A 55,013-nucleotide genomic window follows, 5' to 3' on the forward strand; every position below is an offset into this window, starting at 1 on the left:
GCATCCCTGCCGGTTTACCCCCCAAATCCCTGTCGAATTCCGGCCAGCGTGGTTTAACGGGGCGCCTGAGATCAAGATCACAAGCAGATCAAAAGCAAGATCAAGAGCGGCTCGCTTCGCATCGTGGTTACGGTGTTGGTGCCTATGCCGCGATGGCGTGAGTCAGTCAGTCAGTCAGTCAGTCAGTCAGTCAGCAATAGAGTGACTGGCCCACCGCATTCGCGGGCAAGCCCGCTCCCACAGGTTTGACTGGCGTGTGGCCCTATTTATGCGTTTAGCCGTACTTGTTTTTCCAGCTCAAGCTTCAAGCCTGGTTCAAGTTTCAGTTGGCGTGCCAGTTCGTCCAGGTAGGCTTTTTCCATGAAGTTTTCTTCGTCCACCAGCATCACGCTGGCGATGTACATTTCGGCGGCCATTTCCGGGGTGCTGGCGGCGCGGGCAACGTCGGTTGGGTCCAGGGGCTTGTTGAGTTCGGCGTGCAGCCAGTGTTGCAGCTCGTGGTCGTTGTCCAGCTTGGTAAATTCGCCTTCGATCAAGGCGCGCTCGCGCTCATCCACATGCCCATCAGCCTTGGCCGCGGCCACCAGTGCCTTGAGAATGCCCTGGCTGTGTTGCTCCACCTGGTCAGCCGGCAGGCGGTCGATGGTTTGCGGCTCGCCTTGGGGCGCGCTGGCCTGCTGGGCTTGCCAGTTGCCGTAAGCCTTGTAGGCAATCACACCCAGTGCGGCCAAGCCGCCGTAGGTGAGCGCCTTGCCGCCGAATTTGCGGGCTTTCTTATTGCCCAGCAGCAAGCCCATGGCCCCCGCCGCCAGGGCGCCGCCGCCGGCACCGCCGAGCATGCTGCCGAGCCCGCCACCGCTGAGCAAGCCGCCGAGGGCGCCCTTGTCATTGGATTTGCGTTGGCCGCCGGCCTTGTTTTGCAACATGTCCTGGCCAGACTTGAGCAACTGATCGAGCAATCCACGGGTATTCATTCGTAGCCTCCAGACACTTGGGTTCGTAGGACCAATAGGCCTCCAGCGTAAAACTAAGTGCCAAAAAGCCGCGATCTAGAGTGCTTCCAGATGTAACGTCCTCCTGCGATGCTGGAAATGTCTTGTTGCACATGCAACGCCATCATCCCGCCATCAATCAATTTGCCTTGTTCATCGAACCGCTTAAGCTATCCGGCGTCTGTTTATTGTCCGTTGCGTTTGGCCGAAGGCATGTCCGAACCGTTATTTCTGATCCGATACGTGCCAGGAACGGCGCGGGATTTGCTCACGACAGGTTGTCTCTATGCACCGCAGGAATTTGCTCAAAGCATCCATGGCCATTGCGGCTTACACCGGTTTGTCGGCCAGTGGCCTGCTGGCCGCGCAGGCCTGGGCCGGGAATCGGGCTGCCGATGGCAAGGCCGTGGCGTTCGATTTCGAATCGCTCAAGGCCCAGGCCAAGCAATTGGCCACCCGTGGCTACCAGGACACTAAGCAGGTGCTGCCGCCGACCCTGGCCACCATGACCCCGCAGAATTTCAACGCCATCGGCTATGACCGTAACCATTCGCTGTGGAAGGAGTTGAACGGCCAACTGGACGTGCAGTTCTTCCACGTCGGCATGGGCTTCAAGACGCCGGTGCGTATGCACAGCGTCGACCCAAAGACCCGTGAAGCCCGCGAAGTGCATTTTCGCCCTTCACTGTTCAACTATGAAAAAACCACGGTGGACACCCAGCAACTGACCGGGGACCTGGGTTTCTCCGGCTTCAAGCTGTTCAAGGCGCCGGAGTTGGACCGCCATGACGTGCTGTCGTTTCTCGGCGCCAGCTACTTCCGTGCGGTGGATTCCACCGGCCAGTACGGCCTCTCGGCGCGTGGCCTGGCGATTGATACCTACGCGAAAAAACGCGAGGAATTCCCCGATTTCACGCAGTTCTGGTTCGAAACCCCGGACAAGAACGCCACGCGCTTTGTGGTCTACGCCCTGCTCGACTCGCCAAGCGCCACCGGCGCCTACCGCTTCGATATCGACTGCCAGGCCAACCAAGTGGTGATGGCGATCGACGCGCACATCAATGCGCGCACCGCCATCGAGCAACTGGGCATCGCGCCCATGACCAGTATGTTCAGCTGCGGCACCCATGAGCGCCGCATGTGCGACACCATTCACCCGCAAATCCACGACTCGGACCGCCTGGCCATGTGGCGCGGCAACGGCGAGTGGATCTGCCGGCCACTGAACAACCCGGCCAAGCTGCAATTCAACGCGTTCGCCGACATCAACCCCAAAGGCTTCGGCCTGGTGCAGACCGACCATGAGTTCGCCAGCTACCAGGACACCGTCGACTGGTACAGCAAACGCCCAAGCCTGTGGGTTGAACCGACCACGGCCTGGGGCGAAGGCTCCATCGACTTGCTGGAAATCCCCACCACTGGCGAAACCCTGGACAATATCGTGGCCTTCTGGACCCCGAAAAAGCCCGTGGCCGCCGGTGATTCGCTCAACTACGGCTACAAGCTGTACTGGAGCGCACTGCCGCCGGTGAGCACGCCGCTGGCACAGGTCGACGCGACCCGTTCGGGCATGGGCGGCTTTACCGAAGGCTGGGCACCCGGCGAGCATTATCCGAAGGTATGGGCGCGGCGTTTCGCCGTAGACTTCAAGGGCGGCGGCCTGGATCGCCTGCCAGCGGGCACCGGCATCGAGCCGGTGGTGACTTGTTCCCATGGTGAGGTGAAGGATTTCAGCGTGCTGGTGCTGGATAACATCAAGGGCTATCGCATCCTGTTCGACTGGTACCCCACCAGCGACAGCGTGGAACCCGTCGAATTGCGCCTGTTTATACGAACCCAGGACCGCACCCTGAGTGAAACCTGGCTGTATCAGTACTTCCCGCCAGCACCGGAGCAGCGCAAGTACACCTGAAACTAACCGCCTGATCATTCCCACGCCGCAGCGTGGGAATGATCACAGGTGGCTTAGAACCGCGACACGCTTTTCATCGCACCAATCAGATACCGCATCGCCACCTGATCGCTCTCGGTCAGCGCCCGGTATTGCACCAGCAACTCCATCTCATCTGAACTCAACCTTCGACCCCGCAAGGACATCCGACGGCTCAGAAAAGACGCCACCGCACCCGCTACGCCATAGGACTTGGCCATGGACCGCTACTCCTGATATCAGTCAAACACTCCTGGTGCCCATTTCCAAACTCCCGGGAAGCGCAACGGCTTCGCGGACCAACCGCCTGTCTCCCTGGGCCAGGAGTCGGGCTTACCCTTAGCGTAGAAACTATCTCATCATTCGTGGGATTTTTTTAGAGTATTAACTTAAAAAATAACGGCGGTAATAAAAACCTACAGCCATTACTCACGCAGGGGTCGATACAGGTGAATGTCTAGCGGTTCTTGCGCATAAAGCTCAGCGTGGGGTTGCTGCAAAAGACGGCAACCATGGCGCAGGTAAAAGTCCACAGTGTTACGCGACTCCGTCGCCGAGATATAGAGCGCCTGGGCCCCCACTTGCCGGCCGTGCTCGCAAGCCAGCGCCAACAACCGACCGCCCAGGCCAGAACCGCGGGCACTGTGGCTGACATGCAGGAATTTCAGCTGCCGCATCAGCAAGCCCTGGTGATGGAAGGACCGATTGTCCACCACCACTGCGGCAACCAGCACCTGGCCGTCGAATACACCCCACAACCACCCGCCGCGCTGGAGGCAGGCACGCAGCGCCACCGCATCCTGTTCAGCCTCGCCTTCGGGCCAGCCGCGCATATCATGATGCGTGGCATACAACACCAGTTCGCCGCAGTCCATGCGATAGCACGCCGGGATCAGCTCCGTACGATCGATGGTTGCCAGCAAAGGGATATCGTCTTCGGTTAACGCGCGTTCCACCAGCATAAGCTTCTCCTGCTTAACAACCGCCAAGGATCAGCCCTCCTATAAACGCGAGCAAGAAAAAACCCACCGTATCAGGGTGGGTTTGGCACAGAGGTAAGTAGGGTCAATCCCGCAGATCCGACTCATGGATCGGCTGGTCCCGATGGGTTGCCCGCTGGTACTGCGCCGGCCAGATGGCTTTGCGTCCGCCCAGGTCATCGTCGGCATGCAACGGCCAGTACGGGTCGCGCAGCAGTTCACGGGCCAGAAAAATAATGTCAGCCTGGCAGGTACGCAGGATGTGCTCGGCCTGGGCCGGTTCGGTAATCATGCCGACCGTGCCGGTGGCGATGCCCGATTCCTTGCGCACGCGCTCGGCGAAGCGCGTCTGGTAGCCGGGGCCAGTGGGAATCTCGGCATTGGCGGCGGTACCACCGGACGACACGTCGATCAGATCCACCCCGAGGTCTTTCAGGCGGCGCGCCAACTCCACGGTTTCATCCGGGTTCCAACCGTCTTCCACCCAATCGGTGGCCGACACGCGCACAAACAGCGGCAACTCCTCAGGCCACACGGCGCGCACGGCCTTGGTGACTTCCAGCACCAGGCGAATGCGGTTTTCGAAGGAGCCGCCGTAGTGGTCCTGACGCTGGTTGCTGATCGGCGAGAGAAACTGGTGCAGCAGGTACCCGTGGGCGGCATGGATTTCCACCACCTCAAAGCCTGCGGTCAAGGCGCGCCTGGCGGCGGCGACAAAGTCGGCGATTACTTGCTGGATCTGTGCTTCGTCCAGTGGCTTGGGCTGGGTGTGATTGGGGTCGAAGGCAATCGGCGAGGGCCCCACCGGCACCCAGCCGCCCTCCTCCGGCTTGACGCTGCCGTGTTTGCCGATCCATGGCCGGTGGGTGCTGGCCTTGCGCCCGGCATGGGCCAGCTGGATCCCAGCCACCGCGCCCTGGGCCGCGATAAAACGGGTGATGCGCCGCAATGGTTCGATCTGGGTGTCGTTCCACAGGCCCAGGTCCTGGGCGGTGATACGGCCATCGGCGGTCACCGCCGTGGCCTCGGTAAAAATCAGCCCGGCGCCACCCACGGCCCGGCTGCCGAGGTGCACCAGGTGCCAGTCATTGGCCAGGCCATCGTCGCTGGAGTATTGGCACATGGGTGAAACCGCGATGCGGTTGAGCAGGGTCAATTGGCGCAGGGTATAAGGTTCGAGCAGCTGACTCATGGCGCACCTCTTCTGGGTTCTGTGGGCACTGTTCAACAGTGCATAGAGCCTAGTCGACAACCATCGTTTGCACAGGGTTCAGAAAGGAAAGCGGGAGCCGATTGCCGGCTCCCGGTAGGCAGCGCCTTACATCTCGACCTGGGTGCCCAACTCGATCACACGGTTGACCGGCAGTTTGAAGAACCGCAGGTTGCCGTTGGCGTTTTTCAACATGAAGGCAAACAACACTTCACGCCAACGGGCCATGCCTTTGATGCGCGAGGCAATTACCGTTTCACGGCTGAGGAAGTAGGTGGTGCGCATCGGGCTGAAGTCCAGGTCATCCAGATGGCACAGTTTCAGCGCTTCAGGCACGTCCGGTTCATCGGTGAACCCGAAGTGCAGGATCACCCGGAAGAAGCCTTCGCCATAGGCATCCACCTCGAAGCGTCGCGCCGCAGGCACCCGTGGAATGTCTTCGTAGACCACGGTCAACAGCACCACCTGCTCATGCAGCACCTGGTTATGCAGCAGGTTGTGCAACAGCGCATGGGGCACGGCGTCGGGCCGCGCGGTGAGGAACACCGCCGTGCCCTGAACGCGATGGGGCGGCTGTACTCGGATACTGCTGATAAAGATCGGCAACGGCAGGCCACCCTCGTCGAGACGGCCGACCAGCAATTGCTTGCCGCGCTTCCAGGTGGTCATCAGCACGAACAGCACGATCCCCGCCAGTACCGGGAAGGCGCCGCCCTGGAGGATCTTCGGCGCGTTGGCGGCGAAGAACAGGCCATCCACCAACAGGCAGCAGAGCAACAGCGGCACGGCCAGCACCGGTGGCCATTTCCACAGCAGCAGCATCACCGCTGATACCAGGATGGTGGTCATCAGCATGGTGCCGGTCACCGCCACACCGTAGGCCGAGGCCAGAGCGCCGGAGGATTCGAAACCCAGCACCAGCAGTATCACGCCGACCATCAACGACCAGTTCACTGCACCAATGTAGATCTGGCCCTGTTCGGCACTGGAGGTGTGCTGGATATGCATGCGCGGGATGTAACCCAGCTGGATTGCCTGGCGGGTCAACGAGAACGCGCCGGAAATCACCGCCTGGGAAGCAATCACCGTGGCCATGGTGGACAAGCCCACCAACGGGACCAGTGCCCAGCTCGGCGCCAGCAGGTAGAACGGGTTGCGCGCCGCCTCCGGATCGCCCAGCAGCATCGCGCCCTGGCCAAAATAGTTCAGCACCAGCGCCGGCAGCACCAGCAGGAACCAGGCGCGGGCGATGGGTTTGCGGCCAAAGTGGCCCATGTCGGCGTACAACGCTTCAGCGCCGGTCAATGCCAGCACCACCGCGCCGAGGATCGCCACGCCAATACCGGGGTGAACCATGAAGAAGCGCACGCCCCATGCCGGGTTCAGCGCATTGAGCACTTCGGGTTGCTGCAGAATGCCGTACACCCCCAGGCCGCCCAATACCAGGAACCAGGTAACCATCACCGGGCCAAACAGCTTGCCGATGCGGTCGGTGCCGTGTTTCTGGATCAGGAACAGCGCCACCAGCACCACCAGGGCAATGGGCACTACCCATTTTTCCAGGCCGTCGAACGCCAGTTCCAAGCCTTCGATGGCCGACAACACCGAAATTGCCGGGGTGATCATACTGTCGCCGTAGAACAACGCCGCGCCACACAGGCCACACACCACCAGGAAACTGCGCAATTTCGTGTGCTTCCCGGCAGCTCGCCGGGCCAACGCGGTGAGGGCCATGATGCCGCCCTCGCCCTGGTTGTCGGCACGCAGCACGAACAATACGTACTTGATCGACACCACCCAGATCAGCGACCAGAAGATCAGCGCCAGGATCCCCAAGACACCGTCATGGTTGACCTGCACCCCATAACCGCCGTTGAACACCTCTTTAAGGGTGTAGAGCGGGCTGGTCCCGATATCACCATAAACCACCCCGACCGCCGCCACCAGCATGCCAATCGGCTTGGCTTTTGAATGCTCGGCACCTGCTGCCTGACTACTTGCCTGACCCATCAACCACTCCTGCCCTTTGACCTGAGGTCTTTTATAAACAGCGCTTCTAAGCTGACCCTAGCATGCGCTGTTTTACTTCTCGTAACAGACGTTTTATTGACCCAAGGGCTTTACCCGTGCGCAACGGCGCGAAGCATAGCGCAGCACTCGTCGCATTTCCCTGCATAAAGCTGGTCAAGTGCGTTGGCCGTCGATAGAATTGCGCACTTTTTGATCAGAGGCGCACCAAGCGCCCATCCGTTGCCTTGTCGTGCACGACCGGCAGCGTCATTCAATACCGAGGTTAGACATGTCCACCACCATCGCAAAAGCCAACCCCAAGGTTGGCTTTGTTTCCCTGGGTTGCCCTTAAGTACTTCAATCTATACATAATTCTTTGAACGCAACCGTGTCCTCAGCCCTTCCGTAAATTTTGTCACCCATCGTTGCTGTCCACCTACGACCTCTGGCTATTATCCAATCGATGGCTTATCCTTGCATCGCGTAAATTTTTGACGCAATTCAAGGATAAGGGTGAAATTCGGTGATTTATTCTTTTGGCGCTAGAAATTACTTTTCCTTTAAAGATAGTTTTGAAGTGTCTTTTGAGCTCAATTCTAAGGTGCCTAAGGCGATCTCCCAAGGGAAAAAGGCATCTAACATCCTAGGTATCAAAGGCGCTAACGCCTCAGGCAAAACGAATATATTAAAAAGCCTTCAGTTCTTATCTCATTTTGCCACTAGGTCATTCAAATCTGATCCCAACCAAAAAATCACTCTAAGTGGTTTTTTCTTAATTGATGAGCCCTCGGACTTCTACATTGACTTTGAATACAACGGAATTCGTTACACATATGAACTAACCGTAAATCAAACCGAGGTTATCCGAGAGGCTATATATAAAAAAGTCGCTCGAAAAACCCTCATTCTAGAAAGATCCCGCAATACAATAAAAATGAGAACAACAGAACTAGCTCCTTTGGAACTGGTGACTTTGCGCAGCAATGCGTCGATCATTGACACTACTGCGCACTATAAAATGAAAAACATTGGCATAGACATTTCTAACGTCCATAGCTTTTTCTCTTCTTTCAAGGGCAACGTAAGTAGCTCAACAGTGATTTCAGACACAACCTTATATGACTACAATAAAATAAGCGAATTCTATAAAAACAACGAGGACGCCTTAAACTTTGCAAAAAGAATTATTTGCAACTCCGACCTCGGCATCAAAGACATAATTATACACTCACGTCAGACCGAAAGTGACGAAACAGTTTACTTCCCTATTTTTCACCACCACATCATTGATAACGCCGACACTGAAAAAGATTACAAGTGGTTGACTTACTGGGATGAATCTGATGGAACAACAGCGCTATTTAGACGATTATCCCAATATTGGCGGGTACTCAACGTCGGCGGCGTACTTATCATGGACGAATTTGATACTAATTATCACCCAGACTTGTTACCTCAGATATTAGATTTATTTCTATCCAACGACTCAAACCCTAGCAATGCACAGTTTATTTTTACATCTCACAACCTTCAAATTATGGACTACCTTGGAAAGTACAGAACCTATCTAACTTCAAAAGAAAACGGGCAAAGCTTTTGCTATCGTCTGGATGAAATTCCTGGCGACATCATCAGAAATGAAAGATCTATATCTGCATTATATCGTGACGGCAAGCTTGGGGGAGTTCCTAAGATATGAGTAAATTCAAAAAAAACCCCCTAAAATTGAAATTTCTTGAACAGTTTCCTATTTCAAGCTTGGCTAGCAGCGACATAAGATCCAGATGCAAATTCAATCTTTCCTTTTTTGATGATTCTCAGCAGCATGGTTCCGCTTTTGATGCTTTAGATTCGGCAACTCTATCGGACATACTCTCAAAGATTAAAGCATTTACACGCAACGATCTTAATTACTGGAGAAATGAGAGATGCGGCGGTAGTGGTCTCAAAATCTTTACGGACTATACTTCCTTCCCAAAAAAAAGTAACTTTTCGTTTCCAAAATACATACCCCATGACGTGCGCTGGGGACGTTTTAGGCTTGAAAACCTGATGCGCCTAGTCGGTTTTACTATTCCCGGAGCCTTCGAAAACAACGACAAGACAAACAACCAACCTTATGACATGAACACTTTTTATCTAGTATTTATCGATCTGGAGCATAACTTTTACATTTCAGAAAAAAAATAAACTTCAATCCTGATGTCGATCCAGCATCTATTTAACTGCAGCACTCTACGCTAAAAAACGAAGAACTACCGTGCAATAGTTTGCAACCCACAACGTGACTAACACTACTGTTCGAGCCCCGAGCCTCCATATCTCCAGCGATAAAAACTCCCGGTTCTGGGATTGATATTTTGCTCCAGGTTAGACCCCCTCAGGACTTTGAAAACTCCGACTGCACGAGGTTTTCTAACCGTAGTCCCCGTAAGCAGGGCACCTCGCTTGATCAACCAATTCACCGCCATACCGTGACGCAGTGCAACACCGCTGCACTTCTTCGCAATACTTTGCACCCTGTGCAATTGCGAAATACTCCACAGCCCCCGCAGCGGGCATTGGCGCACGTAACGTTTGCATCTCACTCGCCATTGCACAAAATAGGAAAGCAAACCCCGTCGGCGGGAGCGGGATAAGTGCTTTTTTCTTCACCGTGTAAATTCCTGCGCCCTCCCCCTGCATTTCGTCGGCCCCATAGGCGAGCAATCAAACGGCATCATATACTGGCTGTATATACAGTAATTTTATGACGTATCTATGAGCACTGCCAATTTATCCCAAGCATGGACCGTTGAGGTATGGATATTATTCCTGCGTGATCAGTCAGCACTGCTCCAGCACCCAGGGGCCCACCATAAAACCCTCTTGCTGCAGGCGCAGGAGCTGTACAGAGCGCAGCTGATTGAGCGAGACGATCTACGCGATCTGCTTGAGCTAGCCGACAGTGCTTTGGCTTATGCAGTAGGAAACGCTTCTTGAAGAGTCAGGCAACGTTTGAGCGAGAGGTGTCTATGCATATGCTGGTCACACCGATGCGGTGCAAGGGCGTGCCGCTGCCCCCTCAAGAAAGGCGCCGTTACCCGGCCATAGCGGGAGACGTACGCGTAGACGTGGGGATCTCCGGCGAGTTAGGGCGCAGCTCTAATATAGCCATACTGCACAAAGGAATGTCGCTTGAGCCCAGCCCTCTGCCCCAGCTATCGGATGCTACGCTGTCGGGGATGGCTCCTTCTGGGTTTGTCCTGAGTGGCATTGAATATATAGACGGTTGTGCTTACGCTCAGTCGTGGTGGTGCCGGCTGGGTTAGACTTAATTTATTCATGGACATGGAAGATTTTCAGATGCAAATAGATAAATGCTATATGTGCGACAAGGACGCGACATCAGTTGAACATGTCCCTCCCAAATGTTTATTTCCAGAATTTAAAGATTCTGGTTCTCACTACAGAATAAATCTGATCACAGTTCCGTCATGCGACCTGCACAATGGAAAAAAATCCAGTGATGATGAATTCCTCATGGTAAGTATTGCGGGGATCCTGGGTAATAACTCTATAGGTTATGAGCACTATCATGGAAAGATACAGAGATCGTTAAAACGCTCCTCATACAAGCTCCTAAAACAAGTATTCCTTAAGGGAGAAATATTAAGAGTTGCAGATAACAATAAATTCATGGATCTTCTATGGGGTACTCCCGACCATCCCAGGCTCATGGATTGCTTTCGTCACATTGCATATGGTATTCATCGCTATCATTTTGGAATAAACTTTACAGGAAAAATTAAGCCTTATTTAAGTTTCATACATCCAGCGGAGGATAACCCTCAAGAATTTAAAAAATTCATCGAGCATAAAGCAAGCATGGATTTAGACGGAAAAACCAAGCACGGACATAATCAAGAGGTATTTTATTATCAATTTACCGACTCTGACAAATACGGACTATATTTAGGCAGGTTGTGCTTTTATCAAAACGTGAACGTGTACATATCATACTTACCAGAAGGTTTTTCGCCGCCTTTTGACTTAGGGATGGAATTACTAAATAGCGGCATTGAGACAACAATCATATTGGGAGACAAGGAATACAAATTCAATCAACCGAAATAGCTTTATACAGGCCAGCCCCGGACAACCATATGAATTATGATGAAGACTTACTGAAGCTTATCCGCTTACTCTATGACTGCGTACAGTCCGAAGCCGGCAAAGAGATACAACATGGAGAAGACTGGAAAAATGACGCTCAGGTGCTCGGAGCTAAGTTATTTAGGCACGTTGCCTCTGTGCAGCAGTTAAGCGCCGGCATCTCCTTCGATTTCGGCGACTCTACTTTCTCTCACGTAGATCATTCGTCTGTGGCGATACTTGTCAGGGCCTCTATTGAAACCTTATTAGCTTTCAAATATATCTTCACAAACGACGACACAAACCTCTGCTTATTCAGATATAAGCTTTGGAAACTGTCTGGACTAAATGATAGAAGCAAAATTACCGCAAAGTCAGACGAAAGCAAAGCTGTACTCAAAAGAGAAGCGGAAGATATCAAAACTCTTAAACAAGAAATCACTCAAAGTCCATTTTATATTAATGCAAATAGAGAAGCCCGCAGGGAGATAGACAACTGCTCGTGGAAACCAAAAGGTGGCGCATATGTAATAAGCGGCCAGATCGACATACATCAAAGGTACTTTAGCGACATTTATAATCACCTGAGTGGACACGCACATACAAGTTATATAAGCGCGCTACAAACCCGAGATGCACAGAGCCTTGAAGATCAACAAATGTTAGCGGGCTCAGCTAGGCAAATATTATGCATGGCTCTAGCACACTTTTTATTCTCTTATACAAAAACTTTTCCGAGCGCTTTGAAAATACTGCAGTCTGATGCCGAAATTTATAAAGTAGTCACAACCTGGCACCTTAAAAAAGCTCATCTGAACATTTTATACGATCAACACAATTTAAAGTAAGCGCCAGACGTTTTTTATAGTGTAATCTCGTTAGCGATAACGCTAATTTTTTGTACGGTAATCGCTGACGCACTAAAAAAACCTGCGTTATTCGTAGGTGGGCTACTTGCATGTACATGTCCCGCGACTTGCGAATTCATATGCTCTACAATATCGAGCAATTCACAAAACAATCTGCAAATTTTAATTTCTTTAGACCCGACCTATGTTTTAGGTGCAATACTGTTGATTGATCGATGCGATGCTTTCGCGCAAGCCCTCGATCCTTTCCTGCATATCGCTGCCCACCGTGGCGTTGTGGTTCTGCCCCACCACCAGGTTCAAGTCCCGCGCGGTCGCCTGGTGCAGATCATCTACCGCCGCCAGGCTCGCAGATCCGCCCGACAGCAGGTTGAGCGCGCCCAGCGCCTCTATCGTCTTAATTCCACCCACTGATTCAGTTGAATGGTCGTCCGCTATCCTGGTGTGGTTCTGGAACGTCTCCTTATTCCCCACCGCCTCTACTTCACTCTCGATCGCCTTGTCCCGGATCTTGCCGTCAGTCTGGCGCAGCCAGTTGCCGTCAGCGTCCACCCGCTGCTGGCACGCCTCGCTGTACTGCCACACCTGATCCCTCTTCGGCACGCTGGGCATACTCAGCCCGTGAGGCAGGATGATTTGGATATAGGGCTTGTGCGGCACGCCATAGGCAAAGCACACCACCACCTGGGTACCTTCCTCGGGAAAAGCATAGATGCCCATCTCTTCACCACCGGTGGGCAGCGTTAAAGGCACGCCCGCCAGGATCGGCAGCTTGGTGTCTGGCTAGCCGTCCGGCCCCATGACCTCAATGTCGACCGCATAGCGCGGCCGGAAATCGTCGTAGATCCCGGCACCGGCGGGCGCGTCGGCCACAGCGACAACGCGGGCAAAGCGTGGCAAGTGGTAACCGCCAGTAAGTTCGGGGAATTGTCGTTCTAAGCTGCGGCGGATTGCCTCGTCCATCGGATGGCCATCTGGTTATCGATGAGCGCCACACTGGTGATGCGCTCGCCGTGGTTGATTGTTGCAACTAGTCGCAACCCGGGAAGGGCCGCAATCATCGCGCTTTGATTGCCCTAGTAGTCGTCGAACAGTTCCACCGGCAGCTGTAGCGGCGAACGAATGCCAAAGAAGCTGTCGGGCCAAGCTGTCCATGGCTTGGGAACCAGCGGCCAGGCTGTAGAAGAACGGCGCCTTGACGCGGCGTAAGCCAACCCGGGAGACGCAAGCACAAGCAGAAGTGCTGATGAGACTAGATTGGGGCGATACTCAGGCCAAGCGCAGCACTCGTCGCATTTCCCTGCATAAAGCTGGTCAAGTGCGCTGCCCGCCGATAGAATTGCGCACTTTTTGATCAGAGGCGCACCAAGCGCCCATCCGTTGCCTTGTCGTGCACGACCGGCAGCGTCATTCAATACCGAGGTTAGACATGTCCACCACCATCGCAAAAGCCAACCCCAAGGTTGGCTTTGTTTCCCTGGGTTGCCCGAAGGCGCTTGTCGACTCCGAGCGCATCCTCACGCAATTGCGTATGGAAGGCTACGACGTCGTGTCCACTTACCAGGACGCCGATGTGGTGGTGGTCAACACCTGTGGCTTCATCGACTCGGCCAAGGCCGAATCCCTGGAAGTGATCGGCGAAGCCATCAAGGAAAACGGCAAGGTCATCGTGACCGGCTGCATGGGGGTGGAAGAAGGCAATATCCGCAACGTGCACCCGAGCGTGCTGGCCGTGACCGGCCCGCAGCAGTACGAGCAGGTGGTCAACGCCGTGCACGAAGTGGTGCCGCCACGTCAGGACCACAACCCGCTGATCGACCTGGTGCCGCCCCAGGGCATCAAGCTGACCCCGCGTCACTACGCGTACCTGAAGATTTCTGAAGGCTGCAACCACAGCTGCAGCTTCTGCATCATCCCGTCGATGCGCGGCAAACTGGTAAGCCGCCCGGTGGGTGATGTGCTCGACGAGGCCCAGCGCCTGGTCAAGTCCGGCGTCAAGGAGCTGCTGGTGATCTCCCAGGACACCAGCGCCTACGGCGTCGATGTGAAATACCGCACCGGTTTCTGGAACGGCGCGCCGGTGAAAACCCGCATGACCGAGCTGTGCGAAGCCCTCAGCAGCCTGGGCGTGTGGGTGCGCCTGCACTATGTTTACCCGTACCCGCACGTGGACGAATTGATCCCGTTGATGGCCGCCGGCAAGATCCTGCCGTACCTGGACATCCCGTTCCAGCACGCCAGCCCGAAAGTGCTCAAGGCGATGAAACGCCCGGCGTTCGAAGACAAGACCCTGGCACGCATCAAGAACTGGCGCGAAATCTGCCCGGAGCTGATCATCCGCTCCACCTTCATCGTCGGTTTCCCCGGCGAGACCGAGGAAGACTTCCAGTACCTGCTGGACTGGCTGACCGAAGCGCAGCTGGACCGCGTCGGTTGCTTCCAGTACTCGCCGGTGGAAGGTGCACCGGCCAACCTGCTGGACTTGGCCGTGGTACCGGACGACGTCAAGCAAGACCGTTGGGAGCGCTTCATGGCGCACCAGCAGGCCATCAGCTCGGCACGCCTGCAACTGCGCATCGGCAAGGAAATCGAAGTGCTGATCGATGAAGTCGACGAGCAAGGCGCGGTAGGTCGTTGCTTCTTCGACGCCCCAGAAATCGACGGTAACGTATTTATCGACGATGCCAGCGGCCTGAAGCCGGGTGACAAAGTCTGGTGCACCGTGACCGACGCCGACGAGTACGACTTGTGGGCTGAAAAGCGCGACTGATCGCACGGTGATAAAAAAGCCTCGCCTCTGAGAAGATGCGGGGCTTTTTTAGGTCTATCGTATTGTCCATCAACCCCGAATACAGCAAGGGACAGCGGGTATGCGTCAGCATTCGGTGATTCACACACCTAAAACCAGCGACTACACGCGCCTGGTGCAGATCTGGGAGGACTCGGTACGCGCCACCCACGACTTCCTCCCGGACAGCTATATCGACATGTTGAAAAACCTGGTGCTGACCCGGTACCTCGATGCGGTCATGCTGATCTGCACCAAGGACTCATGCCAACGCATCACCGGGTTCGCCGGAGTGTCGGCGGGCAAGGTGGAGATGCTGTTTATCGACCCGCACCACCGTGGCCAGGGACTGGGCCGGCAATTGCTGGGCTACGCGATCGAACACATGAACGCCGATGAACTGGACGTCAACGAACAGAACCCCCAGGCCCTGGGTTTTTACCTCAAGCAAGGCTTCGAGGTGATCGGGCGAACGGACCATGATGGGCTTGGGCAGCCTTATCCATTGCTGCACCTGCGTCTACACCAGCAGCAACAGGCCCGTAATGCCTGAACTGTGGGAGCTGGCTTGCCTGCGAAGGCGTCGGGTCATTCTACCCNCGGTGCTGGTATACCGCCATCGCAGGCAAGCCAGCTCCCACATTTGATCCGTGGTGCCTCAGTTAAATAATGTTAAGGCACATGCGCTGAAATGGAGCCGGGATTAACCGGCGCCAGGCAGGTACAATAGTGGCCCCCTTTTGTTACGGCCCTTGTCATGACTGACCCCATACGCCTCTCCAAACGCCTTATCGAACTGGTCGGTTGCTCCCGTCGGGAGGCTGAGCTGTTTATCGAAGGCGGCTGGGTCTCGGTGGACGGCGAAGTGATCGACGAGCCGCAGTTCAAGGTCACTGACGAGAAGGTCGAGCTGGACCCGGAAGCTAAAGCCACCGCGCCAGAGCCGGTGACCATCCTGATGCACGCCCCCGCAGGCATGGATGCTGAAACCGCCATGGCCTCGATCAGCGCCGAAACCCTTTCTGAAGAGCACCGTTTCGGCAAGCGCCCGCTCAAGGGGCACTTTCTGCGCCTGAGCGCCAGCGCCGACCTGCAAGCCAAGGCCAGTGGCCTGCTAGTGTTCACCCAAGACTGGAAGATTCTGCGCAAGTTGACCGCCGATGCCGCCAAGATCGAGCAGGAATACGTGGTGGAAGTCGAAGGCGACATGGTTGCCCACGGCCTTAACCGCTTGAACCACGGCCTGACCTACAAAGGCAAAGAGCTGCCTGCCGTCAAAGCCAGCTGGCAGAACGAGAACCGCCTGCGCTTTGCGATGAAAAACCCGCAACCCGGCGTGATCGCGCTGTTCTGCGAAGCCGTTGGCCTGAAAGTCATCGCCATCCGCCGCATCCGCATCGGCGGCGTGTCCATTGGCAAGGTGCCAGTGGGCCAATGGCGTTACCTGTCCGGCAAAGAAAAGTTTTAAGCCGTTCCCTTTTCCCGACACCGCCTGATTCCGGCGGTGTCATCAGTTGAATACCAGGATTGCCCATCATGATTCACAACGACGTACTGCGCAGCGTGCGCTACATGCTCGACATCAGCGACAACAAGATGGTCGAGATCATCAAGCTCGGCGGCATGGACGTGACCAAGGAAGACCTGCTGACCTACCTCAAGAAAGATGAGGAAGAAGGCTTCGTGTTCTGCCCGGATGAAGTCATGGCTCACTGCCTCGATGGCTTGGTGATTTTCAAGCGCGGCAAGGACGAAAGCCGCCCGCCGCAGCCGATCGAAACCCCGGTGACCAACAACATCATCCTGAAAAAGCTGCGCGTGGCCTTCGAACTGAAGGAAGACGACATGCATGCAATCCTCAAGGCGGCGGAGTTCCCGGTGTCCAAGCCAGAGCTGAGCGCGCTGTTCCGCAAGTTTGGTCATACCAACTACCGCACCTGTGGCGATCAGTTGCTGCGCAACTTCCTCAAGGGCCTGACCTTGCGGGTCCGTGCCTAAGCCATGAGTTACCAGGTCTCGCCCGTCGGCTTCGTACGCTCCTGTTTCAAGGAGAAGTTCGCCATCCCGCGCCAACCGCAACTGGCACCGGCTGCCCGTGGCGTGCTGGAGCTGGTGGCGCCGTTCGACCAGGGTGAGGCGGTGCAGGGGCTGGAGCAGGTCAGCCATGTGTGGCTGCTGTTTCTGTTTCATCAGGCCCTGGAAGACAAGCCACGCCTGAAAGTGCGCCCGCCACGCCTGGGCGGCAATACGTCCATGGGCGTGTTTGCCACCCGCGCAACCCATCGCCCCAATGGCATCGGCCAGTCGGTGGTGAAGCTGGACAAGGTGGAACCGGGGCGCCTGTGGATTTCCGGCATAGATTTGCTCGATGGCACGCCGGTGTTGGATATCAAGCCGTATGTGCCTTATGCCGATATCGTGGATGCCGCCACCAACGACATCGCCAGCGATGCGCCCGCGCTGATCGGCGTGCAATGGCTCAAGGCTGCACTGCAACAGGCGCAAGGCCATGCACAGCGCCTTGGTGAACCGTTGGTGGAGCTGATTGAACAGTGCCTGGCACAGGACCCGCGGCCGGCGTATCAGGTTCCGACGTCGGAACGCGAATACGGTGTGCGGTTCTGGGATGTGGATGTGCGCTGGCACTACCCGGAGCCGGGGATGATTTGTGTGCTGGAAGTGGTTTCGGCGCAGTAAATCGCAGAAACGCAAAAGCCCGCGCTGCCTTCACAGGCAACGCGGGCTTTTCTTTGCAACGCATTCGACTGTAGGAGCGAGCTTGCTCGCGAAAAACGAGCAGGCACCGCGTTCAGTCAAGATGCCAGCGTTATCGTTGGCGTTCTTCGCGAGCAAGCTCGCTCCTACAAGTGACCCGAAGTCACTTCTCGACGAACGCACGCTCGATCAGGTAGTCACCCGGCTCACGCATCCGTGGCGAAACCTTGAGGCCAAAGCTGTTCAACACTTCGCTGGTCTCGTCCAACATGCTTGGGCTGCCGCACAGCATGGCGCGGTCGTCCTCGGGATTGATTGGCGGCAGGCCGATGTCGCTGAACAGCTTGCCGCTGCGCATCAGGTCGGTCAGGCGGCCTTCGTTTTCGAACGGCTCGCGGGTCACGGTCGGGTAGTAGATCAACTTGTCACGCAGGGCCTCACCGAAGAACTCGTTCTGCGGCAGGTGCTCGGTGATGAATTCGCGGTAGGCGACTTCGTTGACGTAGCGCACGCCGTGGCACAGGATCACTTTTTCGAAACGCTCATAGGTCTCCGGGTCCTGGATCACGCTCATGAATGGAGCGAGGCCAGTACCGGTGCTGAGCAGGTACAGGTGTTTGCCCGGCTTCAAATCGTCAAGCACCAGAGTGCCCGTCGGTTTTTTGCTGATGATGATCTCGTCGCCTTCCTTCAAATGCTGCAATTGGGAAGTCAGCGGGCCATCGGGCACCTTGATGCTGAAGAACTCCAGATGCTCTTCCCAGTTCGGGCTGGCAATGGAGTAAGCGCGCATGAGCGGGCGGCCGTTGGGTTGTTGCAGGCCGATCATCACGAACTGACCGTTCTCGAAGCGCAGGCCCGGATCGCGGGTGCACTTGAAGCTGAACAGAGTGTCGTTCCAGTGATGAACACTGAGGACACGCTCGTGGTTCATGTTGCTCATGTACGGGGGACTCCTGGAAATGGGTCTGCGCCAAAGGTATGGATGCGCAATTGCACAGCATTCTAATGGCGGCGACAATATCTGTTAACTGGATTATTAAGATAAGGGTTATCGGTTATATCGATATGCGATTTACTCTCCGTCAACTGCAAGTTTTCGTCGCCGTCGCCCAGCAGGAAAGCGTCTCGCGCGCTGCTGGCCTTCTGGCCTTATCTCAATCCGCCGCCAGCACCTCGATTACCGAGCTGGAGCGTCAATCCAGCTGCCAATTATTCGACCGCGCCGGCAAACGCCTGAGCCTCAACGCCCTCGGTCACCAGCTGTTACCCCAGGCCGTGGCATTGCTGGACCAAGCCAAGGAGATCGAAGACCTGCTCAACGGCAAGTCCGGCTTCGGTTCCCTGGCGGTCGGCGCCACGCTGACCATCGGCAATTACCTGGCGACGCTGCTGATTGGCAGCTTTATGCAGCAGCATCCCGAGAGCCAGGTGAAACTGCATGTGCAGAACACTGCGCATATCGTGCATCAGGTGGCGCACTACGAAATTGACCTGGGTCTAATCGAAGGCGACTGCAGCCACCCGGATATCGAGGTGCAGACGTGGGTAGAAGATGAGCTGGTGGTGTTCTGTGCGCCCCAGCATCATTTGGCCAAGCGTGGCGTGGCCACCATGGACGAGTTGACCCACGAAGCGTGGATCCTGCGAGAACAAGGCTCGGGCACGCGCCTGACCTTCGACCAGGCTATGCGTCACCACCGTAGCGCACTGAACATCCGCCTGGAGCTGGAACACACCGAGGCAATCAAGCGAGCTGTGGAGTCAGGCTTGGGGATTGGCTGCATTTCGCGGCTGGCGCTGCGCGATGCCTTCCGCCGTGGCAGCCTGGTGCCGGTAGAAACCCCGGACCTGGATTTGGCCCGGCAGTTCTACTTCATCTGGCACAAGCAGAAGTACCAGACCTCGGCGATGCGCGAGTTTCTCGAACTATGCCGCGCTTTCACCGCTGGGGTGCAGCGCAGCGACGAGATCGTACTGCCGAGTATCGCGTGATCCTCAGATCAGGATCACCGCCCATACCAGGGTGATCATGGTCAGTGCCACGAATTGCGCGGCGCTGCCCATGTCCTTGGCGTTTTTTGACAGCGGGTGGCGGTCCAGGGAAATACGGTCAATGGCCGCTTCTACCGCTGAGTTGAGCAATTCGACGATCAGCGCCAACAAACACACTGCAATCAGCAGCGCCCGTTCAACCCGGCTGACCTGCAGGAAAAAGCTCAAGGGGATCAGGATGACGTTCAGCAACACCAACTGGCGGAATGCCGCCTCGCCAGTGAAAGCCGCACGCAGGCCATCCAGGGAATAGCCCCCTGCGTTGAAGATACGTTTGATACCGGTTTGACCCTTGAAAGGCGACATAGATGTAGGCAACTGAACCAAAGAAGTGGGGAAGCTAGATCACGCAAAGTCAAAAAAGCGTGAAGCGGCTGTAACTTAATGTTGCGAGATAGACTCAAGTTGCTGCAAAAGCAACGCCGCCTGAGTGCGCGTACGCACGCCCAACTTACGGAAAATCGCCGTAACGTGGGCCTTGATGGTCGCTTCCGACACACTCAATTCGTAGGCAATCTGCTTGTTCAACAAACCTTCGCAAACCATGGTCAACACCCGGAACTGCTGGGGCGTCAAGCTGGCCAGGCCATCGCGGGCGGCCTTGGCTTCATCGGACACATTGATTTCTTCAAACGCCTGGGGTGGCCAGGACACATCGCCGTCCAACACCGTGCGCACGGCTTTCTGGATATCTTCCATTGCGCTGGACTTGGGAATGAAACCGCTGGCGCCAAACTCCTTGGAGCGCACCACCACGTCGGCTTCTTCCTGGGCCGACACCATCACCACGGGGATCTGCGGGTATTGGCCACGCAGCAGCACCAGCCCGGAAAAACCGTAGGCGCCCGGCATGTTCAGGTCGAGCAACACCAGGTCCCAGTCGGATTTTTCAGTCAGGCGGGCTTCCAGTTCGGCAATGCTGGCTACTTCGACCAAACGTACATCGGGGCCAAGGCCCAGGGTTACGGCCTGATGCAGTGCGCTGCGAAACAGCGGGTGGTCATCGGCAATCAGGATTTCGTATGTGGCCATTGGTTAAATGATCCTGTTTTTTATGGGAGCCCTGATGGGTTCAGGGTTCACCAATACACGAGGCGACGGCCGGGCAGCGATCGCCACAGGGCCCGCTCAACGTCAAAAACACATGAAACGACGTCGATAATTCACGGTTGCGCCCAATCGGCGCACAGCATGCCCAGCGTAGCCTGGAGGGTCAAGCACTACGCCCGTGGGGATTTTAGCGGGTTGCGGGCTTACAGTGCCATCATGCAAACGTCGTCTGGTTATCCCGCCGGGATGTAGGGTGCAAGGCGCGTATGCACGGTGTCTGCCGCATCCAGTGGCAGTTGGAACTTGGCAGCCAGGTAATGGGTGCTGAACACATCGAGGTAGGCATCCAGCACTTCGCTGGCGACCAGGTCATCGGCCAGCTCCAGGCACAGCGCCGCCACCTCGGCGGTGCAGAAATGGTCATCGCGCTTGGAGCGCCGTAGTTTGTAACGCGACAGCTGCTCAGGCGCCAGGCTCAGCACCGGTAAATGTTCCAGATAGGGACTTTTGCGAAACATCTTGCGCGCTTCGCTCCAGGTGCCGTCCAACAGGATGAACAGTGGGCGCTTGCCCTCCTCCACGCGCACTTCACTGACCACCCGTTGCGGCGCAACGAATTCACCGGGAAATACGATGTACAGTTGCCACTGCGGGTCGGCCAGCAACCTGAGCAACTCGGGGTCGACTTCGGTACGCGACCAGGCGAATGCCGTGGTGTCGTGTATGACATCGGCGATCAGCCAACCCGTGTTGCTGGGTTTCATCGGTTCTACGTCATGCATCAACAGGCACATGGCGGACTTGGCTCCTACCTGAGGCCGCCAGGCACACAGGCAGTACTCAGGAATGACCCGGCAGCCGGGACAGCGCTCAGCACGGGAACCCCGATTGAGAAACGGCCTGACGGCACGCGCCAGACGCTGGGTACGCAAGCGGGAGACGGCGTGACTCATCGGGCACGCGGCGAAGTAGAAGAAATCGACACGGAACAAACTCGTGAAAAACAGAAGTCCAGCAGTTTACCAGCGATACGCCTGGCTGTAGTGGCAAGGGCTCACCTATAATTGCGCGCCACTGAACGCACAGCCCAGTGGCTGGTCTATGCACCAGTAACCGAATCAGGAGAGTTTCATGCTGCGTTCCATGCTGCGCCTTGTTGCCCCATCCGTCGCCCTTGCGCTGGTCTTGCCTATGGGCGCCCACGCGGCCTCGCTGCTGGAGGCTCAAATGAACAAGAAGCTGCAAAGCGTCGCGGCCGAAAGCAACAAGGACCTGCCCCGGGAAATCGATGAAAAAACCCTGGAAGTCGCCTACACCGTTGAAGGGATGCAACTGATCGATCACCTCAGCGTGCTGCCTGACCGTGCCGAACAGATGCGCGCCAACCCCAAGGCTGTGTATTTCCAGCTGGGCCGCAGTGTGTGCACCAACCCGGGCTACCGCGAGCTGATGGCCAAGGGCGCAGTGATGCGCTACGAAATTACCGAGAACAAGACCAATCGCCCGGTGGCTTCCGTCAAGTTCGCAGAGGCCGATTGCCCGGCTCCGGCGAAAAAGAAAAAGTAACCTCTGCTTGACCCTCCCGCGCTGCTTCCCAGCGGCGCGCACGCTTCCTCTGCGTTTGCCACCAACGACTAAACTGCGTAATGAACCCCCAATAAGCGGTTGCCAGCCAAGGGTTTTTCGGCCCATGATCAGTTCATCCCAGATGCCCGCCCACCACAGTTTTTAATGCTGTTCTGTCATATTTTCAGGGCAAAAAAAGGCCTGCCCTCTTGCGGCATGCCGCGACACAAGCAGTGTCGTGGCCCAGGCGACGTTCTCGTCGACTACCCAGGCCCTGTAAAGAAGGAGAAATTGAATGCCTTATGAATCGAATGATTTGCTGCTTCGTCATTTTGAAGAAAACGGGACCGACCTCACTCAGCAGGTCGACGCACAAATTCAGTTGATCGCCCCCAACAGCCCGAATATCCCTCTTTATCGAGACATGATCCTCACCGTCCTGCGCATGGCCCAAGACGACCGTGATCGCTGGAACGCCAAGATCACCCTGCGTGCCATCCGTGAACTGGACCATGCCTTTCGGGTGCTCGAACAATTCAAGGGCCGGCGCAAAGTCACGGTATTCGGCTCGGCGCGTACGCCAGTGGAAAGCCCGCTGTATGCGCTGGCCCGAGAGGTGGGTGCGACGTTGGCACGTTCCGACCTGATGGTCATCACCGGTGGCGGTGGCGGGATCATGGCCGCAGCCCACGAAGGCGCGGGCCTGGAGCACAGCCTGGGGTTCAATATCACCCTGCCCTTTGAACAGCATGCCAACCCAACCATTGATGGCACCGACAACCTGCTGTCATTCCACTTCTTCTTTACCCGTAAGCTGTTCTTCGTCAAAGAAGCCGACGCGCTGGTGTTGTGCCCTGGCGGCTTCGGCACCCTCGACGAGGCATTGGAAGTGCTGACCCTGATCCAGACCGGCAAGAGCCCGCTGGTGCCGGTAGTGCTACTGGATGCGCCGGGCGGTGGATTCTGGCAAGGCGCCCTGGATTTCATCCGCAGCCAGCTGGAAGCCAATCGCTATATCCTGCCCACCGACCTCAAACTGGTCCGCCTGGTCTACAGCGCCGAAGAGGCCGTAGACGAAATCAACCAGTTCTACGCCAACTTCCACTCCACGCGCTGGCTTAAGCGTGAGTTTGTAGTGCGCATGAATCATCCCCTGAGTGAGCGCGCCCTCGCCCATATGCAGCAAGCGTTTGCCAGCCTGCGGCTCAGTGGCGAATTCCAGCAACTCGCCTATACGGGCGAAGACCATGACGAACCGAGGTTCAGCCATTTGACGCGTTTGGTGTTCAATTTCAACGGTCGCGATCAGGGGCGATTGCGGGAGTTGGTGGATTACATCAACCTGCCGGAGAACTGGGCACAGGCCCAGGGCAAGGCACAGCAACGGATGACACCAGAAACAGCGTAATTTTTTGCAGGCAAAAAAAAAGGCCCACTATTTTCATAGTGGGCCTTTTTTTTTTGCTCAGTCGTCCATATCCCGACCGCTCAATAAGCGGCTGATCATGTCCATCGAAAACCCGCGATAACTCAAGAAGCGACCTTGCTTCGCACGCTCCTTGGCATCAATAGGAAGATGCCCAGCAAACTTGCGACGCCAGGTTTCCTCCAACTGCGACTGCCAACTGATACCGCACTCACGTAGCGCAAGGTCAATATCGGCACGTTGCAGTCCGCGCTGGCTTAACTCCTCGCGAATCCGCGCAGGGCCGTAACCGGAACGTGCGCGGTAAGACACAAAGCTTTCAAGGTAACGGGCTTCCGACAACAGCCCTTCTTCCGTCAACCGGTCGAGGACTGTTTCGATCATCTCAGTCTCTGCGCCGCGCTGACGCAACTTACGTGTCAGCTCGACTCGACCATGCTCGCGGCGAGCGAGCAGGTCCATTGCAGTGCGCCGAACGGCGACGAGTGTATCCAGTACAACAGTCATCGTTTGCTTCAGACGTCAGTATCGGCTTCTTCCATTTCATCTACCGGCTCGCGGTTGGCAGCCGCCTTCACGTCCGGCGCTGCGGTCAGCAGCTTGTCGCGGATCTGCTTCTCAAGCGTGGCAGCGATATCCGGATTGTCTGCCAGGAACTTGGCCGAGTTGGCCTTGCCCTGACCGATCTTGCTGCCGTTGTAGGCATACCAGGCACCGGACTTCTCGACGAAACCGTGCAGTACGCCCAGGTCGATCATCTCGCCGTTCAGGTAGATACCCTTACCGTAGAGAATCTGGAACTCAGCCTGACGGAATGGCGGGGCCACTTTGTTCTTCACGACCTTGACGCGGGTTTCGCTACCAACAACCTCGTCACCTTCCTTCACCGCGCCAGTACGGCGGATATCCAGACGGACCGAAGCGTAGAACTTCAGCGCGTTACCACCGGTGGTGGTTTCCGGGCTACCGAACATCACGCCGATCTTCATACGGATCTGGTTGATGAAGATCACCAGGCAGTTGGCGTTCTTGATGTTACCGGTGATTTTACGCAGCGCCTGGGACATCAGGCGGGCTTGCAGGCCCACGTGCATGTCGCCCATTTCGCCTTCGATTTCAGCCTTGGGTACCAGGGCAGCCACGGAGTCGACCACGATCACGTCGATGGCGTTGGAGCGCACCAGCATGTCGGTGATTTCCAGGGCTTGCTCGCCGGTGTCCGGCTGGGAAACCAGCAGGTCATCAACGTTGACGCCCAGCTTGCCGGCGTATTCAGGATCCAGGGCGTGCTCGGCGTCGACGAACGCACAGGTGGCGCCCATTTTCTGCGCCTGGGCAATCACCGACAGGGTCAGGGTGGTTTTACCGGAAGATTCAGGACCGTAGATTTCAACGATACGGCCTTTTGGCAGGCCGCCAATGCCGAGCGCGATGTCCAGACCCAGAGAGCCAGTGGAAATAGCCGGGATCGCCTGACGGTCGTGATCGCCCATACGCATTACGGCACCCTTGCCGAATTGACGTTCGATCTGACCCAGGGCCGCAGCCAAGGCTTTCTTCTTGTTGTCGTCCATTAAAGTCCTCACGTAATCAATAAGGCCTGACGGCCAACACCTGTATAAGTAGACAGTATTGTTCCACAAAGATCCAAGATCGCCTACCCCTGATTGTCTATTTCTGCTGCAGCTCGTCGCAACAAGCCCTCCAGCGCGGCTTTTACCGTTTGTCGGCGGACCTCGTCGCGGTTGCCGGTGAAGTGCGCAAGCTCAGCCGTCACCTCTTCGCCCACGGCAAAAGCCAGCCAAACGGTGCCCACCGGCTTGTCCGGCGAACCGCCATCGGGGCCGGCAACACCGCTGACCGCCACGGCAAACCGCGCCAGGCTTTTTTCCTGCGCGCCGCGGGCCATCGCCTCCACCACTTCCTGGCTGACGGCCCCGACTTTGGCGAACAGTTTTTCCGGTACATTCAACTGCCGGGTCTTCTGTCGGTTGGAATAAGTGACATAGCCCGCCTCGAACCAGGCCGAACTGCCCGGGATCCGCGTGATGGCTTCGGCGATGCCGCCGCCGGTACAGGACTCGGCAGTGGTGACGTGGGCACTGAGCACCTGCAAACGGCGACCCAGTTCGGCAGCCAGTTGAGTGATTTCCTTCACGGTCGTCTCCAGGAATGGGCGGGGGTTTGCCTACCCTACAGGAGCCCATCGACCATGCAAGGTACAGAGTGCATCAAGACGCTAATGCGCGACGGCCTGCACGTAGGCCTGGCAAGCACGCAAGGCGATCAGGGCGTTATCGCCGTCGTCGGTGATGCGGATAATTCGCTGAGCATGCGCCGGGTCAAGTCGGGCTCGCGAGGTTGCATGAACCACGCCGCCGGGGCTGGGGGCGGCAGGCACTGTGCAGCCAGTGGTGACGGTGGCGAGAAGGACTGACAGCCGCACATCAGCAGTGGCCAGGCGATCGCGCAGAGCCGCTTGATTACGCAGGGCATCGTTCAATTCCTGAATGTGTTGGTGATCGCTAGTAGAGATTTGCTGTTCAAGGGCCAGGCGTTTGGCCTGTTCAGCCTGTTGTTGCTGAAGAATTGCCTGGCTTTGTTGGCTGAGCGCCTGTGTATGTCGGACCGATTGCAGCTCCAGCTGCGCCCCGTATCGCCACGCCTGCACCTGCCAAACAAGCGCCATGAGCAGGCACACACCGACCAAGCGAAACGCACCTAGGAAACGCATAGCACCGCCTTCGCTCGCACCCACAACCGCAAACGATCGTCCAGACCGTTGAGCCCACCATTGATACGGCGAGTGATGGTGGTGAACTGGTCTTTGTCGGCGAGCTCATTGAGGCCGTTGCTTTGCCAGAACCAGGCGGCGGATTCGCAGGCCCACTGTGGCTGCTCCAGCAATTTTGGGTGTCGCAGCAGACGATCGTCACCAAACAGAGCTTGGCTGCACGCCATGTAATTACGGCGCCCGGTGATCTGGATCAGCCCCCTGCCCCGATACATTTGCCCATCACCATCGGCCTCAGGGGTGTTGCCCAGCCGCGCGGCCAGGCTGCCGGTGTCGTACTTGCTCAGGTATTGATCGCTACCCAATTCGCGCACGTACTGTAACTGGGCAGACTCGTGACCGATTTGGGCGAGGAAGGCGGCGACGCGACGGGCCGTATTGATCTGATGCCCCGCAAAGGCCGCATTTAGAAAGGTTAAAAAAATGCCCGCGCGAAGGCGGGCTCCAGGCATTACACCCAGAAGCTGAGCATGTGTGATTACCATGGGTTTTACTCTAAGGAAGGATCTACACCGACAAACCGCTGGCCTGGACCGTACTCCGATAGCCACCTTTTCGCTCGCCCCTGGATTTCACCGTTTTAATCGACCAGCGCCCTTGCATGAACCTCGGCCACGACTCATCCAGCAGCAACAGGCCTTCAGCAGCCAGCGAAGGATTACCCGGGCAGACCACATCGATCTGCAACCCTTCGCGCCCCACCCGCCGCATCTCTCCCTGCGCCGCCGAGCGTGCTTCGTCCTCGCTCTGGTATCGCTGTGTCACCACTTTGAAGGGTGCGATGCCCACCTTGACGACACGCTGTTTTCCGGCTGCCGCGTCCCACCATGACGTTTGCGCGCCGTTGTATTTGGCACGGCTGGTTTCGGTGAAACTGGCGCTGATGAACGCGCGGTCACCTGGACGATTGTCATGGGTAATCGACAACCGTACATCCGGCAATGCCTTGCCCGACAGCGTCTTGATCTGGCCTTTGCGCCCCAGTACATACAGCTCATCGACAGGCTTGGCCACCGCATCGAAGCGCTTGGCCAGGCGCGTCAGAAAGGCCATGTCGCTTTCATTGGTCTGATCGATGTGCGCGATCGGCTCACCGTCGAGTTCAGGCGCCACACGCGGTGAAAAACCATATTGGGTGGTCAGTTGGCGAAACAGCGCACCCAGGGTTATCGGCCCATGGCTGGCGGTGCGGCGCTGTTTGAATTCGTGCTCGTCGAACGGTGCCGCCGTGGCCACCAGCACCAGTCGCAATGGGAACATCGACGGCGTGCGCTGGGTGATCTTGAACACGCCCTTATCCACCAGGCCCGATTCCAGGTAGCCAATACGCAGGCCAATTTTGCCGCCCAGATCGGGCAGCCCTTCAAGCCCCTCGATATCGAGGGTCAACTTCAGTTGATCAGATACAAACCCCGCTGCGTCGGTATGCTCCCACTCCAAGAGCCTCTCGTTGAATAACGCGGCATTGGCTCCGTATAGCTCCACTACAGGTGTAAATCCGAGTGCCATGATGGCTCCTTAATCCCAGGCGGAAACCGGCCGGCTCGCAACTGGTTGCGCGTCCAATTCGGGCACCAGCACGCTGACGCCCGCCGGCAGTACCGCGCCCTGTTCGGCCAACTCCGGGTTCAAGCGCCACAACGCTTCTTCTGCGGCATCATCACTGCGCCCCAGTTCACGGTAGAGCAACAGGTTCACCGAGTCGCCGGCAATACTTCGAACCCTACGCATTGACGAACTCCTCCAGTAACAATGTCCAATTGATCACCATGGCCGTCCCGTCGTCGATCACGCTGGCTTGTTTTTCACTGATCGACTGGATGGTCCATAGCCCCCAGTTACGCCCTAACCCGTCCACCAAAGGCAACGGCGCCCGCAGGGCCTGCAGGGTGCGCAACTCATCCAGGCGCGCCATGCCATTGGCACGCGCAGCCTTGCCGCCCAATGCCAGCGTTTCGAGCCCCTGGCCGACCTGGCTGGATTTAGGTTTGCCGGCAATGATGTCGAGACTGACCCAGCCCCCGCTGCTACCACGATCAAGCGTGTCGTAGGCGAACCCACGGGACAGCCCGAAAATAAAAGTACCCAAGACCATCTGTTGTCGCATCACACAGCTCCATCGGTGAGTGCTGCGCCGCGTCGGGTCGCCAGCAGGTTGTCCATCGACAGCGGGGTAAATTGCGCTTCGATCTGTTGCACCACGAGCGCCGCCAGTTGTTGATGGCTGGCTTGCTCAGGCGCGGTGATGGTGATTTGCGGGGCGAAGTTGATTTGGCGGTTGTCGGCCTGAGGGGCGTTGAGGTTTTTGCTGACCTCCGTGGGGGATGGCAGGCGATCGCCCGTCCCCATCACTTTTTCAGCCAGCCACGCACCGACGTCACTGCCCACGAAAGTGCCCACGGCGCCACCGACTACCTTACCGATTGCGCCCCCGGCGACGCCGCCCATCACACCGCCCAACACTGTGCCGGCACCCGGAACAACCGAACCGATAACAGCTCCCGCCAGCGTGCCGACCGCTCGGCCTATCGCCATCCCGGCCACATCACCGACGACACCGCCGGCAACACCGCCGCCGATGGAGCCCACGCTAGTGCCAACCGCTTGACCCAGGTTTCCGGTCATCGCGCCTTGCGTCATCTCGACACCGGCCTGGGCCACCACCAAACCCAGGGGGACCCCTTTGGCCAGCTTGCTCACCTTCGCCGCTTTGCCAGAGATGCCAGGGCCGGAAGCAGACGGGCGATTACCGTTGTGCCCGTCATTACTCGGGGCTTTGCGCTGGCTGTCCGGCGGTGTGGTTTTATTCCCGGCTGCCGGCCCCTCTCCGAGCACTTTCCCTGCGACCTTTTCGAAAATCTTGTCCTTCACGGCACCGAAAACACCGGAAACCACCGGGATCAGCACCGCCCCCGCCAGCGTGACGGCAGCGGCAGCCTTGGGCAGGCCCTCCGCGAGCCAAGCCACGCCACTGACCAGGCCGTTCATGGCGGTCAGCTTGGCATCCACAACGGGGGCCAGCGCTGTATCAGAGGCAGTGCTCAAGCGCGTGGTACTGGCCTCGTAGGCTTGCCGACGTGCGTAAGTAGAGTCCGCACGAACCTCGGCCGAACGCAGCACCGAACCTTGGTCGCCCAGCGTCGAAGTGGCGTAGGTGGATTTTTCTGCGACCAGCGAAAAGGCCTGTTTCACGCTGTCGATCACCGGTACCAGGCTCAGAATCGTCTGGTTGCCGTCGAACAACTGCGTCGCCAGCACCGCCTGCCTTTCGGCAGGTTGCGACTTGAGCGCCTCCAGCACCGTAAGCACGGCCTGTGGGGCGTCCTGTTTCATGCCCGCCGCGAGTACTTTTGGATCAAGCTTGAGCTCTGCCCAGGCACTGCGTTGCCCTGCAGAGGCGTTGTCGCCTTTAGCCAGGACGGCGCTGATTTTTTCCAGCCCGGCACCAGCAACAACCTTGCTGTTACCTGCGCTCAATAACGCCGCCGAAAGCGCTGCAGCCTGTTCGGGACTCATGCCCGCAGCCTTCGCGGCAGCGCCCTGGAGTTGCACAACAGCGCCGATATCCGCCGATTCGGCCTTGAGCGATACCTGGGTGCCCAGCACGTTTGTTGCGTCGGCAAGGTCCAAGGCTTGTGCGCGATCAAGGTGCATTGACTCGCGCCAGCCGCCCATGATTTCGCCGGCATTTTTGACGTCGATCTTGAACGCCGTCGCCAGGATCGCAGCGTCGCGAGCGAACTGCTGCAGGTCTGCCCGGCGCCCAACGGGGTCGATATTGCCCGAAGCGTCCTTGCGATCACTGCCGATACCGGAACGGGCGGCGGCATACTCGACCTTTGCGAGGTCGACGGCACTGGCACCACTGGCAGCCACCACCGGCTCGGACGCCATGGCAAGGTTGGCTTCACGCAATGCCTTGCGCTCATGTCGGGCAAACATCAACAGTTGGTCAATATCGGTCATCGCGGCGTCCAGCGCCTGCGAGGGTGTGCGCTTGTCTGTAGGCGCGACGGTCTTCGTACCCTCTGCGTTCCCGGCAGTTTGAGCTTGCCGGGCGTCCATCACCTTGAGCAACGAGACGTTGAACAGCTCCAGCGTATCGACCAACCGGACCTGCCCGTCCGCCAGATGCTTGATCTGCAAGCTGGCATCGGCCAATGCCAGGGCCAAACTCGCCGCACTCCCCGGGGCCCCCTCAAGCGGGCTCGGCAGCGCTTGGGTGATAGGTTTGAGACTGGCCTGCATTCCTGTCATCTGAAGTGCGCCCTGAGTCATCACGCCGTCCTTGGCAATGGCTGACCCTGCTCCATGATTACTATCTGCCATTGCGCTCTACTCCTGTTTGACGCCAAGACGACTGATCGCGATGTCGTAGCGGCGCAATGCTTTGCCGGCTTCCCAATCGAGGATTTCCGCTTCGTTTACCGAGTAAACCAGCGGCACTACATCGAGGATCACTTCGATGTCGCGCTCCGAAAGAAGTCCGCCGGTTTGTTTAAAAAATCGTCGATGCGCTCCTGCAGCTCGGTCCAGTCGGGCACGGTCAGGCCGGCAAGATCGGGAATCATCAGGCCGGTGCAATGGGCGGTGATGAACTCGGCACGCTCTTTGTTAGTGGCTAGCTTTTTCATCACCTTGGTAGCGCGCAGGGCGGGCATTTCCAGGGGCAGTTCGGTCAGGGTACGGCCGGCGGCTTCCAGGGGTAATAGCAGGTGGACAGGCTGGTCGTGGGTCGTCACGTCCTGTTCGTTCAGGAAGAACGAGGCCGGGCGCGTCGACATTTCGTGTACGTACTGCGCAATGCTCACGTAGTCCGGGCGTTTGAGTTGGTCGAGTTCTTTTTCCGACAGGCCGGTGGCGAGTTTCGCCAGTTCGAAGAACTGGTCGTCCTCGTCATCACCGGCCCGGGCCAGCGCGTCTTTTTGCGCGGCGTAGAACAACGGTTTGAGTTGAACCTGCTCGATCATTGCACCGGTGTCGGCGGTGATCGGGGACAGCAGGATGTGCAACGGTGGCATCCAGGCCATGGGGCAATTCCTTGTTGAACGGTATTGAAAAGTGCGAAAAATCTAAACCTGAGCATGGCCCCTGTGGGAGCTGGCTTGCCTGCGATGGCATCCACTCGATACACCAGGGATACCGAGTCGCCTGCACCGCAGGCAAGCCAGCTCCCACCTTGACCGTGCTCGCTTCAGATTGCGCCGGCCCTTAAGGCATCAGCACGGCGCGGCGGGCATCGCCAAGAATGTCGACGCCGTTGAGCACGAACTTCTGGGTGCGCACATCGATGTCGATCACCGAAATGCCATTTTCCAGACGGTTGTAGGTACGGCAGGACAGCTCCAGCGTGGTGGTGGCCTTGTCGCCCATTTTCAGCTTCGCCTCCTCCAGGGATTTGAGCTTGCCGCCCACGGTGTGGTAGGTGAAGTAGGTCTTGCCGTCCTGGTCTTGGCCGGCTTCACGCACGTTCAGCAAGATGTCGTCGCCCGTGCGCACGCCCAGGGCCAGCATGATTTCCGGGCCGGCACCTTGCAGCACCAGCTTGGCATTGAGCACCTTGCCGCTCTTGGCCATTTCCTCGGCAATAAAGCGCCCGCCGGACATGGGCTCCATGTCGAACTCGATCTTCGGCGGGGTGAACTCTTCCACGGTTGCGGACAACGGCAGGCCTTGAAGGGTGGCCGCAATGGCCTGTCTGACTCGGTTGGTAAACATTAGAGAACGTCCTCCAGGAACTGCTCGATGATTTCATCGCGGGCGTTGAGTTGATAAACCATGTGTTCGTTCGGCGCGTAGCGGCCGTAGTCGATGACGATGAACCAGGTGCCGTTTTTGTACTTCTCGACGCTGTTCAGCTCCGGGTGCAGGTACACGCTGCCGCCGGGAATGGTTTCGTCGGCCACCAGGGTTTGCAGCCAGTCGTTGATGCGCTTGACCTCCTGGTCCATGAAGGACTTGGTGAGGTTCTTGGCCATGGCTTTCTGGCCGGCCTTGACCAGCTTGCGGCTGATGGCATCTTCCAGGCCGACGTAGCTGATGAACTTGCCGGTGATGGAGCGGTTACCCAGCAGCGAGAAGCCGCCGAGGATGGTGCGAGCGTAGTAGCTCACGCCGTAGCGGTTGAGCAGGTCGCCTTCGGTGGAGGTGTCGAGGATGTTGTACTCGACCACGCGGGAAACGTCCTCGGCGAAGGTCACCTGGTTACCTGGGCTTTCCCACTGCTTGACCTTGGCCAATGCGGCGATGGCCAGCGAGGATGGCGACAGGAACACGTTCTTCTTCGCGGCCTTGGAGTACACCGACGGCATGTTGTGCACCAGCAGGCAACGGTCGAAGCCCAGGTCGGCCCCGCCCAGTTCGCCGCTGTAGGTCACTTGGTCGGCAACGGACGCGTCCTTGCCATCCAGTACCACACGGGCCTTGATGCGCTTGCCGAAAGAGGCGAACTCACCAGCCACAGCCTTGGTGCCGGTAAAGCCTGGAGCGCCGATGATGGTCAGGTCTTCAGGCACGCTGCTCAGGGCCGCCAGGCCCAGTTTTCGACCGGTGACCGGGTCGTTGCCGCCGATCACATTATTGATCGTATCGGCCGGGGTAGCGCCTTCTTCGACGATGACCACATAGACCGGCACCTTCACCACTTTGAGGATCTGGTACACCGCCTGGAACAAGGTGCCCGACTCAGTGCCGGTAGGGTCCAGCAGCGCCTGGGCGGTGAAGCTGTTGATGCGAAACGGCGCGTTTTTCGGGATCGACGCATGGGCATTCGGCGCAGTGCCGACCAGGCCAATGACGTTATCGCCAAGGCCACCCATGGCCTCGGGGGATTCAGTGGCATTCACAGTGATGCCGTTGTGCTCGAAGTTCAGGACTTCTGCCATGGTTATTCAGCCTTCTTGGGGGTGGAGTTGAGGACGCTGGTCAGTTCCAGACGGCCAGCGGTGCGCAGGGCGGATGCTTCGACGTCGAGCAGTTCCAGCTCCTCACCGGCGGTAGACCAATGGCCGTTGCCGATGGGGAATGGGATGAGGACGGTGTAGGTTTGGCGGGTGGGCATGGGTGGAAATCTCCGGGTGGGAAATGCAAAAAGCCCCTGCGGGGAGGGGCTTTGGGGAGGCGAAAAAAAACCGCTTTCGCGGCCAAGTTGATTATTTAAGAAAGTCTGGCTTTTCTGGCCATTCAACTGCGAAGGGGTCTCCGACATCCTGAGGGACATTCCGCAGCAATTTGCGGTATGCCGCAGCTTGGGCTCGCTGGGCGTCATTCAGCGGACTGTCCTGGACTTGACTATGATCGGTCTCGCGCAACAGCCGATCACGACGAACGCGAATAGAAGACCACTCCAAAAGCTCCAGACCTTCCTTGCTGGGAATAAGGGACGGAACGCCCTCCATAGAAATTTCGTTCATTTAAAAAACCACCGTTGGTGAAAGAGAAAGCTTCGACTTTATGTCCCCAAGTTTAATCGGCCGATAGCGGCCAACTTGCATCGTATCAATCCGTAGTGACGTTACATACACATTGGGAATCTTGACTCTACAAACAGCATTACCTGCAGCATCAGCATACATGGCCGGCTCAAACTTCCCGAAGCATGATTGATTAATGACTGCTCGCTGTGGCGAATAAACATAGCCCGCGAACGTCTCGTCCAAAACCAAAGAACTGCCATAGCTATATCCACGTATATTTAGCCAAAACATCTGGTCATCCGTATTAATAGAAAACGGCAACTTAAAATGGGCATATACATTCAACGAAGATCCAAGATCCGTAGCGACCAAGCCACCTGTCGCGCCAACGTCGTAAGGAGCCCCTGTTCCCCATATAAGTCCTTGAAAGACACTCATCAACAGTGTTCCAGGCTGACCTACCTCACCCACAACGTCCTTCAGGGCACGAAACTGATCAAACTCCGCACGCGCTTGATCCATCCGTGCATCGATGGCACCTATTTTCCCAGTTACAGCACTTGTCAGATTATTAGAGGCCTGAACCAAACTAGCAATTTGCGTTTCCGTACTCAAAGCAATTACTCCTTTAAATTATCTTTAGGTCACTCAACCACGATTCACATCTAGGCAACCTACCCCTTTAGCAATAAAAAAACTATTTCAATTCAATATCCATAACGCGAAACAGCACACCAAGATGACGGGCCATATTATCTATATTGGCAGTCGCCACTGATGCGAGCTCTTCAGCAATAAGAATATTGAAATTTTCCGACCCTACAACCACTGTCACGCTATCCGCCGGCAACGGCGAAACATCCAGCGTAAACTTCTGCAGCACCCGCGCCGCCGCCGCTTTATACGTCAGCAACTTCCCCGCCACGGAATACACCGCCAGCAAGGTCCCACTGGCGAGGTAAAAACCGAACTCGCCAATCTCATACTCACCGTCGCCATCGAACAGCGCGGCCATCCTGAGTTGGCGCTCGCCCAGGTCTTCGTAATCGACGATGGCCACCCGTTGGCGCTCGTCACGCAAGGCCACTTCCGTGCCGTTGGGGTTGTAGCGGCCGGTGCCGGCGCCAATGTGGGTGATTTCGCCTTTGAGGCCCTGGTTCTTTGCCTGCAGCACTTCATCCAAACCTTTGGAGGTGAAGCGCACCAGGCGCGTGATTTCATCTGTCATGGCTGCGCCCTGAGGTCGTAATCGTTAATGGTGTAGTGCTGGGCAACCCCGGCACTGTTTAGCCGGGCAACCAGCGCCAAGTCCGGCAACGCGCCGTTCAGGTAGAACTCGCCGTCGCTTAAAGGGGCGTCGAGCACTTGCGTGAGCGCGAGCTGGCCTTCGGTTTCATGCACGATGGTAATCGTCGCCTGGTCGCGTTCACTTTTCGCTGCGTTGATACGCCGGATCAGCCGGTTGTGGTCGCCGCTGGACCAACTGCGCCCGATGATCGCCTGCACGTCGAAGGTGTAAGGCACGCCCAGCGGACGTTGCTGGTACCAGGCGCTGATATTGGGCGTGAAGCCCAATGACTCCACCGCATGACTCAGCGCCTTGGGTGTGCCGGCCTGGCGCTGGATCTGCCAGGACAAGGCCACGGTCAGGCGTTTCTCCGCCTCGCTGGCCTCGGCATCCCACTCGCTCACGCCACGGTCTGCGGCCAGGTAAGGCAGAAATTCGCTGGGGGTGTGCAGCGGGTTCATCAGTGCCGGAAACGGCGGGGTGACGCGCTCAAGCAATGTGCCGAAGCCCAGGTCCAACGCCTTTTCCAGCGGTGAGCTGTTGGCGGGCAGCAAACTCGCTTTGGGTTCACTCATAGCGTGCGCACCTCCACCTCGACGCCCGTGCAATGCGGGGCCTGGAACGCGGTGCTGACAATCGGCGCCAGCGGTTCGAGGATTTGCAGTTGCGCAGCGCCGGCACTGTGGATGGCGTAGTCGATCCAGCTGGGGTCCACCCGCCCTTCCAGGCGGTGGCAGGACTCTGCGTAATCTTGCAGCAGTTTCTGCGCCGCCACTTGGGTCAGCCCCGAGTCCGGGCCGGCGTTGATCTTGGCCACCACGCGAATTTTGTAGGGCTGAATCTGTGCGCCCTGGACGCTGACAAGATCGGTTTCGGGCCGTACATCCGGCCGTGCGAAATGTCGACGTACACCGTCAAGCAAGTCGGCAGATGGCGTGCCGTCCCCCTCCCTGGAAAGCACGGTGACCATGACTTCCCCCGGTGCGGTGCGTCGGGCGTTGCCGTCCTTGATCTGGACCGCATAGCCGTCCGGGTCGAAGGTGTAGGTGACCGTGACCACCCCCGGCGTCGCGCTCTGTACTTTCACCACTGGACGCTCGCCAAGGGTGAATACTTCACGGCGATACTGCATCCGCGAGCCTGCTGCTGGAGCGTGGGGTGCCAGGTAGTAACGCAGGCGGGCGTCGTCGTCGCTTTCCAAGGTGGGCGGCACCGGCGGGAACGCGGCCGGGTCGCCGGGGTCGAGCACTTGGCGTTCCAGGCCCATATCGGCCAGGCGCGCATCCAGGTTGCTACCGGTGGCCCACCACGCCAGCATCTGTTTGATGCGGGCGTTGTATTTGCGTTCGTGGGTTTGCAGGCGCACGCAAAAGGCTTCCAGGGCCAGGGTCAGCAGTTCGCTTTCGTTGTCGAGGCTGACCTGAAGTTTGGCCGCGCTTTGCGGCGCACGGGTGGCGACATAGTCGATGACAAACGCTTTGAGTTCGGCCAGCAACGGTTCGAACTCATCGACCTTAATGATGGCCGGTTCCGCCAGTTGGTTCTGGCCGGGGATCAGCATGCTCATGTCACGACCTCGAAGGATTGTTGGCGGTTTTTCCAGGTGCCGGCAAACCGCAACAGCAGGCCGGCGTCTTGGCGAGTGGCGACGATGACCTGAGGGTCAAAGTCACCAATGCCGTTATGGATGTTGTAGAACGCTTGGGCGGCGTGGCTTTGGGCGAGGATCAAGAGGTCGTCACCGAGGTTCTGGCCGAGCAACTGCGGGATCAGCGAGCCGTACAGCGGGCGTTTTTGCCGCGTTCCAATGGGAGTGGTCAGCGCTCGGGTGGCGCGCTGCACAAATTGCAGCCAGTCATCGACGGCTGCCCCGGTGTTCCTATCGATTCCGAGCATAGGGTGTCCTTATCGGGGGCTGATGACGCGTCCTTGATGGTCCACCACCGGGCCGCTGAAGTGCGCGCCGCCGGCATCCAGCAACAGGCTGGTACCGCCGATTTGCAGGGTGATGCTCTGGGCATTCATGGTCAGGCTGGCAGCGCCGACTTTAATGTCGACCTGTTCACGGGAGCCGCTGACGGTGGTTGGGCCGTTGACCCAGTTGAAGGTATGGCTGGCATCGTCGTAGTCGCTTTGGGTGCCGTCCTGGTGTCGACGCCGGGTCAGCGTCGCAACGCTGGAAACCGGCGGAAAGCGATCACTGTTAAGGCCGAACAGAGCCACGGATTGCACACCGCCCTCGCCCCCGCCGTAGTTGAGCAGCAGGCATTGTTCACCCACCGTGGGGATACGGGTTTCGGTTTGCGCACCGGCGCTGGGGTTGAAAAAACGGATCGCCGGGGTGAGCAAGTCACCATGGCTGACCTTGCAGGTGTTGCTGGCCGCGTCGACCTGCTGGCAGATGCCGATCCGGCAGAAGCTCTCGGCGCGGCGGTAGAGGTCCTCGAGCTGGGACTCCATCTCGGACAGGCGTTCGACGATCGGTCCCAATTGCATGCGTAACAGCGCGTCGAACATGGGCTACTCCGCCAGTGGCTTGTATTGGGCCGGGTCGTCGATGTTGGAGACGTCCCAGGTGCAGGCAAATAGCGGTTGGCCTGTGGGATCGTCGAGTAGCGTCGGCCCCAGATAGAGGGTTTGCGTGAAGGAAACCGTCCAGGTGTCGTAGTCCGTTTCTACGGAAGTGCGCAAAGCGGGCGCAGCGACGATATTCGCTGGCAAATCGCACTGTGCCGGGGGCAGGTCCCATCGGTTATCCAGCACCAGGTCCATCAGTTGGCTGGCCAGGTCGCAGGCATCGAACGCCAATGCACCGGGAGCAACCATGGCCCTGAGTGAAATGGCCAAGACGTGGGCTTTGCGCCCCTCGCGAGAGCGAATGCCAGGGCCATTACCTTCGACCGTAACCATTACGCCGTTTTTTTCAGCGTCGCCCTGGAAATCCTGGTGGCTCCCCACCTTGAGGCCCGGGAGGGCTGCATGCAGCGCCGCGCCAATGGCCTGGGGCAGTTGCGATGGCTTTTCGATAAGCGTCATTTTAGTAGCGTCCTTGCAACAATTACTGCGGGTCCTGGCGGGAGCCTTGGTTGATCCCGATGCGCTTGGCCGCCCACCGCTCGTAAAGGCCGATAGCCACGTCGGCACCGGCCATGGCGGTCAGGCAACCAATGGCGCCGGCGGTCCAGATCGACATGCCGGCGGCGTAGCACAGCATCAAAGCCGAAACCCCGCAAACCATGCACGCCCCGGAACGCAGGGCCAGGCGGCGGATCAACGACCAACCGCGGGCGCCCTCCTTGTCGGCCCGCCACATCTCGCCGGATACACCGCCGATCACTGCCAGTACGATGACCAGCCAGATAGGCATCTCCGCTAACGCTTGCTGTTCACTTGTCATGTCACGCCTCCTGGCTGAGCAATAAATAGTCCGTATTTCATTTACAAATGCTTGAGTAGGTAGGCATTCCAAAAAGCCCGGTCGCCCGGGCTTTTCAGTAATGATGTCCTCGGACTTTCGGCGCTACTGGCGCGGTACGGTCCTTTCCTCGATGTTTTTCCGACCACGATCCCTGTCTGCCGGATAACTGCTTTTGGTGCTTTACGCTGCACACCCGGGTCAGTTGCCAACCCTCTGAACCGTTAAGGCCGGTTCATCGCTGCCTGTTGTTGAAGCGTTGAAACTAAAGAGCGTCGGCATCCTTGCCGGTGTTGCCTGGCATCCCTGTCATCGCTTCGATGGCGTCCTTGCCGATGTTGCGTGCCTTCCTTGTCTTCCTTGGCAGCATCCTTGCCGCCTCCACCAGGCCTTGTTGGCTGGCTTGAGATTAAGAATATGCATGTATGCATATACAGTCAATGCACAAATGCATTTATTTTTGCTATAGGAATGCACGGATGCATTGGAAGCCTGGCGGGCTTGGGCTTTGCCGGTTTTCTATGGACGAAAAAAAACCCGCACATGAGCGGGTTTCTTCTTACGCGTGGAGGTTAGCGGGCGTACATGCCCCACCAGAAAACATGACCGAGGATGCTGATCTGCTCGTCCTGGATATCCTGGAAGCTGTAGTCCTCATCGGGGTGTTCATCACGGTTGAAGCTGCGCAGGCGAATACCGGAAGGCAGGCGGTAGAGCTGTTTAACCCGCAACTGGCCGTTGTGATTGATGGCATACAGGTCGCCATCCACGATATCGCCAATGCCGCTCTTGCCGGCATTCACCCCTACCGTGGCGCCGTCGCGCAATACCGGCAACATACTGTTGCCACGTACCGTCACGCATTTGGCCTGGTCGAACTGCACACCATTATGCCGCAGGCTGCGCTTGCCGAACCGCAGGCTGGCCTTCTCGCTTTCCTCGATGACGAATCTTCCTGATCCAGCAGCCAATTCAACCTCGCGCAGAAAGGGGATCGACACCTCGTCATCATTAACGGGGGTGTCGTCGTCCCACAGGCTTATGTCCTTGAGTTCCGAATGCATCGGGTCGCGCCCATCGTCGCGCACAACGCCCACTGCTGCGCGCCCGCGCAGGTAATCAGTACTTACGCGAAAATACTCGGCGATGCGCGAGATGTGTTTATCCGACGGATCAACGATCTTGCCGCTGAGGATCCGGGACAGTGTGGATTGAGGCACGCCAGTGCGCCGATGGAGCTCCGTGGGGGAGATCCGGTCGCGATCCAGCAGTTCTCTTAAGACGATAGAAACGTTGCGTTTTTGCATAACGCGGATAGTGACGGGAGTTTCTGAGGTTGGCAAATGCTAATTTGCATATTTATGCATTAAACATCCGACTTTCAATTAATTCGAATCAAAATACTGTATATACACCCAGTTATCGGCATTCTACTATTCTGCCAGCTTGGTATTGCTGCCGATCAACACCTTGCATGTCGACAACTCAAGGCCTATGTATAAAACTCTTTGACAACGTAGCCAGCAACGACGGAGGTGCTCATGGCTTATTCAGCGCTAGCTGTTGCTAACGCCTTCATTGAACGCGCGAAGGAAGGCAAGGTTTCGGGCCTGACCCCGATGAAGCTGCAGAAACTGCTGTTCTATACACAGTCCTGGCATTTGCGCGAACGGGACCAGCCCCTGATGGATGACCACTTCGCCCGCTGGCAATATGGCCCGGTCATCCCGTCGCTTTACCATGAGTTGAAATCCTACGGTAATCGCCCGGTGACCGCGCTGCTCAGCAACCTGAAGCCCGACGCCGAAGACATTGTCTTCGTGACACCGAGGGTTCCTGAGAGCGATACCTACACCCATCGTTTGATTGACCGGATCATTAACAAATACGGCAAATGGTCCGGCACCCAACTGTCCAACTTGTCCCACGAGGACGGCACAGCCTGGGCCCTCAAGGGTGCCGACGGTTCCGCCATCGACTGGGAAGACATGGCAACACTCATTCACCCAAAGAGCCGCATCCGTGAGTGAAGAACTCGACAACCTGGAACTCACCCTGCCCCCCGCGGCAGGGCCTGACCAGGACACCCAAGCCGGTGGCGAGCAAGCCATAGGCACCGACGATGAAAGAAACCAGAACCTAAAAGACCAGAAGGCCGAACGGCAACTGCGCAAGAAGTATGCGGGACGTGCATTCTGGTTTGCCGCCTGCGGTGTGATCTTCTGGGCGGTTCTTTTGGTTTGGAATGGGTGGTCGACGTATTACTCGGGTAAAGCGCCGTTCTCGGACAATGTAGTGATTGCCATCACTACGGCGACTTCAATCAATTTGTTTGCTGCGTTTCTTGGGGTGATCAGAGGGTTGTTTCCGGCCAGTGGGCGTAGATCCAAATAGTCTGGTCGTATTCACGACCTGCGTTTCTATCTCGTATTGAGATATGAATGCGCGTGAGTCAGCCCCTGATTTTCAGGGCTCTGACCGGATTGTCTAACGCTGCTGCAATGCCTGATTGAACCGCTAACCTGTGGCGAGGGCGCTTGCTCTCGCTCGGCTGCGTAGCAGCCATTTTCCAGGGACGCTGCGCGCTCCACCGGGAGCAAGCCCCCTCGCCACGGTTATGTTGGTGTTTCTTGAGGCGGCACCGCTTTCGTGGTTTACCTGGCCGCTTGCGACCTGCGAAGGTCCGACCTCGCGTGTTAACCTTGCCGCCATCGCAAAAATGCTGGGCCAAGCGCCCCCTTTGCCCCATCACTTTCAACGAATTTGCCTATTACCCAATGAGTAAAAACTCCTCAGATCTGTCCTCCCACACCCCGATGATGCAGCAGTACTGGCGCCTGAAAAACCAGCACCCTGATCAGTTGATGTTCTATCGCATGGGCGACTTCTACGAAATCTTCTATGAAGACGCGAAGAAGGCCGCCAAGCTGCTGGACATCACCCTGACCGCGCGCGGGCAGTCGGCGGGGCAGTCGATTCCGATGTGTGGGATTCCTTACCACTCGTTGGAAGGCTACCTGGTCAAGCTGGTGAAGCTGGGTGAGTCGGTGGTGATCTGTGAGCAGATCGGCGACCCGGCCACCAGTAAAGGGCCGGTGGAGCGTCAGGTAGTACGCATTATTACGCCGGGCACGGTGAGTGATGAGGCGTTGCTGGATGAGCGTCGCGACAACCTGATTGCGGCGGTGTTGGGCGATGAGCGTTTGTTCGGCCTGTCGGTGCTGGATATCACCAGCGGCAACTTCAGCGTGCTGGAGATCAAGGGCTGGGAGAACCTGTTGGCGGAACTTGAGCGTATCAATCCGGTGGAGTTGTTGATTCCGGATGATTGGCCCAAGGACTTGCCGGCAGAGAAACGTCGTGGGACCAAGCGTCGTGCACCGTGGGATTTCGAGCGCGACTCTGCGCTGAAAAGTCTGTGCCAGCAGTTCTCGGTGCAGGACCTTAAAGGCTTCGGTTGCGAAACCCTGACCCTGGCCATCGGTGCCGCAGGCTGCTTGCTCAGCTACGCCAAGGAAACCCAGCGCACTGCTCTGCCTCACTTGCGCAGCCTGCGCCATGAGCGTCTCGACGATACCGTGGTGCTCGATGGCGCCAGCCGTCGCAACCTGGAACTGGACACCAACCTGGCCGGTGGGCGTGATAACACCCTGCAATCGGTGGTGGACCGTTGCCAGACCGCGATGGGCAGCCGTTTGCTGACCCGTTGGTTGAACCGTCCGCTGCGGGATTTGACGGTGCTGCAAGCGCGCCAGTCTTCCATTACCTGCCTGCTCGACGGCTATCGCTTTGAAAAACTGCAGCCGCAACTGAAAGAGATTGGCGATATCGAGCGCATCCTGGCGCGGATCGGCCTGCGCAATGCGCGGCCCCGCGACTTGGCGCGCCTGCGCGATGCCTTGAGCGCCCTGCCGCAGCTGCAAGTCGCGATGACCGAACTGGACACGCCGCACCTGCAACAGCTTGCCGTCACCGCTGGCACTTACCCGGACCTCGCGGCGCTGCTGGAAAAGGCCATTATCGACAACCCGCCGGCGATCATTCGTGACGGCGGCGTGTTGAAAACCGGCTACGACAGCGAGCTGGATGAGCTGCAATCCCTGAGCGAAAACGCCGGGCAGTTCCTGATCGACCTGGAAGCCCGCGAAAAAGCCCGTACGGGCCTGGCCAACCTGAAGGTCGGCTACAACCGCGTGCATGGTTACTTTATCGAGCTGCCGAGCAAGCAGGCCGAGTCGGCGCCTATCGACTATCAACGTCGCCAGACCCTCAAAGGCGCCGAGCGTTTTATCACCCCTGAGCTCAAAGAGTTCGAAGACAAGGCGCTGTCAGCCAAAAGCCGCGCCCTGGCGCGGGAAAAAATGCTCTACGAAGCCTTGCTCGAGGACTTGATCAGCCGCCTGGCGCCGTTGCAAGACACCGCCGCCGCCCTGGCGGAGCTGGATGTATTGAGCAACCTCGCCGAACGTGCGCTGAACCTGGACCTCAATTGCCCACGGTTTGTCAGCGAACCGTGCATGCGTATCGTGCAAGGTCGTCACCCGGTGGTAGAGCAGGTGCTGACCACGCCGTTCGTCGCCAATGACCTGTCGCTGGACGACGATACCCGCATGTTGGTGATCACCGGTCCGAACATGGGTGGTAAATCCACTTACATGCGCCAGACCGCGCTTATCGTGTTGTTGGCGCATATCGGCAGCTTCGTACCGGCAGCCAGTTGCGAATTGTCCCTGGTAGACCGCATTTTCACGCGGATCGGCTCCAGCGATGACCTGGCCGGCGGCCGTTCGACCTTTATGGTGGAAATGAGCGAAACCGCCAACATTCTGCACAACGCCACCGAACGCAGCCTGGTGCTGATGGACGAAGTGGGCCGCGGCACCAGCACCTTCGACGGCCTGTCCCTGGCCTGGGCCGCGGCCGAACGCTTGGCGCATCTGCGTGCGTACACGCTGTTCGCCACGCACTACTTCGAGCTGACGGTGTTGCCGGAAAGCGAGCCGCTGGTGGCCAACGTGCATCTCAATGCCACCGAGCACAACGAGCGCATCGTGTTCCTGCACCATGTGCTGCCAGGGCCGGCGAGCCAGAGTTATGGTCTGGCTGTGGCGCAGTTGGCCGGTGTGCCGAACGAGGTGATCACCCGTGCCCGCGAACACCTCAGCCGCCTGGAAACAACGGCGCTGCCCCATGAAACCGTGGTCGCCAGCCCTGCCAAGGCCAGCAAGAAACCTGCCGCGCCGCACCAGAGCGATATGTTCGCCAGTTTGCCCCATCCAGTGCTGGATGAGTTGGCAAAACTTGACCTGGATGACTTGACGCCGCGTAAAGCGCTCGAAATGTTATATGCACTGAAGACTCGGATATAACGCAGACGCTTGCAAGCTGATAGAATCTCGCGCGGTTTGGGATGCTGCGGGCTTTTAGCCTGGTCCGCAGACTATCGCTCTCAAACCTCGCGAACCCCACCACAAGGGGTTTCGCTGCCGCCGCCTGAGGAGAAAATTAGAAATGACCTTCGTCGTCACCGACAACTGCATCAAGTGCAAGTACACCGACTGCGTAGAAGTCTGTCCGGTGGACTGCTTCTACGAAGGCCCGAATTTCCTGGTTATCCACCCGGATGAGTGCATCGACTGCGCCCTGTGTGAACCAGAATGCCCGGCCGTCGCGATTTTCTCCGAGGACGAAGTGCCTGCGGGCATGGAGCAATTCATTCAATTGAACGTCGAGCTGGCCGAAGTGTGGCCAAACATCACCGAGCGCAAAGATCCGATGCCGGATGCCGCTGAATGGGATGGCAAGCCCAACAAAATTGAGCAACTAGAGCGCTAAAGCGCCGCTGCCCAACAAAAAAAGGCCCCTTGAGGGCCTTTTTTGCGTTCGGGTGCCTGCATTCACTTTTCTACAGGCAAAAAAAAGGGGCGGTATGACCCGCCCACATTTTTTCCCTAGTCCCTGTATTCCTTTTCATCATCCTGATGAATCGCATCCTGCGACGTTCCTTCAAACCATCGTTCCTTGATGGCTGTGCCAATCCGTGGACACAGGGCTGATGTTAGAGCGTTCCCAGAGAAGTTCAACGCGATCCCCACGGCGGGCTGACAAACTTTTTCGCTCGCCAGAATTAAAATAATCTTTATTTTTCAAAAGGTTAGATAATAGCTTCGTCGATTCAAGACGTACGTAACCGCTAAAAAAACCAAACACTTACGGAAAAGTAAGCGAATGCTTACACGCGCATTACGCAAAGTAGCAGCAAGCCCTATTGGCGCCCCACCTGTAGGAGCGAAATCGCTCGCGAAAAACCTGAGAGCACCACGGATCGTCAGGCTTTTCGCGTAACCGTTAAAGCCTAATCAATCGTCGCTCACGGTAATGGTCGGCATCGCCGGCGTCGTCGCTTCCTGCAAAACAATCCGCGCACCGACGTGACGGGCCAATTCCTGATAGATCATCGCGATCTGCCCATCAGCCTCTGCCGCTACGGTAGGTTTGCCACCATCGGCCTGCTCGCGAATCTCCATCGCCAATGGCAACGATGCCAACAGTTCAACGCCATACTGGGTAGCGAGCTTCTCGCCCCCACCTTCACCGAACAGATGCTCGGCATGCCCGCAGTTGGAACAGATGTGCACCGCCATGTTTTCCACAACACCCAGCACCGGAATGTTGACCTTGCGGAACATCTCCACACCTTTCCTGGCGTCGAGCAGCGCCAGGTCCTGAGGCGTGGTGACAATCACTGCACCGGCCACCGGAACTTTCTGCGCAAGGGTCAACTGAATGTCGCCGGTGCCTGGCGGCATGTCGATCACCAGGTAGTCGAGGTCGCCCCAAGCCGTTTGTGTGACCAGTTGCAGCAACGCACCGGAGACCATCGGCCCGCGCCAGACCATCGGCGTGTTGTCATCGGTGAGAAACGCCATGGACATCACTTCCACACCCAGCGACTCGATGGGCACAAACCATTTTTGATCCTTCACCTTCGGCCGCGTGCCTTCGGCGATGCCGAACATCACGCCCTGGCTCGGCCCGTAGATGTCGGCATCGAGGATGCCCACGCGCGCACCTTCCCGCGCCAGGGCCAGGGCCAGGTTGGCCGCCGTGGTCGATTTACCCACACCGCCCTTGCCGGACGCCACCGCCACCACGTTCTTGACGTTGGCCAGGCCCGGGATCTGCGCCTGGGCCTTGTGCGGCGCGATCACACATTGGATATCGACCTTGGCCGAACCCACGCCGTCCAGGCCCTCGATGGCCATTTGCAACATCTGCGCCCAACCGCTTTTGAACAAACCCGCGGCATAACCCAGTTGCAACTGCACCGACACCTGGTCGCCCTGGACCTCGATGGCACGCACACAACCGGCACTGACCGGGTCCTGGTTCAAATAAGGGTCGGTGTACTGGCGAAGAACGGCTTCCACCGCTGCGCGATTGACGGCGCTCATGGGCTACTCCCGAAAAAAGACTGACTGAAACAGGCGGCTATCCTAACCGTTCCAGCCGCCGAGCGGCATGCTTTCGAAGGTGCGCAAGATACTGAAACAGCGTCACGGGGTGAAATAAATTTCCCGGCGCTTTATAGTGGCCGACCTCCGTTTCATCAAGTAGCCGAGCCCCATGTCCGAGCCACGCAAGATCCTCGTTACCAGCGCCCTGCCCTATGCCAATGGTTCGATCCATCTTGGCCATATGCTTGAGTACATCCAGACCGATATGTGGGTGCGCTTCCAGAAGCATCGCGGCAATCAATGCATTTATGTCTGCGCGGACGACGCCCACGGTTCGGCCATCATGTTGCGCGCCGAAAAGGAAGGCATCACCCCGGAACAACTGATCGCCAATGTGCAGGCTGAACACAGCGCCGACTTTGCCGAGTTCCTGGTGGACTTCGATAACTTCCATTCGACCCACTCGGACGAAAACCGCGAGCTGTCGAGCCAGATCTACCTGCGGTTGAAGGAAGCCGGGCACATCGACCAACGTTCGGTGACCCAGTATTTCGACCCGGAAAAGAAGATGTTCCTGGCCGACCGTTTCATCAAGGGCACCTGCCCGAAATGCGGCACCGAAGACCAGTACGGCGACAACTGCGAAAAATGCGGCGCGACCTACGCACCGACCGACTTGAAGGATCCCAAGTCAGCGATCTCCGGCGCCACTCCGGTGCTCAAGGACTCGCAGCACTTCTTCTTCAAGCTCCCGGATTTCCAGCAAATGCTGCAAACCTGGACGCGCAGCGGCACCTTGCAGGACGCCGTGGCCAACAAACTCTCCGAATGGCTCGACAGTGGCCTGCAGCAGTGGGACATCTCCCGCGACGCGCCGTACTTCGGCTTCGAGATCCCGGGCGAGCCGGGCAAGTACTTCTATGTATGGCTGGACGCGCCGATCGGCTACATGGCCAGCTTCAAGAACCTGTGCGACCGCACCCCGGAGCTGGACTTCGACGCGTTCTGGGGCAAGGACTCCACCGCCGAGCTGTACCACTTCATCGGCAAGGACATCGTCAACTTCCACGCGCTGTTCTGGCCAGCGATGCTTGAAGGCTCGGGCTATCGCAAGCCGACCGGTATTGCCGTGCACGGCTACCTGACGGTCAACGGCCAGAAAATGTCCAAGTCCCGTGGCACCTTTATCAAGGCGCGCACCTACCTGGACCACCTGTCGCCGGAATACCTGCGCTATTACTACGCGTCCAAGCTGGGCCGTGGCGTCGACGACCTGGACCTGAATCTGGAAGACTTCGTACAGAAGGTCAACTCGGACCTGGTGGGTAAAGTCGTCAACATCGCCAGCCGTTGCGCCGGGTTTATCCACAAGGGCAACGCCGGTGTACTGGTAGCCGAGAACGCCGCACCGGAACTGACCGACGCCTTCCTGGCCGCCGCGCCGAGCATCGCCGACGCTTATGAAGCCCGCGACTTTGCCCGCGCCATGCGCGAGATCATGGGCCTGGCCGACCGCGCCAACGCCTGGATCGCCGACAAGGCGCCGTGGTCACTGAACAAGCAGGAAGGCAAGGAAGCTGAAGTCCAGGCGATCTGCGCCACCGGAGTCAACCTGTTCCGTCAGTTGGTGATCTTCCTCAAGCCGGTGCTGCCATTGCTGGCCGCCGATGCCGAGGCGTTCCTCAACGTACCGCCGTTGAGCTGGAACGATCACACCACCTTGCTCGGCAATCATCAGTTGAACGCGTTCAAGCCCTTGATGACCCGAATTGACCCGGTGAAAGTCCAGGCAATGACCGACGCTTCGAAAGAAGACCTGGTCGCCAGCCAGACTGATACCGGCCAATCCACCCCGGCGGGCAATGGCGAGCTGGCCAAGGACCCGATTTCCCCGGAAATCGATTTCGACGCCTTTGCCGCCGTGGATCTGCGCGTGGCGCTGATCATCAAGGCCGAAGCCGTGGAAGGTGCCGACAAGCTGCTGCGCCTGACGCTGGATATCGGCGACGAGCAGCGCAACGTGTTTTCCGGCATCAAGAGCGCTTACCCGGACCCGTCCAAGCTCGATGGCCGCCTGACCATGATGATCGCCAACCTCAAGCCACGGAAAATGAAGTTCGGCATTTCCGAAGGCATGGTGATGGCTGCGGGCCCTGGCGGCGAAGAAATCTACCTGCTGAGCCCGGACAGCGGTGCCAAGCCGGGTCAACGCATCAAGTAACCTCTGCAAAATGCCCCGCTGTTGCTAACGGCGGGGCTTCTCAGCTTGCCCTCCTCCCTGGGCCGGGCGTCCACGCTATGATCACAGCATGAACCTCATTCAACGTATCGACGCGCTGCTGCCGCAGACTCAATGCGGCAAGTGCGGGCACCCGGGTTGCAAGCCTTACTCAGAAGGCATCGCTAAAGGCGAAGCCATCAACAAGTGCCCGCCCGGTGGGCAGGAAACCATTGAGGGGCTCGCGCAACTGCTGCGCCTGCCGGTACTGGAGCTGGACACCAGCCGTGGAGATGCGCCTGCGCAAGTCGCCTATATCCGCGAGGCCGAATGCATCGGCTGTACCAAATGTATCCAGGCCTGCCCGGTGGACGCCATTGTGGGTGCCGCCAAGTTGATGCACACCGTGATTGTCGACGAGTGCACCGGTTGCGACCTGTGTGTTGCGCCCTGCCCTGTCGACTGTATCGAGATGCGCCCGCTTGCTGACGTTGTGCCTATCGTCGGTGACTTGGCCAGCAACGATGATGAACGGCGTGCACGCGACCTCAAACGCAACCGGGCGCGGCGACGCTTCGAACAACGTAACGCCCGCCTGCAACGTGAAGAAGCCTGCAAGCTCGCCGAACGCCTGGCACGAGCCAAGCGCGCAGCGCCGATGGAGGTTGCACCGGTCGATAACACTCAGGCCGCTCAGGACGCTGCGATCAAGCAGGCCAAAAGCAGCGTCGCCATGAGTCGCGCTCAGTTGCACAAATCCTTGAAAGCGTTTGGGCATCCGCCGACCTTTGAGCAACAGTCGCAATTGATTATGCTGCAGCGACAGTTCGAGGCATCCGAGCAGGCGCTTGCCGCACTGGAGGCCAACAGCTCACCGCAGCCACCAAAGACGACCACTAAAAGCGCCGAGTTCAAGCGCGCAAAAATCCAGCTGGCCATGCGCCGTGCAGCGTTGAAAAAGGCTCAGGATCACCATGCTGACGAGCATCAATTGGCAACCTTGAAAGCTGCATTGAATGACGCCGAGCAAACGCTGCAAGATGCCGAGGCCAACGGCTGACCCACTGCGCTGTGTATTACTAACATCACGCCGACCGCCTGCAAGGAAACGTCTGTCCCTATGAATGCCGCAAAACGCCTGGAAATCTTCCGCAGGTTTCACGAAGACAATCCGGAACCGAAAACCGAACTGGCCTACTCCTCACCGTTCGAATTACTGATTGCGGTGATTCTTTCGGCTCAATCCACGGACGTCGGCGTTAACAAGGCCACGGCGAAGTTGTACCCCGTGGCCAATACACCCGCCGCGATTTACGCTCTGGGTGTGGAAGGCCTGTCCGAATACATCAAGACCATCGGCCTGTATAACAGCAAGGCCAAGAATGTGATCGAAACGTGCCGCCTGCTGTTGGAGCTGCATGGAGGCGAGGTACCACAAACCCGCGAAGCCCTCGAAGCCTTGCCTGGCGTGGGCCGCAAAACGGCAAACGTGGTGCTCAATACGGCGTTTCGGCAGTTGACCATGGCGGTGGACACGCACATTTTCCGCGTCAGCAACCGAACCGGCATTGCACGGGGCAAGAATGTGGTTGAGGTGGAAAAGCAATTGATGAAGTTCGTGCCCAAGCCCTATCTGCTCGACTCCCACCATTGGCTGATCCTGCACGGACGCTACGTTTGCCAGGCCCGCAAGCCGCGCTGCGGCAGCTGCCGTATCGAAGACTTGTGCGAATACAAGGACAAGACCTCCGACGATTGAGCGATCATTGGTTTTTGTGATCAGACGATTGAAAAAATCTTTTTTACCCGTTCGCGGATTATCGCTATAAGGAGCCCCAACGGCAGTCTTAGCCTGGAGTTGACCTTATGAGCGCTGGCAACGAACAACTGGAAGTGGAAGACGACCTCGTTGAGTCGGATGACGATGTGGTAGAGGCACCTGTGGCAGAGGTGGCCAAGACCAATTTAAGCAAACGCCGCACTATCGACAATCTTCTGGAAGAGCGACGCTTGCAAAAACAGCTGGCCGATTACGACTTCGATCTCTGATCGAGCCGTTGACGGCCGGAAGCCTCCCTGCCGGAGGCTTTTTTCTGCCGGTTACACGGGTATTCAAGGGGGGCAATATCCTCCTAGACCAAGCCGTTGCGCTGGGCCAGTTCGATCAGGTCCACGAGGGACCTGGCATTGAGCTTGAGCAGCAAGCGCGTCTTGTAGGTACTGACGGTTTTGTTGCTGAGGAACATGCCATCGGCAATTTCCTTGTTGGTTTTGCCACGGGCCAGTTGCTGCAGCACCATCATCTCCCGTCCCGATAAGCGTTCGACCATGTCGGCTTCACTGGCATTGCCCATGGTTGACCGCACTGAGTTGAGCGCCTGGTTCGGGAAATAGCTATAGCCGGAAAGCACCGCCTTGATGGCACTGAGCAACTCTGTCAGATCCTGCTGCTTGCACACATAGCCGGCGGCACCCGCCTGCATGCAGCGCATGGAAAAATGGCCAGGCGCCTGGGACGTCAGCACCAGCACCTTGAACGAGACGGCTTGCTTGGTCGAAGCCAGCCGACAAATAACTTCCAGACCGTCGAGCTTGGGGATTCCGATATCCAGTATCACAATATCCGGCATATGTTCCCGTGCAAGTTGCAACGCATCGACACCGTTATCAGTCTCGGCAACGACCTCATAACCATGACGCTCCATTAGCATGCGCACAGCAAGACGAATGACGGGATGATCATCCACGATCAGCACTTTATTCATGAGAAAGTCCAATTTCGCTGTTCGAATTATTTAGAGCAAACACAATAGCCTAGTCGATTACTAGTTGGCATAGCATTCCCCCCCGAGCAAGAGCAGGCAGAGACCCAACCCACAAGAAGATAGGAATTAGCCTACAAAAATTCGCCAACTTAGATGCATAGAGCTTTATGGTTGCTTTCAGACCTTTCTCGACGCGTACATATTTTGAGTGAAAGATCATGACCATCAGCCAGTGAAAGTAAACGTGCCGCACAAGTCTTTCAGGAAATACCCCTTGTTTGTCGCAATGGCGCCAGCAAACCGCCCCGAAAAAACTATCCGCATTAGTTCCATTTAACATATTTCGACACTTCCATAATTCCTACAGAAAATTCAACAACTCACATATCCATTGCAGCTACATGAGTGAATTTTCTGTCAGACATAGTTCCTCCTCAGATGTAAAAAATCATTCAACCTTAAAAACATAAAGATAAACTGGATAATAATTGCGCAAGTTACGGAAAAATCCTTAAACACACGCTAAACGCTAATAAACAGCGCCGCATCTAAAATCCAGGCAAAAAAAATGACCCCTTGCAAAAGGGGCCATTTTTCACGACGGGCGCACGGTTCAGAACAACGAGCGGCCCTTGTTGGCAGCAATGCGCATGCGCAGTGCGTTCAACTTGATGAAGCCTGCCGCGTCCGCCTGATTGTAGGCGCCGCCGTCTTCTTCGAAGGTGGCGATGTTGGAGTCGAACAGCGACTCATCGGACTTGCGGCCGGTGACGATCACGTTGCCCTTGTACAGCTTCAGGCGCACGACACCGTTCACGTGGGCCTGGGAAGCGTCGATCATCTGTTGCAGCATCAGACGCTCAGGGCTCCACCAGTAACCGGTGTAGATCAGGCTGGCATACTTGGGCATCAGCTCGTCTTTAAGGTGGGCGACTTCACGGTCCAGGGTGATGGACTCGATGGCGCGGTGGGCACGCAGCATGATGGTGCCGCCCGGGGTTTCGTAGCAACCGCGAGACTTCATGCCCACATAACGGTTCTCGACGATGTCGAGACGGCCGATACCATGCTGACCGCCGATACGGTTCAGGGTCGCCAGTACGGTGGCCGGGGTCATTTCAACGCCGTCCAGCGCAACGATGTCGCCGTTGCGGTAAGTCAGTTCCAGGTACTGCGCCTTGTCTGGAGCGTTCTCCGGGGAGACCGTCCATTTCCACATATCTTCTTCGTGCTCGGTCCAGGTGTCTTCCAGCACGCCGCCTTCATAGGAAATGTGCAGCAGGTTGGCGTCCATTGAGTACGGCGACTTCTTCTTGCCATGGCGCTCGATTGGAATAGCGTGCTTTTCAGCGTAATCCATCAGCTTTTCACGGGACAGCAGGTCCCATTCACGCCACGGCGCAATGACTTTAACGCCTGGCTTGAGTGCGTAGGCACCCAGTTCGAAACGTACCTGGTCGTTGCCCTTGCCGGTGGCGCCGTGAGAAATGGCGTCGGCGCCCGTTTCGTTGGCGATCTCGATCAGGCGCTTGGCGATCAGCGGACGTGCGATGGAGGTACCCAGCAGGTACTCACCTTCGTAGACAGTGTTGGCGCGAAACATCGGAAAAACGAAATCGCGGACGAACTCTTCGCGCAGGTCGTCAATGTAGATCTCTTTCACGCCCATGGCTTGCGCCTTGGCACGTGCAGGTTCGACCTCTTCACCCTGACCCAGGTCAGCGGTGAAGGTCACCACTTCACAGTTATAAGTATCCTGCAGCCACTTGAGGATCACCGAAGTGTCCAGGCCGCCGGAATACGCGAGAACGACCTTGTTTACGTCGGCCATGCCATCACTCCACGGGGTTGTACGGAAAGGCGACGATTCTACCGATCAAAACCGTGAAATTACAGGGGCGCGACAGCAAATGAAGATAAAGCGACAGATTATGTCGAGTGGGCGACCGATGGTCGCCTCTTATGAGGTAGCCGCCGGGTTGCTCGGCGCAGTGGCCTGAGGCGCCGGTTTCTCTGGGGCAGCCACCCGCTCAAGCTGAATATTTACACGGCGGTTACGCGCACGGTTGGCGGCATTAGTGTTGGGCGCCAAGGGGTAGCTTTCGCCATGGAAGCGCATCGTGATTTGCGATTCCTGGATGCCGTTGGCCTTGAAGTAGTCCATCACCGCCAGGGCGCGGCGCCGTGAGACGTCACGGTTGGTCAGGCGATTGCCACTGTTATCGGAATGACCGTTCAACTCGACATGATTGACCGTGGGATCGGCTTTCATGAATGCCAGGATCACCGACAACTTCTTCTTGGCCGCCGCGTCCAGCTCAATACCACCACCGGGGAAGCCCACTTCAGTCTGTTTGACCTGGTCGTAATTCATGGGCAGCAGCTTGGTGGTGCACACCTGATAATCGTTGTACGCCTTGTTGAACTTCACAGGCAGCAGGCGAATTTCCGAGTAGCCGCCTTGACGCCCGTAATGCCGCACGGTCGGGCTGCGCCCTTCAAGCAAACCCGTGAACAGGCGGCCGGCCTGGGCCTGGGAGCTATTGAACAGGACGTCGCCGCTGCCGACACGCACGGCCCCAAGGTTGATATCACCTCGGCCCGGCTGCCACGGCGCGGCCGCGGCCAATAAGGTTGCCGAGCCGGCGCCGAGGGTGCCGCCATAGGTTTTCAGACGAAACGTTGCCTGCTCGCCGGCCCGGCGCACGAACTCACCGGAACCGAAATCGGTGATCGGCTGGGTCAGGCGGCACTCGAACTGATCGCCCTCTACCTTCCACTCAATATTCTCCAGACGTGTCTGGAACGTGAGGGCCGCCGCAGGCAGGCTGGCGAACACACTGAGCAGGGCTAGATAATACTGGCGCACGGGAGGCTCCACTGGTTTCTACAACACTTCAAAGCGTCATACATCGTTAAGGCATACCCGGAGATATCGGTAGCATCCGGCAAAACTTGATAGCGAGTGCCTGCAAGAGTCTTTTCCGGTAGCATTCCCACCAGATTGACCCGCCTGGAATCCCCAATGTCCGACCGCCTGACCCTGCTGCGTCCCGACGACTGGCATATTCATCTTCGCGATGGTGCTGCGTTACCCCAAACCGTGGCCGATGTGGCCCGCACGTTTGGCCGTGCCATCATCATGCCTAACCTGGTACCTCCGGTGCGCAATGCCGCAGAAGCCGACGCCTATCGCCAGCGCATCCTCGCTGCACGACCGGCCGGCAGCCGCTTCGAACCGTTGATGGTGCTCTACCTGACCGACCGCACCCAGCCTGAAGAAATTCGTGAAGCCAAGGCCAGCGGTTATGTGCACGCCGCCAAGCTGTACCCGGCAGGTGCGACCACCAACTCCGATTCCGGTGTAACCAGTATCGACAAGATCCTGCCGGCGATCGAAGCCATGGCGGAGGTCGGCATGCCATTGCTGATCCACGGGGAAGTCACCCGTGGCGACGTGGATGTGTTCGATCGCGAAAAAATCTTCATCGATGAACACATGCGTCGTGTGGTCGAGTTGTTCCCTACGCTCAAAGTGGTGTTTGAACACATCACCACCGCCGATGCGGTGCAGTTCGTCAGCGAAGCGTCGGCCAACGTTGGCGCGACCATCACCGCTCATCACCTGCTCTACAACCGCAACCACATGCTGGTGGGCGGGATTCGGCCGCATTTCTATTGCCTGCCTATCCTCAAGCGCAATACCCACCAGGTGGCACTGCTGGATGCCGCCACCAGCGGCAGCCCGAAGTTCTTCCTCGGCACCGACTCTGCGCCACATGCCCAGCACGCCAAGGAAGCCGCATGCGGCTGCGCCGGCTGCTACACCGCGTTTGCCGCCATCGAGTTGTACGCCGAAGCTTTCGAACAGCGTAACGCGCTGGACAAACTCGAAGGTTTCGCCAGCCTCAACGGCCCGCGTTTCTACGGCCTGCC

General features: G+C 57.7%; 60 protein-coding genes and 2 pseudogenes (1 of these 62 cut by a window edge). 23 read left to right on the forward strand and 39 right to left on the reverse strand.

Going from position 1 to position 55,013, the window contains the following annotated elements:
- Positions 1-266: 266 nt before the first annotated feature.
- Complete coding sequence (locus ACTJLA_RS06895; protein WP_054897107.1) at positions 267-974, reverse strand: tellurite resistance TerB family protein; 708 nt, start codon at positions 972-974, stop codon at positions 267-269.
- A gap of 304 nt (positions 975-1,278) precedes the next feature.
- Here ACTJLA_RS06895 and ACTJLA_RS06900 point away from each other — a divergent pair, with 304 nt between their 5' ends.
- On the forward strand, positions 1,279-2,904 hold the full coding sequence (locus tag ACTJLA_RS06900) for a glucan biosynthesis protein D (protein ID WP_259038568.1): 1,626 nt from the start codon (positions 1,279-1,281) through the stop codon (positions 2,902-2,904).
- 53 nt (positions 2,905-2,957) lie between these two features.
- Here the strand turns inward: ACTJLA_RS06900 and ACTJLA_RS06905 are convergent, their stop codons facing one another.
- The 4 genes from ACTJLA_RS06905 to ACTJLA_RS06920 all read right to left on the reverse strand — a co-directional run bounded on the left by ACTJLA_RS06905 (position 2,958) and on the right by ACTJLA_RS06920 (position 7,122).
- Complete coding sequence (locus tag ACTJLA_RS06905; RefSeq protein WP_014717190.1) at positions 2,958-3,143, reverse strand: hypothetical protein; 186 nt, start codon at positions 3,141-3,143, stop codon at positions 2,958-2,960.
- A gap of 204 nt (positions 3,144-3,347) precedes the next feature.
- Positions 3,348-3,884, reverse strand: coding sequence for a GNAT family N-acetyltransferase (locus tag ACTJLA_RS06910; protein WP_072447650.1), 537 nt, complete (start codon positions 3,882-3,884; stop codon positions 3,348-3,350).
- A 103-nt stretch (positions 3,885-3,987) separates the two neighbouring features.
- Complete coding sequence (locus ACTJLA_RS06915) at positions 3,988-5,094, reverse strand: NADH:flavin oxidoreductase/NADH oxidase (RefSeq protein WP_034126499.1); 1,107 nt, start codon at positions 5,092-5,094, stop codon at positions 3,988-3,990.
- A 126-nt stretch (positions 5,095-5,220) separates the two neighbouring features.
- Positions 5,221-7,122, reverse strand: coding sequence for a potassium transporter Kup (locus ACTJLA_RS06920; RefSeq protein ID WP_014717187.1), 1,902 nt, complete (start codon positions 7,120-7,122; stop codon positions 5,221-5,223).
- Positions 7,123-7,645: 523 nt separating this feature from the next.
- On the opposite strand from ACTJLA_RS06920, the gene ACTJLA_RS06925 reads away from it, so the two are divergent.
- The 5 genes from ACTJLA_RS06925 to ACTJLA_RS06945 all read left to right on the forward strand — a co-directional run bounded on the left by ACTJLA_RS06925 (position 7,646) and on the right by ACTJLA_RS06945 (position 12,104).
- The gene (locus tag ACTJLA_RS06925; RefSeq protein ID WP_314547982.1) at positions 7,646-8,821 is read left to right on the forward strand and encodes an AAA family ATPase; all 1,176 of its coding nucleotides are present in this window, start codon (positions 7,646-7,648) and stop codon (positions 8,819-8,821) included.
- Positions 8,818-9,312, forward strand: coding sequence for a hypothetical protein (locus ACTJLA_RS06930; protein ID WP_198861626.1), 495 nt, complete (start codon positions 8,818-8,820; stop codon positions 9,310-9,312). The genes ACTJLA_RS06925 and ACTJLA_RS06930 overlap by 4 nt, the downstream gene beginning before the upstream one ends.
- 824 nt (positions 9,313-10,136) lie before the next feature.
- Positions 10,137-10,433 (forward strand): hypothetical protein, encoded by a 297-nt coding sequence (locus ACTJLA_RS06935; RefSeq protein ID WP_314547986.1) that lies wholly within the window; start codon positions 10,137-10,139, stop codon positions 10,431-10,433.
- Positions 10,434-10,467: 34 nt separating this feature from the next.
- Positions 10,468-11,238 carry a hypothetical protein gene (locus tag ACTJLA_RS06940; protein WP_198861627.1) on the forward strand — a complete coding sequence of 257 codons (771 nt, stop codon included), beginning with the start codon at positions 10,468-10,470 and terminating at the stop codon, positions 11,236-11,238.
- Positions 11,239-11,267: 29 nt separating this feature from the next.
- Positions 11,268-12,104, forward strand: a complete 837-nt coding sequence (locus tag ACTJLA_RS06945) for a DUF5677 domain-containing protein (RefSeq protein WP_314547988.1) — start codon at positions 11,268-11,270, stop codon at positions 12,102-12,104.
- Positions 12,105-12,118: 14 nt separating this feature from the next.
- On the opposite strand, the pseudogene ACTJLA_RS06950 reads toward ACTJLA_RS06945, so the two are convergent.
- Together ACTJLA_RS06950 and ACTJLA_RS06955 are read right to left on the reverse strand one after the other, a co-directional pair.
- A pseudogene (locus tag ACTJLA_RS06950) lies at positions 12,119-13,088 on the reverse strand (phage baseplate assembly protein V).
- A pseudogene (locus ACTJLA_RS06955) lies at positions 13,061-13,328 on the reverse strand (hypothetical protein); the annotation flags it as partial. The pseudogenes ACTJLA_RS06950 and ACTJLA_RS06955, both read right to left, overlap by 28 nt.
- Before the next feature lie 226 nt (positions 13,329-13,554).
- Here ACTJLA_RS06955 and rimO point away from each other — a divergent pair.
- The 5 genes from rimO (at position 13,555) to tsaA (ending at position 17,610) form a co-directional block, all read left to right on the forward strand.
- Positions 13,555-14,895, forward strand: coding sequence for a 30S ribosomal protein S12 methylthiotransferase RimO (rimO, locus tag ACTJLA_RS06960; RefSeq protein ID WP_003231334.1), 1,341 nt, complete (start codon positions 13,555-13,557; stop codon positions 14,893-14,895).
- 100 nt (positions 14,896-14,995) lie between these two features.
- On the forward strand, positions 14,996-15,466 hold the full coding sequence (locus ACTJLA_RS06965; protein WP_057976025.1) for a GNAT family N-acetyltransferase: 471 nt from the start codon (positions 14,996-14,998) through the stop codon (positions 15,464-15,466).
- A 204-nt stretch (positions 15,467-15,670) separates the two neighbouring features.
- Positions 15,671-16,381, forward strand: a complete 711-nt coding sequence (locus ACTJLA_RS06970; RefSeq protein WP_014717183.1) for an rRNA pseudouridine synthase — start codon at positions 15,671-15,673, stop codon at positions 16,379-16,381.
- A gap of 68 nt (positions 16,382-16,449) precedes the next feature.
- Complete coding sequence (locus ACTJLA_RS06975; protein WP_314547992.1) at positions 16,450-16,911, forward strand: DUF1456 family protein; 462 nt, start codon at positions 16,450-16,452, stop codon at positions 16,909-16,911.
- A gap of 3 nt (positions 16,912-16,914) precedes the next feature.
- Positions 16,915-17,610, forward strand: coding sequence for a tRNA (N6-threonylcarbamoyladenosine(37)-N6)-methyltransferase TrmO (tsaA, locus tag ACTJLA_RS06980; protein WP_054917804.1), 696 nt, complete (start codon positions 16,915-16,917; stop codon positions 17,608-17,610).
- 181 nt (positions 17,611-17,791) lie between these two features.
- Here the strand turns inward: tsaA and fpr are convergent, their stop codons facing one another.
- On the reverse strand, positions 17,792-18,571 hold the full coding sequence (gene fpr / locus ACTJLA_RS06985; protein ID WP_003189055.1) for a ferredoxin-NADP reductase: 780 nt from the start codon (positions 18,569-18,571) through the stop codon (positions 17,792-17,794).
- Between the two features lie 125 nt (positions 18,572-18,696).
- Here fpr and ACTJLA_RS06990 point away from each other — a divergent pair, with 125 nt between their 5' ends.
- Positions 18,697-19,623 (forward strand): LysR family transcriptional regulator, encoded by a 927-nt coding sequence (locus ACTJLA_RS06990; protein WP_003189054.1) that lies wholly within the window; start codon positions 18,697-18,699, stop codon positions 19,621-19,623.
- A gap of 3 nt (positions 19,624-19,626) precedes the next feature.
- Here the strand turns inward: ACTJLA_RS06990 and ACTJLA_RS06995 are convergent, their stop codons facing one another.
- The 3 genes from ACTJLA_RS06995 to ACTJLA_RS07005 form a co-directional block, all read right to left on the reverse strand.
- Positions 19,627-19,989: a diacylglycerol kinase gene (locus tag ACTJLA_RS06995; protein WP_003189051.1), complete on the reverse strand. Its 363-nt coding sequence runs from the start codon at positions 19,987-19,989 to the stop codon at positions 19,627-19,629.
- 75 nt (positions 19,990-20,064) lie between these two features.
- Positions 20,065-20,715, reverse strand: a complete 651-nt coding sequence (gene erdR, locus ACTJLA_RS07000) for a response regulator transcription factor ErdR (RefSeq protein WP_003189050.1) — start codon at positions 20,713-20,715, stop codon at positions 20,065-20,067.
- Between the two features lie 251 nt (positions 20,716-20,966).
- Positions 20,967-21,686: a tRNA-uridine aminocarboxypropyltransferase gene (locus ACTJLA_RS07005; protein WP_440840891.1), complete on the reverse strand. Its 720-nt coding sequence runs from the start codon at positions 21,684-21,686 to the stop codon at positions 20,967-20,969.
- 178 nt (positions 21,687-21,864) lie between these two features.
- Here ACTJLA_RS07005 and ACTJLA_RS07010 point away from each other — a divergent pair, with 178 nt between their 5' ends.
- On the forward strand, positions 21,865-22,299 hold the full coding sequence (locus ACTJLA_RS07010) for a PA3611 family quorum-sensing-regulated virulence factor (protein ID WP_034126491.1): 435 nt from the start codon (positions 21,865-21,867) through the stop codon (positions 22,297-22,299).
- A gap of 295 nt (positions 22,300-22,594) precedes the next feature.
- On the forward strand, positions 22,595-23,707 hold the full coding sequence (locus ACTJLA_RS07015; RefSeq protein ID WP_314547997.1) for a TIGR00730 family Rossman fold protein: 1,113 nt from the start codon (positions 22,595-22,597) through the stop codon (positions 23,705-23,707).
- A 57-nt stretch (positions 23,708-23,764) separates the two neighbouring features.
- Here ACTJLA_RS07015 and recX read toward each other — a convergent pair whose 3' ends face one another.
- The 24 genes from recX to ACTJLA_RS07135 all read right to left on the reverse strand — a co-directional run bounded on the left by recX (position 23,765) and on the right by ACTJLA_RS07135 (position 39,953).
- A complete protein-coding gene (gene recX, locus ACTJLA_RS07020) occupies positions 23,765-24,232 on the reverse strand; it encodes a recombination regulator RecX (RefSeq protein ID WP_197900805.1) in 468 nt (155 codons plus the stop codon).
- A gap of 8 nt (positions 24,233-24,240) precedes the next feature.
- Complete coding sequence (gene recA / locus ACTJLA_RS07025; RefSeq protein ID WP_014717176.1) at positions 24,241-25,299, reverse strand: recombinase RecA; 1,059 nt, start codon at positions 25,297-25,299, stop codon at positions 24,241-24,243.
- An 83-nt stretch (positions 25,300-25,382) separates the two neighbouring features.
- Positions 25,383-25,883 carry a CinA family protein gene (locus ACTJLA_RS07030; protein WP_054897099.1) on the reverse strand — a complete coding sequence of 167 codons (501 nt, stop codon included), beginning with the start codon at positions 25,881-25,883 and terminating at the stop codon, positions 25,383-25,385.
- Positions 25,884-25,964: 81 nt separating this feature from the next.
- Positions 25,965-26,459: a lysis system i-spanin subunit Rz gene (locus ACTJLA_RS07035; protein WP_034126487.1), complete on the reverse strand. Its 495-nt coding sequence runs from the start codon at positions 26,457-26,459 to the stop codon at positions 25,965-25,967.
- Positions 26,447-27,004 (reverse strand): glycoside hydrolase family 19 protein, encoded by a 558-nt coding sequence (locus ACTJLA_RS07040; RefSeq protein ID WP_197900806.1) that lies wholly within the window; start codon positions 27,002-27,004, stop codon positions 26,447-26,449. Before ACTJLA_RS07040 ends, ACTJLA_RS07035 begins: the two co-directional genes overlap by 13 nt.
- 22 nt (positions 27,005-27,026) lie before the next feature.
- Positions 27,027-28,028, reverse strand: coding sequence for a contractile injection system protein, VgrG/Pvc8 family (locus ACTJLA_RS07045; protein ID WP_181123820.1), 1,002 nt, complete (start codon positions 28,026-28,028; stop codon positions 27,027-27,029).
- A 9-nt stretch (positions 28,029-28,037) separates the two neighbouring features.
- Positions 28,038-28,250, reverse strand: coding sequence for a tail protein X (locus ACTJLA_RS07050; RefSeq protein WP_014717172.1), 213 nt, complete (start codon positions 28,248-28,250; stop codon positions 28,038-28,040).
- Positions 28,243-28,626 carry a phage tail protein gene (locus ACTJLA_RS07055; protein WP_014717171.1) on the reverse strand — a complete coding sequence of 128 codons (384 nt, stop codon included), beginning with the start codon at positions 28,624-28,626 and terminating at the stop codon, positions 28,243-28,245. The genes ACTJLA_RS07050 and ACTJLA_RS07055 overlap by 8 nt, the downstream gene beginning before the upstream one ends.
- Positions 28,626-30,848, reverse strand: coding sequence for a phage tail tape measure protein (locus ACTJLA_RS07060; protein WP_314548010.1), 2,223 nt, complete (start codon positions 30,846-30,848; stop codon positions 28,626-28,628). Before ACTJLA_RS07060 ends, ACTJLA_RS07055 begins: the two co-directional genes overlap by 1 nt.
- A gap of 6 nt (positions 30,849-30,854) precedes the next feature.
- Positions 30,855-30,980 carry a hypothetical protein gene (locus ACTJLA_RS07065; protein WP_014717169.1) on the reverse strand — a complete coding sequence of 42 codons (126 nt, stop codon included), beginning with the start codon at positions 30,978-30,980 and terminating at the stop codon, positions 30,855-30,857.
- Entirely contained in the window at positions 30,977-31,549 is a 573-nt protein-coding gene (locus ACTJLA_RS07070; RefSeq protein ID WP_054897093.1) for a phage tail assembly protein, read from the reverse strand. Before ACTJLA_RS07070 ends, ACTJLA_RS07065 begins: the two co-directional genes overlap by 4 nt.
- A gap of 181 nt (positions 31,550-31,730) precedes the next feature.
- Positions 31,731-32,237 carry a phage major tail tube protein gene (locus ACTJLA_RS07075; RefSeq protein WP_054897092.1) on the reverse strand — a complete coding sequence of 169 codons (507 nt, stop codon included), beginning with the start codon at positions 32,235-32,237 and terminating at the stop codon, positions 31,731-31,733.
- Positions 32,237-33,403 carry a tail protein gene (locus ACTJLA_RS07080; protein ID WP_014717166.1) on the reverse strand — a complete coding sequence of 389 codons (1,167 nt, stop codon included), beginning with the start codon at positions 33,401-33,403 and terminating at the stop codon, positions 32,237-32,239. Before ACTJLA_RS07080 ends, ACTJLA_RS07075 begins: the two co-directional genes overlap by 1 nt.
- A 2-nt stretch (positions 33,404-33,405) precedes the next feature.
- Positions 33,406-33,579 (reverse strand): hypothetical protein, encoded by a 174-nt coding sequence (locus tag ACTJLA_RS07085; protein WP_003189022.1) that lies wholly within the window; start codon positions 33,577-33,579, stop codon positions 33,406-33,408.
- A 91-nt stretch (positions 33,580-33,670) separates the two neighbouring features.
- The gene (locus ACTJLA_RS07090) at positions 33,671-33,931 is read right to left on the reverse strand and encodes a phage tail assembly chaperone (RefSeq protein WP_082423392.1); all 261 of its coding nucleotides are present in this window, start codon (positions 33,929-33,931) and stop codon (positions 33,671-33,673) included.
- Entirely contained in the window at positions 33,932-34,549 is a 618-nt protein-coding gene (locus tag ACTJLA_RS07095; protein ID WP_057976039.1) for a hypothetical protein, read from the reverse strand.
- Positions 34,550-34,631: 82 nt separating this feature from the next.
- Positions 34,632-35,162, reverse strand: coding sequence for a hypothetical protein (locus ACTJLA_RS07100; protein ID WP_314548020.1), 531 nt, complete (start codon positions 35,160-35,162; stop codon positions 34,632-34,634).
- Complete coding sequence (locus ACTJLA_RS07105) at positions 35,159-35,797, reverse strand: phage tail protein I (RefSeq protein ID WP_057976043.1); 639 nt, start codon at positions 35,795-35,797, stop codon at positions 35,159-35,161. Before ACTJLA_RS07105 ends, ACTJLA_RS07100 begins: the two co-directional genes overlap by 4 nt.
- Positions 35,794-36,789, reverse strand: coding sequence for a baseplate J/gp47 family protein (locus tag ACTJLA_RS07110; RefSeq protein WP_314548023.1), 996 nt, complete (start codon positions 36,787-36,789; stop codon positions 35,794-35,796). Before ACTJLA_RS07110 ends, ACTJLA_RS07105 begins: the two co-directional genes overlap by 4 nt.
- Positions 36,786-37,118 (reverse strand): hypothetical protein, encoded by a 333-nt coding sequence (locus tag ACTJLA_RS07115; RefSeq protein WP_060772877.1) that lies wholly within the window; start codon positions 37,116-37,118, stop codon positions 36,786-36,788. Before ACTJLA_RS07115 ends, ACTJLA_RS07110 begins: the two co-directional genes overlap by 4 nt.
- Before the next feature lie 9 nt (positions 37,119-37,127).
- A complete protein-coding gene (locus tag ACTJLA_RS07120; protein ID WP_314548027.1) occupies positions 37,128-37,739 on the reverse strand; it encodes a phage baseplate assembly protein V in 612 nt (203 codons plus the stop codon).
- A 3-nt stretch (positions 37,740-37,742) separates the two neighbouring features.
- The gene (locus ACTJLA_RS07125; protein WP_200582760.1) at positions 37,743-38,258 is read right to left on the reverse strand and encodes a hypothetical protein; all 516 of its coding nucleotides are present in this window, start codon (positions 38,256-38,258) and stop codon (positions 37,743-37,745) included.
- Positions 38,259-38,280: 22 nt separating this feature from the next.
- A complete protein-coding gene (locus ACTJLA_RS07130) occupies positions 38,281-38,619 on the reverse strand; it encodes a phage holin family protein (RefSeq protein ID WP_034126475.1) in 339 nt (112 codons plus the stop codon).
- 590 nt (positions 38,620-39,209) lie between these two features.
- Positions 39,210-39,953 (reverse strand): LexA family transcriptional regulator, encoded by a 744-nt coding sequence (locus ACTJLA_RS07135; protein ID WP_169918753.1) that lies wholly within the window; start codon positions 39,951-39,953, stop codon positions 39,210-39,212.
- Positions 39,954-40,178: 225 nt separating this feature from the next.
- On the opposite strand from ACTJLA_RS07135, the gene ACTJLA_RS07140 reads away from it, so the two are divergent.
- From ACTJLA_RS07140 to fdxA, 4 genes are all read left to right on the forward strand, one after another.
- Positions 40,179-40,667: a Panacea domain-containing protein gene (locus ACTJLA_RS07140; RefSeq protein WP_034126473.1), complete on the forward strand. Its 489-nt coding sequence runs from the start codon at positions 40,179-40,181 to the stop codon at positions 40,665-40,667.
- The gene (locus tag ACTJLA_RS07145) at positions 40,660-41,031 is read left to right on the forward strand and encodes a hypothetical protein (RefSeq protein WP_054897085.1); all 372 of its coding nucleotides are present in this window, start codon (positions 40,660-40,662) and stop codon (positions 41,029-41,031) included. Before ACTJLA_RS07140 ends, ACTJLA_RS07145 begins: the two co-directional genes overlap by 8 nt.
- 383 nt (positions 41,032-41,414) lie before the next feature.
- Entirely contained in the window at positions 41,415-44,006 is a 2,592-nt protein-coding gene (gene mutS / locus ACTJLA_RS07150; protein WP_057976051.1) for a DNA mismatch repair protein MutS, read from the forward strand.
- A gap of 142 nt (positions 44,007-44,148) precedes the next feature.
- A complete protein-coding gene (gene fdxA, locus ACTJLA_RS07155; protein WP_003172109.1) occupies positions 44,149-44,472 on the forward strand; it encodes a ferredoxin FdxA in 324 nt (107 codons plus the stop codon).
- A 524-nt stretch (positions 44,473-44,996) separates the two neighbouring features.
- Here fdxA and apbC read toward each other — a convergent pair.
- Positions 44,997-46,091 carry an iron-sulfur cluster carrier protein ApbC gene (apbC, locus tag ACTJLA_RS07160; protein WP_034126470.1) on the reverse strand — a complete coding sequence of 365 codons (1,095 nt, stop codon included), beginning with the start codon at positions 46,089-46,091 and terminating at the stop codon, positions 44,997-44,999.
- A 172-nt stretch (positions 46,092-46,263) separates the two neighbouring features.
- Between apbC and metG the strand changes: the two genes are divergently transcribed.
- The 4 genes from metG to ACTJLA_RS07180 all read left to right on the forward strand — a co-directional run bounded on the left by metG (position 46,264) and on the right by ACTJLA_RS07180 (position 50,361).
- The gene (gene metG / locus ACTJLA_RS07165) at positions 46,264-48,315 is read left to right on the forward strand and encodes a methionine--tRNA ligase (protein WP_034126469.1); all 2,052 of its coding nucleotides are present in this window, start codon (positions 46,264-46,266) and stop codon (positions 48,313-48,315) included.
- A gap of 88 nt (positions 48,316-48,403) precedes the next feature.
- Entirely contained in the window at positions 48,404-49,372 is a 969-nt protein-coding gene (gene rsxB, locus ACTJLA_RS07170; RefSeq protein ID WP_313041938.1) for an electron transport complex subunit RsxB, read from the forward strand.
- Between the two features lie 60 nt (positions 49,373-49,432).
- A complete protein-coding gene (gene nth / locus ACTJLA_RS07175) occupies positions 49,433-50,071 on the forward strand; it encodes an endonuclease III (RefSeq protein WP_003188989.1) in 639 nt (212 codons plus the stop codon).
- 107 nt (positions 50,072-50,178) lie between these two features.
- Entirely contained in the window at positions 50,179-50,361 is a 183-nt protein-coding gene (locus ACTJLA_RS07180) for a PA3496 family putative envelope integrity protein (RefSeq protein WP_014717144.1), read from the forward strand.
- An 83-nt stretch (positions 50,362-50,444) separates the two neighbouring features.
- Here ACTJLA_RS07180 and ACTJLA_RS07185 read toward each other — a convergent pair whose 3' ends face one another.
- The 3 genes from ACTJLA_RS07185 to ACTJLA_RS07195 all read right to left on the reverse strand — a co-directional run bounded on the left by ACTJLA_RS07185 (position 50,445) and on the right by ACTJLA_RS07195 (position 53,946).
- Positions 50,445-51,077: a response regulator transcription factor gene (locus tag ACTJLA_RS07185; protein WP_003188986.1), complete on the reverse strand. Its 633-nt coding sequence runs from the start codon at positions 51,075-51,077 to the stop codon at positions 50,445-50,447.
- Positions 51,078-51,690: 613 nt separating this feature from the next.
- A complete protein-coding gene (locus tag ACTJLA_RS07190) occupies positions 51,691-52,908 on the reverse strand; it encodes an argininosuccinate synthase (RefSeq protein ID WP_003188984.1) in 1,218 nt (405 codons plus the stop codon).
- 129 nt (positions 52,909-53,037) lie between these two features.
- Positions 53,038-53,946, reverse strand: a complete 909-nt coding sequence (locus ACTJLA_RS07195; protein WP_060763748.1) for a flagellar protein MotY — start codon at positions 53,944-53,946, stop codon at positions 53,038-53,040.
- Between the two features lie 156 nt (positions 53,947-54,102).
- Here ACTJLA_RS07195 and pyrC point away from each other — a divergent pair, with 156 nt between their 5' ends.
- Positions 54,103-55,013, forward strand: partial view of a dihydroorotase gene (pyrC, locus tag ACTJLA_RS07200; protein ID WP_259284999.1) — the 5' portion only. The gene runs 136 nt beyond the window's last position; the window shows 911 of its 1,047 coding nt (coding positions 1-911); its start codon is at positions 54,103-54,105; its stop codon lies beyond the right edge, outside the window.

It is taken from the genome of Pseudomonas sp. 22072, from assembly GCF_052046095.1.
In the GTDB taxonomy this organism is placed as follows: Bacteria; Pseudomonadota; Gammaproteobacteria; order Pseudomonadales; family Pseudomonadaceae; genus Aquipseudomonas; species Aquipseudomonas paracarnis.

Bases quoted from the DNA above. Each gene is read 5' to 3' on its own strand.
- ACTJLA_RS07120 (WP_314548027.1), bottom strand. From the start codon at position 37,739: ATGTTCGACGCGCTGTTACGCATGCAATTGGGACCGATCGTCGAACGC.
- mutS (WP_057976051.1), top strand. From the start codon at position 41,415: ATGAGTAAAAACTCCTCAGATCTGTCCTCCCACACCCCGATGATGCAG.
- ACTJLA_RS07040 (WP_197900806.1), bottom strand. From the start codon at position 27,004: ATGGTAATCACACATGCTCAGCTTCTGGGTGTAATGCCTGGAGCCCGC.
- ACTJLA_RS07045 (WP_181123820.1), bottom strand. From the start codon at position 28,028: ATGGCACTCGGATTTACACCTGTAGTGGAGCTATACGGAGCCAATGCC.
- ACTJLA_RS06920 (WP_014717187.1), bottom strand. From the start codon at position 7,122: ATGGGTCAGGCAAGTAGTCAGGCAGCAGGTGCCGAGCATTCAAAAGCC.
- ACTJLA_RS07035 (WP_034126487.1), bottom strand. From the start codon at position 26,459: ATGCGTTTCCTAGGTGCGTTTCGCTTGGTCGGTGTGTGCCTGCTCATG.
- ACTJLA_RS07060 (WP_314548010.1), bottom strand. From the start codon at position 30,848: ATGGCAGATAGTAATCATGGAGCAGGGTCAGCCATTGCCAAGGACGGC.
- ACTJLA_RS06930 (WP_198861626.1), top strand. From the start codon at position 8,818: ATGAGTAAATTCAAAAAAAACCCCCTAAAATTGAAATTTCTTGAACAG.
- ACTJLA_RS07015 (WP_314547997.1), top strand. From the start codon at position 22,595: ATGCCTTATGAATCGAATGATTTGCTGCTTCGTCATTTTGAAGAAAAC.
- ACTJLA_RS07110 (WP_314548023.1), bottom strand. From the start codon at position 36,789: ATGAGCATGCTGATCCCCGGCCAGAACCAACTGGCGGAACCGGCCATC.
- ACTJLA_RS07125 (WP_200582760.1), bottom strand. From the start codon at position 38,258: ATGACGCTTATCGAAAAGCCATCGCAACTGCCCCAGGCCATTGGCGCG.
- ACTJLA_RS07070 (WP_054897093.1), bottom strand. From the start codon at position 31,549: ATGGCCTGGATGCCACCGTTGCACATCCTGCTGTCCCCGATCACCGCC.
- recX (WP_197900805.1), bottom strand. From the start codon at position 24,232: ATGACTGTTGTACTGGATACACTCGTCGCCGTTCGGCGCACTGCAATG.
- ACTJLA_RS06905 (WP_014717190.1), bottom strand. From the start codon at position 3,143: ATGGCCAAGTCCTATGGCGTAGCGGGTGCGGTGGCGTCTTTTCTGAGC.
- rsxB (WP_313041938.1), top strand. From the start codon at position 48,404: ATGAACCTCATTCAACGTATCGACGCGCTGCTGCCGCAGACTCAATGC.
- ACTJLA_RS06990 (WP_003189054.1), top strand. From the start codon at position 18,697: ATGCGATTTACTCTCCGTCAACTGCAAGTTTTCGTCGCCGTCGCCCAG.
- ACTJLA_RS07050 (WP_014717172.1), bottom strand. From the start codon at position 28,250: ATGCGTAGGGTTCGAAGTATTGCCGGCGACTCGGTGAACCTGTTGCTC.
- erdR (WP_003189050.1), bottom strand. From the start codon at position 20,715: ATGGCCACATACGAAATCCTGATTGCCGATGACCACCCGCTGTTTCGC.
- ACTJLA_RS07190 (WP_003188984.1), bottom strand. From the start codon at position 52,908: ATGGCCGACGTAAACAAGGTCGTTCTCGCGTATTCCGGCGGCCTGGAC.
- ACTJLA_RS06975 (WP_314547992.1), top strand. From the start codon at position 16,450: ATGATTCACAACGACGTACTGCGCAGCGTGCGCTACATGCTCGACATC.
- fpr (WP_003189055.1), bottom strand. From the start codon at position 18,571: ATGAGCAACATGAACCACGAGCGTGTCCTCAGTGTTCATCACTGGAAC.
- ACTJLA_RS06965 (WP_057976025.1), top strand. From the start codon at position 14,996: ATGCGTCAGCATTCGGTGATTCACACACCTAAAACCAGCGACTACACG.
- tsaA (WP_054917804.1), top strand. From the start codon at position 16,915: ATGAGTTACCAGGTCTCGCCCGTCGGCTTCGTACGCTCCTGTTTCAAG.
- ACTJLA_RS06945 (WP_314547988.1), top strand. From the start codon at position 11,268: ATGAATTATGATGAAGACTTACTGAAGCTTATCCGCTTACTCTATGAC.
- apbC (WP_034126470.1), bottom strand. From the start codon at position 46,091: ATGAGCGCCGTCAATCGCGCAGCGGTGGAAGCCGTTCTTCGCCAGTAC.
- ACTJLA_RS06970 (WP_014717183.1), top strand. From the start codon at position 15,671: ATGACTGACCCCATACGCCTCTCCAAACGCCTTATCGAACTGGTCGGT.
- ACTJLA_RS06895 (WP_054897107.1), bottom strand. From the start codon at position 974: ATGAATACCCGTGGATTGCTCGATCAGTTGCTCAAGTCTGGCCAGGAC.
- ACTJLA_RS07010 (WP_034126491.1), top strand. From the start codon at position 21,865: ATGCTGCGTTCCATGCTGCGCCTTGTTGCCCCATCCGTCGCCCTTGCG.
- ACTJLA_RS07180 (WP_014717144.1), top strand. From the start codon at position 50,179: ATGAGCGCTGGCAACGAACAACTGGAAGTGGAAGACGACCTCGTTGAG.
- nth (WP_003188989.1), top strand. From the start codon at position 49,433: ATGAATGCCGCAAAACGCCTGGAAATCTTCCGCAGGTTTCACGAAGAC.
- ACTJLA_RS06915 (WP_034126499.1), bottom strand. From the start codon at position 5,094: ATGAGTCAGCTGCTCGAACCTTATACCCTGCGCCAATTGACCCTGCTC.
- ACTJLA_RS07185 (WP_003188986.1), bottom strand. From the start codon at position 51,077: ATGAATAAAGTGCTGATCGTGGATGATCATCCCGTCATTCGTCTTGCT.
- fdxA (WP_003172109.1), top strand. From the start codon at position 44,149: ATGACCTTCGTCGTCACCGACAACTGCATCAAGTGCAAGTACACCGAC.
- ACTJLA_RS07075 (WP_054897092.1), bottom strand. From the start codon at position 32,237: ATGTTTACCAACCGAGTCAGACAGGCCATTGCGGCCACCCTTCAAGGC.
- rimO (WP_003231334.1), top strand. From the start codon at position 13,555: ATGTCCACCACCATCGCAAAAGCCAACCCCAAGGTTGGCTTTGTTTCC.
- ACTJLA_RS07005 (WP_440840891.1), bottom strand. From the start codon at position 21,686: ATGAGTCACGCCGTCTCCCGCTTGCGTACCCAGCGTCTGGCGCGTGCC.
- ACTJLA_RS07100 (WP_314548020.1), bottom strand. From the start codon at position 35,162: ATGACAGATGAAATCACGCGCCTGGTGCGCTTCACCTCCAAAGGTTTG.
- ACTJLA_RS07085 (WP_003189022.1), bottom strand. From the start codon at position 33,579: ATGCCCACCCGCCAAACCTACACCGTCCTCATCCCATTCCCCATCGGC.
- recA (WP_014717176.1), bottom strand. From the start codon at position 25,299: ATGGACGACAACAAGAAGAAAGCCTTGGCTGCGGCCCTGGGTCAGATC.
- ACTJLA_RS07105 (WP_057976043.1), bottom strand. From the start codon at position 35,797: ATGAGTGAACCCAAAGCGAGTTTGCTGCCCGCCAACAGCTCACCGCTG.
- ACTJLA_RS07080 (WP_014717166.1), bottom strand. From the start codon at position 33,403: ATGGCAGAAGTCCTGAACTTCGAGCACAACGGCATCACTGTGAATGCC.
- ACTJLA_RS07055 (WP_014717171.1), bottom strand. From the start codon at position 28,626: ATGCGACAACAGATGGTCTTGGGTACTTTTATTTTCGGGCTGTCCCGT.
- ACTJLA_RS06900 (WP_259038568.1), top strand. From the start codon at position 1,279: ATGCACCGCAGGAATTTGCTCAAAGCATCCATGGCCATTGCGGCTTAC.
- ACTJLA_RS06940 (WP_198861627.1), top strand. From the start codon at position 10,468: ATGCAAATAGATAAATGCTATATGTGCGACAAGGACGCGACATCAGTT.
- ACTJLA_RS06935 (WP_314547986.1), top strand. From the start codon at position 10,137: ATGCATATGCTGGTCACACCGATGCGGTGCAAGGGCGTGCCGCTGCCC.
- ACTJLA_RS07140 (WP_034126473.1), top strand. From the start codon at position 40,179: ATGGCTTATTCAGCGCTAGCTGTTGCTAACGCCTTCATTGAACGCGCG.
- metG (WP_034126469.1), top strand. From the start codon at position 46,264: ATGTCCGAGCCACGCAAGATCCTCGTTACCAGCGCCCTGCCCTATGCC.
- ACTJLA_RS07115 (WP_060772877.1), bottom strand. From the start codon at position 37,118: ATGCTCGGAATCGATAGGAACACCGGGGCAGCCGTCGATGACTGGCTG.
- ACTJLA_RS06995 (WP_003189051.1), bottom strand. From the start codon at position 19,989: ATGTCGCCTTTCAAGGGTCAAACCGGTATCAAACGTATCTTCAACGCA.
- ACTJLA_RS06910 (WP_072447650.1), bottom strand. From the start codon at position 3,884: ATGCTGGTGGAACGCGCGTTAACCGAAGACGATATCCCTTTGCTGGCA.
- ACTJLA_RS07130 (WP_034126475.1), bottom strand. From the start codon at position 38,619: ATGACAAGTGAACAGCAAGCGTTAGCGGAGATGCCTATCTGGCTGGTC.
- ACTJLA_RS07090 (WP_082423392.1), bottom strand. From the start codon at position 33,931: ATGAACGAAATTTCTATGGAGGGCGTTCCGTCCCTTATTCCCAGCAAG.